This is a genomic window from Anaerosolibacter sp., from assembly GCF_029240175.1.
Classification (GTDB): domain Bacteria; phylum Bacillota; class Clostridia; order Peptostreptococcales; family Thermotaleaceae; genus Anaerosolibacter.
This window is the reverse complement of sequence record NZ_JARBTM010000022.1, coordinates 1-57,671: the sequence shown is the minus strand read 5'-3', so window position 1 is coordinate 57,671 and position 57,671 is coordinate 1. Positions and strand designations below refer to the sequence as shown.

The 57,671-nt window shown below is 38.0% G+C and carries 55 protein-coding genes and 1 other annotated feature (1 of these 56 running past the window's edge); of the genes, 4 read left to right on the top strand and 51 right to left on the bottom strand.

The genetic code is table 11. The annotated features are described in order from the left end of the window. From K0R93_RS15325 to K0R93_RS15310, 4 genes are all read right to left on the bottom strand, one after another. On the bottom strand, nucleotides 1-453 hold the 5' portion of the coding sequence (locus tag K0R93_RS15325) for a zinc ribbon domain-containing protein (protein WP_300303011.1). It extends 255 nt beyond the left edge of the window; 453 of the gene's 708 nt are visible here — the first part of the coding sequence; the start codon lies at nucleotides 451-453; the stop codon falls past the left edge of the window. A gap of 101 nt (nucleotides 454-554) precedes the next feature. Then, complete coding sequence (locus K0R93_RS15320; protein WP_300303009.1) at nucleotides 555-1,673, bottom strand: Nif3-like dinuclear metal center hexameric protein; 1,119 nt, start codon at nucleotides 1,671-1,673, stop codon at nucleotides 555-557. Further along, a complete protein-coding gene (locus tag K0R93_RS15315; protein ID WP_300303007.1) occupies nucleotides 1,646-2,353 on the bottom strand; it encodes a tRNA (adenine(22)-N(1))-methyltransferase in 708 nt (235 codons plus the stop codon). The genes K0R93_RS15320 and K0R93_RS15315 overlap by 28 nt, the downstream gene beginning before the upstream one ends. 23 nt (nucleotides 2,354-2,376) lie before the next feature. Continuing rightward, nucleotides 2,377-3,114, bottom strand: a complete 738-nt coding sequence (locus K0R93_RS15310; protein WP_300303005.1) for an HAD family hydrolase — start codon at nucleotides 3,112-3,114, stop codon at nucleotides 2,377-2,379. A 79-nt stretch (nucleotides 3,115-3,193) separates the two neighbouring features. Between K0R93_RS15310 and K0R93_RS15305 the strand changes: the two genes are divergently transcribed. After that, nucleotides 3,194-3,397: a hypothetical protein gene (locus K0R93_RS15305; protein WP_300303003.1), complete on the top strand. Its 204-nt coding sequence runs from the start codon at nucleotides 3,194-3,196 to the stop codon at nucleotides 3,395-3,397. An 81-nt stretch (nucleotides 3,398-3,478) separates the two neighbouring features. Here K0R93_RS15305 and rpoD read toward each other — a convergent pair whose 3' ends face one another. From rpoD to K0R93_RS15285, 4 genes are all read right to left on the bottom strand, one after another. Beyond that, a complete protein-coding gene (gene rpoD, locus K0R93_RS15300) occupies nucleotides 3,479-4,570 on the bottom strand; it encodes an RNA polymerase sigma factor RpoD (RefSeq protein ID WP_300303001.1) in 1,092 nt (363 codons plus the stop codon). A gap of 24 nt (nucleotides 4,571-4,594) precedes the next feature. Then, complete coding sequence (gene dnaG / locus K0R93_RS15295) at nucleotides 4,595-6,457, bottom strand: DNA primase (protein ID WP_300302999.1); 1,863 nt, start codon at nucleotides 6,455-6,457, stop codon at nucleotides 4,595-4,597. Between the two features lie 81 nt (nucleotides 6,458-6,538). After that, entirely contained in the window at nucleotides 6,539-6,994 is a 456-nt protein-coding gene (locus K0R93_RS15290) for a YaiI/YqxD family protein (protein WP_300302997.1), read from the bottom strand. Nucleotides 6,995-7,098: 104 nt separating this feature from the next. Continuing rightward, complete coding sequence (locus K0R93_RS15285) at nucleotides 7,099-8,103, bottom strand: deoxyguanosinetriphosphate triphosphohydrolase (RefSeq protein WP_300302995.1); 1,005 nt, start codon at nucleotides 8,101-8,103, stop codon at nucleotides 7,099-7,101. A gap of 158 nt (nucleotides 8,104-8,261) precedes the next feature. Between K0R93_RS15285 and K0R93_RS15280 the strand changes: the two genes are divergently transcribed. After that, nucleotides 8,262-9,311 carry a CotS family spore coat protein gene (locus tag K0R93_RS15280; protein ID WP_300302993.1) on the top strand — a complete coding sequence of 350 codons (1,050 nt, stop codon included), beginning with the start codon at nucleotides 8,262-8,264 and terminating at the stop codon, nucleotides 9,309-9,311. 45 nt (nucleotides 9,312-9,356) lie between these two features. On the opposite strand, the gene ppdK is transcribed toward K0R93_RS15280, so the two are convergent. The 39 genes from ppdK to gpr all read right to left on the bottom strand — a co-directional run bounded on the left by ppdK (nucleotide 9,357) and on the right by gpr (nucleotide 51,819). Continuing rightward, nucleotides 9,357-11,981, bottom strand: a complete 2,625-nt coding sequence (gene ppdK / locus K0R93_RS15275) for a pyruvate, phosphate dikinase (protein ID WP_330685182.1) — start codon at nucleotides 11,979-11,981, stop codon at nucleotides 9,357-9,359. A 29-nt stretch (nucleotides 11,982-12,010) separates the two neighbouring features. Then, nucleotides 12,011-12,832, bottom strand: coding sequence for a pyruvate, water dikinase regulatory protein (locus K0R93_RS15270; RefSeq protein ID WP_300302989.1), 822 nt, complete (start codon nucleotides 12,830-12,832; stop codon nucleotides 12,011-12,013). Between the two features lie 19 nt (nucleotides 12,833-12,851). Continuing rightward, nucleotides 12,852-13,493 (bottom strand): helix-turn-helix transcriptional regulator, encoded by a 642-nt coding sequence (locus K0R93_RS15265; RefSeq protein WP_300302987.1) that lies wholly within the window; start codon nucleotides 13,491-13,493, stop codon nucleotides 12,852-12,854. Nucleotides 13,494-13,751: 258 nt separating this feature from the next. Then, nucleotides 13,752-15,143: a glycine--tRNA ligase gene (locus K0R93_RS15260; protein WP_300302985.1), complete on the bottom strand. Its 1,392-nt coding sequence runs from the start codon at nucleotides 15,141-15,143 to the stop codon at nucleotides 13,752-13,754. Nucleotides 15,144-15,334: 191 nt separating this feature from the next. Further along, nucleotides 15,335-15,507, bottom strand: a binding site (T-box leader). A 49-nt stretch (nucleotides 15,508-15,556) separates the two neighbouring features. Then, nucleotides 15,557-16,054 (bottom strand): DUF4342 domain-containing protein, encoded by a 498-nt coding sequence (locus K0R93_RS15255; RefSeq protein WP_300302983.1) that lies wholly within the window; start codon nucleotides 16,052-16,054, stop codon nucleotides 15,557-15,559. 15 nt (nucleotides 16,055-16,069) lie between these two features. After that, a complete protein-coding gene (gene recO / locus K0R93_RS15250) occupies nucleotides 16,070-16,828 on the bottom strand; it encodes a DNA repair protein RecO (RefSeq protein ID WP_300302981.1) in 759 nt (252 codons plus the stop codon). A 4-nt stretch (nucleotides 16,829-16,832) separates the two neighbouring features. Then, nucleotides 16,833-16,973, bottom strand: a complete 141-nt coding sequence (locus K0R93_RS15245; protein ID WP_300302979.1) for a YqzL family protein — start codon at nucleotides 16,971-16,973, stop codon at nucleotides 16,833-16,835. A 98-nt stretch (nucleotides 16,974-17,071) separates the two neighbouring features. Continuing rightward, nucleotides 17,072-17,962 carry a GTPase Era gene (gene era / locus K0R93_RS15240; RefSeq protein WP_300302977.1) on the bottom strand — a complete coding sequence of 297 codons (891 nt, stop codon included), beginning with the start codon at nucleotides 17,960-17,962 and terminating at the stop codon, nucleotides 17,072-17,074. Nucleotides 17,963-17,979: 17 nt separating this feature from the next. Beyond that, nucleotides 17,980-18,378, bottom strand: coding sequence for a cytidine deaminase (locus tag K0R93_RS15235; protein WP_300302975.1), 399 nt, complete (start codon nucleotides 18,376-18,378; stop codon nucleotides 17,980-17,982). Nucleotides 18,379-18,397: 19 nt separating this feature from the next. Beyond that, nucleotides 18,398-19,462, bottom strand: a complete 1,065-nt coding sequence (locus K0R93_RS15230; protein WP_300302971.1) for a DUF3048 domain-containing protein — start codon at nucleotides 19,460-19,462, stop codon at nucleotides 18,398-18,400. 31 nt (nucleotides 19,463-19,493) lie between these two features. Continuing rightward, the gene (locus tag K0R93_RS15225) at nucleotides 19,494-20,765 is read right to left on the bottom strand and encodes a hemolysin family protein (protein ID WP_300302969.1); all 1,272 of its coding nucleotides are present in this window, start codon (nucleotides 20,763-20,765) and stop codon (nucleotides 19,494-19,496) included. Nucleotides 20,766-20,831: 66 nt separating this feature from the next. After that, nucleotides 20,832-21,530 carry a diacylglycerol kinase gene (locus K0R93_RS15220; protein WP_300302967.1) on the bottom strand — a complete coding sequence of 233 codons (699 nt, stop codon included), beginning with the start codon at nucleotides 21,528-21,530 and terminating at the stop codon, nucleotides 20,832-20,834. A 12-nt stretch (nucleotides 21,531-21,542) separates the two neighbouring features. After that, complete coding sequence (gene ybeY / locus K0R93_RS15215) at nucleotides 21,543-21,998, bottom strand: rRNA maturation RNase YbeY (protein ID WP_300302965.1); 456 nt, start codon at nucleotides 21,996-21,998, stop codon at nucleotides 21,543-21,545. Continuing rightward, nucleotides 21,999-24,098: an HD family phosphohydrolase gene (locus K0R93_RS15210; protein WP_300302963.1), complete on the bottom strand. Its 2,100-nt coding sequence runs from the start codon at nucleotides 24,096-24,098 to the stop codon at nucleotides 21,999-22,001. It lies immediately after the preceding gene. Nucleotides 24,099-24,134: 36 nt separating this feature from the next. Then, nucleotides 24,135-25,133 (bottom strand): PhoH family protein, encoded by a 999-nt coding sequence (locus tag K0R93_RS15205; protein WP_300303015.1) that lies wholly within the window; start codon nucleotides 25,131-25,133, stop codon nucleotides 24,135-24,137. 29 nt (nucleotides 25,134-25,162) lie between these two features. Then, complete coding sequence (gene yqfD / locus K0R93_RS15200) at nucleotides 25,163-26,350, bottom strand: sporulation protein YqfD (RefSeq protein ID WP_300302961.1); 1,188 nt, start codon at nucleotides 26,348-26,350, stop codon at nucleotides 25,163-25,165. A 15-nt stretch (nucleotides 26,351-26,365) separates the two neighbouring features. Beyond that, nucleotides 26,366-26,641 carry a sporulation protein YqfC gene (gene yqfC / locus K0R93_RS15195; RefSeq protein WP_300302959.1) on the bottom strand — a complete coding sequence of 92 codons (276 nt, stop codon included), beginning with the start codon at nucleotides 26,639-26,641 and terminating at the stop codon, nucleotides 26,366-26,368. Between the two features lie 131 nt (nucleotides 26,642-26,772). After that, on the bottom strand, nucleotides 26,773-27,255 hold the full coding sequence (locus tag K0R93_RS15190) for a hypothetical protein (protein ID WP_300302957.1): 483 nt from the start codon (nucleotides 27,253-27,255) through the stop codon (nucleotides 26,773-26,775). A 39-nt stretch (nucleotides 27,256-27,294) separates the two neighbouring features. Next, nucleotides 27,295-28,290: a flotillin-like protein FloA gene (gene floA, locus K0R93_RS15185; RefSeq protein WP_300302955.1), complete on the bottom strand. Its 996-nt coding sequence runs from the start codon at nucleotides 28,288-28,290 to the stop codon at nucleotides 27,295-27,297. A gap of 13 nt (nucleotides 28,291-28,303) precedes the next feature. Continuing rightward, nucleotides 28,304-29,623: an NfeD family protein gene (locus tag K0R93_RS15180; protein ID WP_300302953.1), complete on the bottom strand. Its 1,320-nt coding sequence runs from the start codon at nucleotides 29,621-29,623 to the stop codon at nucleotides 28,304-28,306. A gap of 136 nt (nucleotides 29,624-29,759) precedes the next feature. Then, nucleotides 29,760-30,857: an endonuclease/exonuclease/phosphatase family protein gene (locus tag K0R93_RS15175; protein ID WP_300302951.1), complete on the bottom strand. Its 1,098-nt coding sequence runs from the start codon at nucleotides 30,855-30,857 to the stop codon at nucleotides 29,760-29,762. Nucleotides 30,858-30,946: 89 nt separating this feature from the next. Beyond that, a complete protein-coding gene (fdhD, locus tag K0R93_RS15170) occupies nucleotides 30,947-31,729 on the bottom strand; it encodes a formate dehydrogenase accessory sulfurtransferase FdhD (RefSeq protein ID WP_300302949.1) in 783 nt (260 codons plus the stop codon). Between the two features lie 2 nt (nucleotides 31,730-31,731). Next, the gene (gene fdhF / locus K0R93_RS15165) at nucleotides 31,732-34,446 is read right to left on the bottom strand and encodes a formate dehydrogenase subunit alpha (RefSeq protein ID WP_300302947.1); all 2,715 of its coding nucleotides are present in this window, start codon (nucleotides 34,444-34,446) and stop codon (nucleotides 31,732-31,734) included. Nucleotides 34,447-34,681: 235 nt separating this feature from the next. After that, entirely contained in the window at nucleotides 34,682-35,125 is a 444-nt protein-coding gene (locus K0R93_RS15160) for a GatB/YqeY domain-containing protein (protein ID WP_300302945.1), read from the bottom strand. Nucleotides 35,126-35,140: 15 nt separating this feature from the next. After that, nucleotides 35,141-35,323: a 30S ribosomal protein S21 gene (gene rpsU, locus K0R93_RS15155; protein WP_300302943.1), complete on the bottom strand. Its 183-nt coding sequence runs from the start codon at nucleotides 35,321-35,323 to the stop codon at nucleotides 35,141-35,143. Nucleotides 35,324-35,450: 127 nt separating this feature from the next. Further along, nucleotides 35,451-35,795 carry a histidine triad nucleotide-binding protein gene (locus K0R93_RS15150; RefSeq protein ID WP_300302941.1) on the bottom strand — a complete coding sequence of 115 codons (345 nt, stop codon included), beginning with the start codon at nucleotides 35,793-35,795 and terminating at the stop codon, nucleotides 35,451-35,453. A gap of 111 nt (nucleotides 35,796-35,906) precedes the next feature. Then, the gene (mtaB, locus tag K0R93_RS15145) at nucleotides 35,907-37,214 is read right to left on the bottom strand and encodes a tRNA (N(6)-L-threonylcarbamoyladenosine(37)-C(2))-methylthiotransferase MtaB (RefSeq protein ID WP_300302939.1); all 1,308 of its coding nucleotides are present in this window, start codon (nucleotides 37,212-37,214) and stop codon (nucleotides 35,907-35,909) included. After that, nucleotides 37,215-37,970 (bottom strand): 16S rRNA (uracil(1498)-N(3))-methyltransferase, encoded by a 756-nt coding sequence (locus tag K0R93_RS15140; RefSeq protein WP_300302937.1) that lies wholly within the window; start codon nucleotides 37,968-37,970, stop codon nucleotides 37,215-37,217. Then, nucleotides 37,963-38,919, bottom strand: a complete 957-nt coding sequence (gene prmA, locus K0R93_RS15135; protein WP_300302935.1) for a 50S ribosomal protein L11 methyltransferase — start codon at nucleotides 38,917-38,919, stop codon at nucleotides 37,963-37,965. The genes K0R93_RS15140 and prmA overlap by 8 nt, the downstream gene beginning before the upstream one ends. Before the next feature lie 150 nt (nucleotides 38,920-39,069). Further along, nucleotides 39,070-40,203, bottom strand: coding sequence for a molecular chaperone DnaJ (gene dnaJ, locus K0R93_RS15130; RefSeq protein WP_300302933.1), 1,134 nt, complete (start codon nucleotides 40,201-40,203; stop codon nucleotides 39,070-39,072). 129 nt (nucleotides 40,204-40,332) lie between these two features. Then, a complete protein-coding gene (gene dnaK / locus K0R93_RS15125; RefSeq protein ID WP_300302931.1) occupies nucleotides 40,333-42,165 on the bottom strand; it encodes a molecular chaperone DnaK in 1,833 nt (610 codons plus the stop codon). Between the two features lie 39 nt (nucleotides 42,166-42,204). Next, on the bottom strand, nucleotides 42,205-42,786 hold the full coding sequence (grpE, locus tag K0R93_RS15120) for a nucleotide exchange factor GrpE (RefSeq protein ID WP_300302928.1): 582 nt from the start codon (nucleotides 42,784-42,786) through the stop codon (nucleotides 42,205-42,207). A 29-nt stretch (nucleotides 42,787-42,815) separates the two neighbouring features. Next, nucleotides 42,816-44,339: a TCP-1/cpn60 chaperonin family protein gene (locus tag K0R93_RS15115; RefSeq protein WP_300303013.1), complete on the bottom strand. Its 1,524-nt coding sequence runs from the start codon at nucleotides 44,337-44,339 to the stop codon at nucleotides 42,816-42,818. 125 nt (nucleotides 44,340-44,464) lie between these two features. Further along, nucleotides 44,465-45,496, bottom strand: coding sequence for a heat-inducible transcriptional repressor HrcA (gene hrcA / locus K0R93_RS15110; protein WP_300302926.1), 1,032 nt, complete (start codon nucleotides 45,494-45,496; stop codon nucleotides 44,465-44,467). Nucleotides 45,497-45,610: 114 nt separating this feature from the next. After that, the gene (gene hemW, locus K0R93_RS15105; protein WP_300302924.1) at nucleotides 45,611-46,750 is read right to left on the bottom strand and encodes a radical SAM family heme chaperone HemW; all 1,140 of its coding nucleotides are present in this window, start codon (nucleotides 46,748-46,750) and stop codon (nucleotides 45,611-45,613) included. Between the two features lie 40 nt (nucleotides 46,751-46,790). Beyond that, on the bottom strand, nucleotides 46,791-48,602 hold the full coding sequence (gene lepA, locus K0R93_RS15100) for a translation elongation factor 4 (protein WP_300302922.1): 1,812 nt from the start codon (nucleotides 48,600-48,602) through the stop codon (nucleotides 46,791-46,793). Nucleotides 48,603-48,818: 216 nt separating this feature from the next. Further along, nucleotides 48,819-49,163: a hypothetical protein gene (locus K0R93_RS15095; RefSeq protein ID WP_300302920.1), complete on the bottom strand. Its 345-nt coding sequence runs from the start codon at nucleotides 49,161-49,163 to the stop codon at nucleotides 48,819-48,821. A gap of 111 nt (nucleotides 49,164-49,274) precedes the next feature. Then, nucleotides 49,275-50,507 (bottom strand): stage II sporulation protein P, encoded by a 1,233-nt coding sequence (gene spoIIP / locus K0R93_RS15090; protein ID WP_300302918.1) that lies wholly within the window; start codon nucleotides 50,505-50,507, stop codon nucleotides 49,275-49,277. 337 nt (nucleotides 50,508-50,844) lie between these two features. Further along, complete coding sequence (gene gpr, locus K0R93_RS15085; protein WP_300302916.1) at nucleotides 50,845-51,819, bottom strand: GPR endopeptidase; 975 nt, start codon at nucleotides 51,817-51,819, stop codon at nucleotides 50,845-50,847. Between the two features lie 204 nt (nucleotides 51,820-52,023). On the opposite strand from gpr, the gene rpsT reads away from it, so the two are divergent. Continuing rightward, nucleotides 52,024-52,299 carry a 30S ribosomal protein S20 gene (gene rpsT / locus K0R93_RS15080; protein WP_300302914.1) on the top strand — a complete coding sequence of 92 codons (276 nt, stop codon included), beginning with the start codon at nucleotides 52,024-52,026 and terminating at the stop codon, nucleotides 52,297-52,299. A gap of 94 nt (nucleotides 52,300-52,393) precedes the next feature. Here rpsT and holA read toward each other — a convergent pair whose 3' ends face one another. The 4 genes from holA to K0R93_RS15060 form a co-directional block, all read right to left on the bottom strand. Further along, on the bottom strand, nucleotides 52,394-53,437 hold the full coding sequence (gene holA, locus K0R93_RS15075) for a DNA polymerase III subunit delta (RefSeq protein WP_300302912.1): 1,044 nt from the start codon (nucleotides 53,435-53,437) through the stop codon (nucleotides 52,394-52,396). Nucleotides 53,438-53,508: 71 nt separating this feature from the next. Then, the gene (locus K0R93_RS15070) at nucleotides 53,509-55,848 is read right to left on the bottom strand and encodes a DNA internalization-related competence protein ComEC/Rec2 (RefSeq protein WP_300302911.1); all 2,340 of its coding nucleotides are present in this window, start codon (nucleotides 55,846-55,848) and stop codon (nucleotides 53,509-53,511) included. A 304-nt stretch (nucleotides 55,849-56,152) separates the two neighbouring features. Further along, a complete protein-coding gene (locus tag K0R93_RS15065) occupies nucleotides 56,153-56,464 on the bottom strand; it encodes a hypothetical protein (protein WP_300302909.1) in 312 nt (103 codons plus the stop codon). Nucleotides 56,465-56,571: 107 nt separating this feature from the next. Beyond that, a complete protein-coding gene (locus K0R93_RS15060; RefSeq protein ID WP_300302907.1) occupies nucleotides 56,572-57,309 on the bottom strand; it encodes an MBL fold metallo-hydrolase in 738 nt (245 codons plus the stop codon). A 135-nt stretch (nucleotides 57,310-57,444) separates the two neighbouring features. Between K0R93_RS15060 and K0R93_RS15055 the strand changes: the two genes are divergently transcribed. After that, nucleotides 57,445-57,582, top strand: a complete 138-nt coding sequence (locus K0R93_RS15055) for a hypothetical protein (RefSeq protein WP_300302905.1) — start codon at nucleotides 57,445-57,447, stop codon at nucleotides 57,580-57,582. Nucleotides 57,583-57,671 lie beyond the last annotated feature (89 nt).

Here is a 57,671-nt window from a genome sequence, read left to right as displayed (position 1 = left end):
CTTTTGCCGATCACTTAGCATTTTCTTAATTTGACTGCCTAATTTCCGTTCTCCATCGTATGTCTCTTCGCTATTCTTTTCGTATTCTTCCAATAATTCAATGGCTCTTAATAGTTCTTTCTCTATCTCAGATACTTCCGCTTCCATTTTCTCTTGGTCCTTTAACAATATCCCTAACTGCTTTAAATCATTAATTTTTCCGCCATAAAGGTTACCCCTATTTTCTTCTTTTTTCGCATTCATAACCTCTAATAATTGTTCCAACCTCTTTATATCTATCTTCTTAGTGTCTATGGACAGTTTTGTCTCTTCATACTGCCTTTTTAGGTTTTTATGCTCTTGGATATTACCTTGAATTTCTTTTCCACCCATAAATATTTTTTTTTGATTATTCGCTTCCTTTAATTGTTCTTCCAATTCTTGCAGTCTCCATAATTGTTCCGTTATTTTCATAAAATCCCCACTTTCATCATAGATTTTCTTTTTTCATATTTGTTATACCACTTTAATACGCTGTTTATAAAAACAAAAAAGAATAGGAAAAAAACCTATTCTTAAAGAATGTTAAATGGATTGATATATGTCATTGATGGAACTATGTCAATATGATAATTCAATTGCTTAGACATTTCTCGTAACGTTTGGGCAATTATTTTACAGGCAAAATCCTCGGTTTCAAAATGACCTGCATCAATAACAGCAATACCCAATTGGGCAGCATATTGGGCATCATGGTACTTTACATCGCCAGTGATAAAGCAGTCACAACCAGCTTTATGGGCATCGTAAATAAACTCTGCACCACTTCCTGTACATAAGGCAACCTTTTGAATCCATCGGTTAACGTCACCTGCTACTTTAATGTGGCCTAAGCCTAATTTCAGCTTTAACTCATCGCAAAGCAAAGATAACTTTATGCGTTCCTTCAACATACCCATTCTCCCCATGCCGAAGGATTCAATATTATTATTCAAGGCAAATACATCATAAGCTGCTTCCTCATAAGGATGGGACTCTTTCATCTTTTGGATGACCACCTTCAGATTCTTATGGCTTACGATCGTCTCTAATCGGTACTCTGCTACCTTTTCTAGCTCATTTTCCTTACCTATATACGGATTGCTCCCCTTGAGAGGCATAAAAGTACCTGTACCCATGGTTTGATAGGTACAATATCTGTAATCTCCGATATGACCGCCTCCTGCTTCACAGATGGATGCCCGTACCAACTCAATGTGGGTTTCTGGTACATATACTACCAGCTTATAAAAGATCTCTTGATATGTTTTCTTTAGAAATATCACATCTTCTAGATTCAATGCTTGGGCAAGAACGTCGTTTGTTCCGCCTACAGCTGTATCCAAATTGGTATGGGCGCAATAAAGAATAATATCATGTCTGATCAGCTTATGAAGCAACTTCCCAACAGGATCACTGGCACAGATCGATTTTATTGCCTTGAAAATCAGAGGATGATGGGTAATAATCATATCTACTCTTTTCTCAATCGCTTCATCTATGACAGCCTCTGTTACCTCTAAGCATACCATAACCCTGTGCACTTCTCTATCTGGATTTCCTACTTGAAGACCCACGTTGTCCCATGGCTCCGCCAGATGAACAGGTGCAACACCTTCTATTAAGTTTATAATGGTTTTACATTTTTCAGGCATGACAACACCTCTTCCAGTTTTTCAACCTTACGAAGACACATGTTACGCTTTTCATTGGCAACCTCACTGCTCTGTCCAGCAAGCTGATTAAGAATTTCATGATACTTCTTCAAGTTTTTTTGGATAAACTCAATCAAAAGCGGGTCTTTGTTTTCTAAAAGCTTTTCGCCAACCTCATAGTAAATCTCATCAGAAACAGCATGTGTTCCTTTTCTGATAACCATAACTTCATAAATACGATGATCTTCTTTTACTAATCTTTCATTCGTAATCATAAAGCCATTGGCTAGAAGCCATCTTCTTAAATCATCTTGAGCCACCATAGGCTGAAGTACAAAGGTCCCTATGGAAGAAGTGATCTCGGGATGGGCATCCAAAATATCTCTTATCAGCAGTCCTCCCATACCAGCAATAATAACGGCATCTGCCTCACCAGCATGTAAAACCTCTAATCCGTTGCCTAACCGTGTCTCAATGACATTCTCCATATGATGCAAAGCGATATTTTTTTTAGCACTTTGTAAAGGACCATCATTTACATCAGCAGCAATCACTTTTTTTGCGATGTTATGTTTTATTAAATAAACAGGTATATAGCCATGGTCTGTTCCAATATCTGCAATAACAGCATTTTGAGGAACAAGATTAGCAATCGTTAAAAGTCTTGGCGTTAACTTCATAAAATCCCTCTCTATACTTTTTATTATATCACATCTTTATCATTATGCTCGTGTAGATTTGGCAAAGCTTCAACAAATTGAAATAATTCTTGGTACGTTCCTCTATAATCCGAAATAATTTCCATATTGCTTCTATTGATGATATTATCTTCAACTAAAAAAGTTTTCATTCCTAACCTCGCTGCGACTAGATCCTCTTGTACATCATTTCCTACCATCAAGCATTCTTCTGGGTCCTTATAAATCTTTGAAATTATTTCATCGTAAAACTCTATATGAGGTTTACAATAATGCATGGTCTCATAATCTGTAATAAGATCAAAATCTTCTGGATGAAGGCCTGCCCAATGAATACGATGAAGAATTGCTTGTCTAGGGAACAACGGATTTGTTGCTACAACAAGTGTATATCCTTTTTCTTTTAGAGAATGGACCATTTTCTTCACAGGCTCCAGTTTTTGTGTTGTATTTTTCAATGTTTTAAATTCTCTTTGATAAAACTCTTCTAGAACAGGTGAAATTTCATCAAAGTTTTTTTGAATTCTAGGACAAAAATCTTCCATAAAAGCATTCTCATTGGTTTTATGGGATTCCTTATTTTTGATCATATATTCAGTAGATTGCCAAAGAGCTTTTTTAAACAGCTTTTCTTCTGCTATATGGGCACATTTCTTAGAAAGTCTATCAAGATATTGACTTAAAAATTGTTCCATGTCTATAGGCAGTAATGTCCCGTCCAAATCAAAAAGAATTGTATTCATTCAATATACATCCTTTCTCCATAAATTCTCATGATAATTTCTTCTGTTCAACAGATAATAATGTCAGGAGGTGCTTCTCATGAATGAAAAGAAAACCCAGCATTCTCGCAATAGAATACCTTCTCAAAATTTCATCGGGTTTAAATGGGGTGGAACAACAACCGAATGGGAAGAAGAAGCAGACCAATTCATGAATTGCCTGCAAGATCAACTAGATGCAAAAGAAAGTGATGCTGTAAAAGAAAAGAAAATAGAGTATGGAAAACAAAAACAATATTGGTAGTTTTCCTTACCCTAGAAATGCACTATATCTAGATTGTTTATTCCCCGCCAATTATAAAGATTCGCTCGAGTAAGCGAATCTTTATTCTAAGTAATCCTTTAATTTCTTACTTCTACTTGGATGTCTAAGCTTCCGTAATGCCTTTGCCTCAATCTGTCTTATTCTTTCTCGGGTAACATCAAATTTCTTTCCTACCTCTTCTAAGGTTCTGGCACGTCCGTCATCCAATCCAAATCTTAGGCGTAAAACCTTCTGCTCTCTAGGCGTTAAAGTATCTAATACCTCGATCAATTGTTCCTTTAGCATCGAGAAGGCTGCAGCCTCTGCCGGTGCTGGTGCATCATCGTCTGGTATAAAGTCTCCTAAATGGCTATCTTCCTCTTCACCGATAGGCGTTTCTAGTGATACAGGTTCCTGGGAAATTTTTAAAATCTCTCTTACCTTCTCCACAGGAAGATCCATCTCTTTTGCAATTTCCTCAGGTCTTGGCTCTCGACCAAGTTCTTGAAGTAGTTGTCTGGAAACCCTTATTAGCTTATTTATGGTTTCTACCATATGCACTGGTATTCTAATTGTTCTTGCTTGGTCTGCGATTGCTCTAGTAATAGCCTGCCTGATCCACCAAGTTGCATAGGTACTGAATTTAAATCCTTTTCTGAAGTCAAATTTTTCTACCGCTTTGATCAGACCTAGATTTCCTTCTTGGATCAAATCTAAAAACAGCATGCCTCTACCAACATATCTCTTTGCGATACTTACCACAAGGCGAAGATTCGCTTCACACAGTCTACGCTTTGCTTCCTCGTCTCCCAATTCCATTCTCTTGGCTAATTCAATTTCTTCTTCTGCAGAAAGCAGGGGAACCTTTCCGATCTCTTTAAGATACATTCTAACCGGATCATCTATATTAATTCCCTTTGGGATAGAAAGGTCTAGGTCAACAATTTCTTCTGCTTCTGGAATATCTTCTATTTCTATTTCTGGATCTTGCTCTCCCACAATATCAATACCCATAGAAGCCAAACTATCATAAACTTCTTCTACTTGCTCTTTATCTAAATCAATTTCTTCCAATGTGTCCATGATTTCATTATAGGTAAGCATACCTCTTTTTTTACCTTTGTCAATTAAGTCTTTTACTGTCTCAATATTATTATCTATGTTCTTGCTCATCTTGCTTCCCTCCTTTCCCATACGTTACAACTTTTGTAATTCTTTTGAAATCTTCTCCAAATTTGTACATAGTTCCCTGATCCTCACTATTTCCTCTTGAGTTTTATTTTCTTTTTTTCCTAACTGGCTTAATTCCGTCTCTATGAGACGTCTTTCTTCTCTTAATCTATGGTTATGAATTGTATTAATAAAATCTATCAAAGCTTTTTCTAGATATTCTTCTGAAATTAAAATTTGATGGATGTCTCCCAATGTTTTAATCTCTTCAATATCCAAATGATTTAGCAGCATATTCATATCAACATTTTGTTCCTGAATGTTATATAAATCATAGATAACCTTTGCAATTTTTCTATTTATGGAATCCGTAAAATCTTCGTGTCCGATGGCTATTTTTATTTTAGAGAAAGTTTCTTTGTTTTGTATCATCAATTTTAGAAGACTTCTTTCAGCCTCTAGGTATCCTTGTTTTTGTGCAGGCTGGACAGGTTGAACAGACTGCACATTATACTTATTAGTATACCTATCAGACTTACTTCTATACTTATCTCTATTTTGAATAGGTTTCTGTATAGGATTCAATTGATTATAAGCATTATTACCAAATATTTCCCTTTTTATAGCCTCCTCTGAAATCTGTGATTCCATTGCAACCTTCTTTATATAGGCATCTACCTCCACAGGACTTTTTACTTGCTTTAATAATGCTGCTACAGCCTTGACAAACTTAATTTTTCCATCGGTAGTAGAAATATTATTATCCATTTTGGCCAATAGGATCTTATAGTCTATCAAAGGCAACGCTTTTTCAATTTCCTTTAGAAAAGCTTCTTTTCCTTTATGCTTAATAAAATCATCGGGATCCTTCGCTTCAGTCAATCGTACAACCCTTACTTTACAACCTAGCTCACCTAATACATCGAGCCCTCTTAATGTAGCCTTTTGACCGGCTGCATCGGAATCATATGCAATGATAATTTCATCACTATATCGTTTTAACAACTCTCCCTGATTCTTCGTCAATGCAGTTCCCAAAGAAGCCACTACATTTTTGATATCATACTGATGCAGAGAAATTACATCCATATAGCCTTCTACAACAATAATTCGCTTATCTTTCCCGACTTCCTTTTTCGCTAAATTCAGACCAAAAAGATTGTTTCCTTTATTAAATACAAGGGTCTCTGGTGAATTTAGATATTTAGGTAAACTATCATCCAATGATCTTCCACCAAATCCTAAGACATTTCCAGTGGTATTTATAATGGGAAAGATTACCCTATTTCTAAAGCGATCATAAAACCCATCCTTCGATTTTCTCTCTAGTACCAAACCCGCCTGAAAGATAAGCTCTTGATCATAACCCCTTTTTAGCAAATGGGTATTTAATGCTTCCCACTGGTCCTCTGCATATCCAAGGCCAAACTTCTTTATGGTGTTATCTTGCAAACCTCTTTTTTTGAAATAAGTAAATCCCAAGTTTTTTTCTTTTGATAAATTTCTGTAATAAAATAGTGCTGCTTCCCTATTGATTTCATATATTTTATTTTTTCGACTTATTTCTTCTTTTTCCTGCTTTGTTGATGATATTTCCTCAACATGAATTCCAACCCATTGCCCCATCAAGGTTACAGTGTCTAGAAAATCTAGATTTTCAACCTTCATCACAAAATTAATGACATTACCAGCTTCCCCGCACCCAAAGCAATGATACAGCTGTTTTTCTTCAGATACCATGAAAGATGGTGTTTTCTCATGATGGAAGGGACATAGACCTTTGTGATTTCTCCCACTTTTGTTTAGTTGGATATACCGGGAAATGACATCTACGATCTCATTTCTACTTCTAATTTCTTCGATTATATCTTCATTTAAATGTATACTCATCTTTATCACCTATATAATCCTTATAGTATTGTTTCTCCATTCATGCAAAATTTCCTTCTATTAAGAAATTTTTCATTCGATCTATTCAGTTGGATTATATTGTGCCTCACGAATTAGTTTGTCCAGACCCTGGATAAAATGCAGATCATCTTCGCTTTTATGCTTTGATGGTCCTTTTGTTCTGCCTCCGCCTTTACGAATCTGTTGTCCAATATATCTTTGCAGCATTAATCTATCAATATTCTCAAGGTTAAAAATCAAACCTCGGCTTGATATACAGAATGCTTTTTTCATCAAAGCCATGGAAGCCAGTCCATAGTCATCGGTAACGACCAGATCATTTTTATTCACCCTATTTATAATCGTCATGTCAACGGATTGATCCCCATTATCCACAATGAGATAACGAGAATATCCATCTTCTTTTGAAATATGACAAATACTAGAAACCATGATAACTTCAATATTATACTTTCGTGCCACTTGTACCGTTTCTTTTTTTACGGCACATGCGTCGGCATCCACATAAATTAACATTTCATTTAACCACCTATCAAACAGTGAATTTCATATTTCGACATTTCTCGCCGTTATTCCTTCTATTCTTTGTGCGAAAAATAAATCCATAATCTTCAGAAACCTTATTTCCACACCCCAGGAATATAGATCTCCATATACCGATTGATGACATATCGATCCGTCATTCCTGCAATATAATCTTTTACAATTTCATTGATATTATTATTCTCCATTCTTTCTCGCATCTCTAAAGACATTTTCTCTGGGTGCAGAATAAAATAATTATACAGTTGCTCGATAATGTACTGGGCTTTCTCTTCTTCCTTTTTTGCCTTCTTGCTCAAATACACATTTTCAAACATAAACTGTCTCAATTTATTGGTATAGTAAAGGATATTCTCACTCATTCTAATTTTCGATTCTCCGACACTATGATAAATCACATCCATAATCATGTTATTTATCCTCTGGCTGTGACTTTCTCCTAAATTTATGATACAGTCTTTCGGCAAATCATTGCTTGTTAGTATGCTTCCACGAATTGCGTCATCTATGTCATGGTTTATATAGGCAATTCTGTCACTTAGTTTTACAATTTGCCCTTCAAGGGTAACGGGCTCCATATCTCCAGTATGGTTCCGTATACCATCACGAACCTCAAACGTCAAGTTTAATCCCAAGCCATGCTTGCCTTTTTCGATACAATCAATCACCCTCAAGCTCTGTTCATTATGCATGAAACCACCAGGATGTATTTTATCTAATATTTTTTCCCCACTATGACCAAAAGGCGTATGTCCCAAATCGTGACCTAACGCAATTGCCTCGGTTAAATCTTCATTTAACTGCAGCGCCCGAGCGATGGTACGGGAAATCTGGGCAACTTCTAGGGTATGGGTTAATCTGGTGCGATAGTGATCACCTTCTGGTGACAAAAACACTTGGGTTTTATGCTTCAGCCTCCTAAAAGCTTTAGAATGTAATATCCTATCCCGATCTCTCTGATACTCTGTTCGTACAGTGCATTTTTCTTCTTCAATAAGTCTTCCCATGGTATCACTAGATTTAGATGCAAATTCTGAAAGTCTGTCTCCTTCGAACTTTTCCGTAATCTCTCTAAATCCCATAATACTACCTCACTTTTTGTTAATAAATATTTTATAACATAATATATATATACCACAGCGCTCATATTATTCCTTCATGACATCGAACATTTTTTCGATAATTTTTCTTAATTGATTATGAACTCTCTGTAAAATTTGCATCCTAGGAAGGTGATATCATGTCAGCAATAAAAAATCATAGCCTGTCTGATTTAGATTTTGTCACAAACAATATTCTTTCCCATTATGACATAGAAGTCAAAAACGTAGAAATCATTAAGATAAAAAGTTCAGATAAAGAAAGGGCTATTTATCGCGTATCCACTCCCCATTTAGATTATTGCTTAAAGAAAGTTTATTATTCAGTCCACGACTTAGAATTTGTGGTGTATTTGATGCAGTACTTAAAAACAAAAGGCCTTCATGTCCCAGAGATTATATTTACAAAGCAGCAAGAGGCCTTTGTATCAAATAATCATGTTCTATTTTTTTTAATGACCTGGATTGACGGCAATAGATGCAGCTATGACCGTAAAAATGATTTAAAACTCATATCCCAAAATCTTGCTGAGTTTCACTTAAGAGCTGATGGATTTGATTATCTCCCTCGTACAAAAAGTAGATATAATTATGTGAACTGGCAAATAGATTTTATCAACAAGACTAGTAAGCTGCTTAAATTTAAGAATCAGATTTACAATGATTATCAATTCAACACCGTTCACGAGCCTCTTTTAGCTGCACTTAGTCTTGAATACCCCATAGCCCATCAATCAATCAATTTATTATCACAGGTTGATTTTCAAAAGCTTTTGAAAAAAGCTGTGGTTGAAAATCGTTACTGCCATCTTGACTATGTAAATAAAAATTTATATATCCATGGGGAGAAGGTTTATATGATCGACTTTGATCGATCAAAATTAGATATCCCACTCCACGACGTGTCTAATCTACTAAGGCGGGTAATGCATAGGAGCAATACCAACTGGGACTTTTCAATTGCGAAGCATATTCTTGATACATATGATCAACATAACCCCTTAAGCAAAGAGGAAAAAAAGGCTATCCTAGCCTTTCTAATCTTTCCTGAAAAGCTTTATAAAGAAATACGAAGATTCATACGCCAGGATGGTGATGAAGCCTACTTTTTAGAAAAATTCCAAAAGATAGAGAGCCGAAGCCGCGGCAAGGATAAATTTATTCACGAGTACACCAATTTTTATTTTTAATAATGAAAGAAGCACGATGCAAACCGTGCTTCTTTATTGTTCTTATTATTTATTTAGCACAGCAGCTCTTGCAGCTGCCAAGCGTGCAATTGGCACACGATAGGGTGAGCAGGAAACGTAATGCAATCCGATACGGTGGCAGAAATCTATGGAATCTGGGTCTCCGCCATGTTCACCGCAAATTCCCAATTTTATATCAGGTCTGGTTGTTTTTCCAAGGTCTAGAGCAATCTTCATGAGCTTTCCTACGCCCACCTGATCTAATCGCTGGAATGGATCTTTCTCAAAAATTTCTTTCTTTCGATATTCCCCGATGAATTTTCCTGAGTCATCCCTTGAAAAAGCATAGGTCATCTGGGTTAAATCATTGGTACCGAAAGAGAAAAACTCAGCATGTTCTGCTATTTCATCAGCCGTTAATGCAGCCCTTGGTACTTCAATCATCGTACCAATCATATACTCTATTTTCGTATCACTGGACGCAATAATTTTATCCGCTGTACTTATAATAAGATCTTTGATGATTTTCAATTCCTTCTCATGACCAATTAAAGGAACCATGATTTCAGGCTTTACATGAATATTCTTTTCTTTCTTCACTTCAATGGCTGCCATAATGATAGCTTTTACCTGCATTTCATAAATTTCTGGATAGGTAATTGCCAATCTGCATCCTCTATGCCCCAGCATAGGGTTAAATTCTTTCAGTTCTTCTACAGTCTCTTTCAATATTTTTATATCTATATTGATCTGCCCTGCAAGCATTCGAATATCTTCGTCACTATGAGGCAAGAATTCATGAAGCGGCGGGTCTAGAAGTCTTACTGTAACAGGCCGTTCTCCCATGGCCGTAAATATCCCTACAAAATCTTCTTTTTGATAAGGAAGCAGCTTATCCAATGCTGTCATACGTTCCTCTAGGTTTTTAGCCACAATCATCTGTCGCACAGCAGGAATTCTTTCCTCTTCAAAAAACATATGTTCCGTTCTGCATAAGCCAATTCCTTCAGCACCAAATTTCACTGCGATAGCTGCATCCCTAGGTGTATCTGCATTGGTTCTGATTTTCAGCGACCTTACATCATCTGCCCACTCCATAAGTTTTCCAAAGTTACCAGACAGCTCAGGTTCCTTTGTGGGAATGCTTCCCTTATATACATTTCCAATGTTGCCATCTAAAGAGATAAAATCTCCTTCCTGGTACACTTCGCCATTTACCTTAAAGATCTTATTTGTTTCATCCACCTTTATTTCTCCACAACCAGCGACACAACATTTCCCCATCCCTCTAGCAACAACAGCGGCATGGGAAGTCATTCCACCTCGGGCAGTTAGAATTCCTGAACAGGCTACCATACCCTCAATATCTTCTGGAGAGGTTTCTTGTCTTACCAAAATCGCCTTTTCCCCTTCGCTAACAGCCTTTACTACATCATGGGCATTAAAGTATACCCGTCCCGTTGCAGCACCAGGTGATGCAGGTAGTCCTTGGGCGATTTTCTCCGCCTCATTCAAAGCCTTTTCTTCAAAAGTAGGGTGTAAAAGCTGATCCAGTTGTATAGGATCTATTCTCACTAGGGCAGTATTCCGATCAATAATTCCTTCTTCTACCATTTCTACAGCAATATTTATAGCAGCCGCTGCGGTTCGCTTTCCATTTCTTGTCTGGAGCAAATACAGTTTACTATTCTCAATGGTAAACTCGATATCCTGCATATCTTTATAGTGGTTTTCCAACAAGTTTGCTACTGTAACAAATTGATCATAGGCCTCTGGCATAACATTTTTCAGATGTGCAATAGATTGAGGTGTACGAATTCCTGCAACAACATCCTCACCCTGGGCGTTCATCAAAAATTCTCCAAATAACTTTCTTTCTCCAGTAGAAGGATTTCTTGTAAAAGCAACACCTGTACCAGATGTATTGCCCATGTTGCCAAATACCATAGATTGAATATTCACAGCCGTACCTAGATGATGAGGAATATCATGGAGGTCTCGATAAACCATGGCTCTTGGATTATCCCAAGAATCGAAAACAGCTTTGACAGCCATGAGCAGCTGCTCTTTTGGTTCCTGAGGAAAATCTTTTTTCCATTCTTTTTTCACAAGTTCTTTATAACTTTGGATAATATTCTTAAGATTTTGTACCGTCAGCTCTGTATCTAATTCAAGTTGATGGAGATCTTTTTCTCTATCCAAAATATGTTCAAATTTATACTTAGGAATATTTAACACAACATCACTGAACATTTGAATAAATCTTCTATAACTGTCATAGGCAAATCTTTCATTTCCTGTAGCAATGGATAGAGCAACGACTGTTTCATCATTTAGACCAAGATTAAGAATTGTATCCATCATTCCTGGCATTGAAAATACAGAACCCGACCTTACTGATACCAGCAAAGGGTGCTCATTAGACCCAAACTTCTTTCCTATCTTCTCTTCTAGCAATTCTAAATGCTGAAACAATTCATCAACCATTTCATCATCAATACTTTTATTATTTTTATAATACTGGTTGCATGCTTCCGTGCTTACGGTAAATCCAGGAGGAACAGGTAGTCCTATCTTCGTCATTTCGGCAAGATTTGCTCCTTTTCCTCCTAAGAGTGATTTCATTTCCTTATTCCCATCTTCAAAAGCATAAACATACTTTGTTTTCATCTCCACATCTCCTTCTACATCATGTTGAATTATTTAAAACACTGGTTTTGTTTCATAATATCCATGATAATATTTGCACTTTCTTCAACTGCCTTTGTTGATACGTCAATGACTGGACATCCTAACCTTTTCATAAGTCCTTCAGCATAATCTAGTTCTTCAAGAATTCTTTCCATGCTTGCATAGTTTGCTTCATTGCTCAATCCCAACGCTTTTAACCTTTCCTGGCGAATTTCGTTGAGTTTAATAGGATTTGTCGTTAATCCAATAATCTTTTTTGGGGACACTTCAAATATCTCATCTGGTACCGGAACCTCTGGCACCAATGGAACATTTGCTACTTTGATGTTTTTATGTGCTAAGTACATACTCAGCGGTGTCTTAGATGTTCTAGAAATACCAATCAATACAATATCTGCTTTTTTGAGACCCCTAGGATCCTTACCATCGTCATATTTTACTGCAAATTCTATGGCTTCAACCTTTTTAAAATATTTTTCATCCAGCTTTCGAATTAATCCTGGCTCATTCTTTGGCTCGGCCATTAAAATTTTTTGAAGAGAACTTATAATTGGCGACATGATATCTACAGCCTGAATGCCATAGCGCTCAGCACTTTCCGTCAAGATCTTCCTTAGTCCCGGAATTACCATGGTAAATATAATCATACAATTTTTTTCATGGGTCGCCTCATAGATAATTTCTCTTATCTGGTCTTCTTCTGATATGTAAGGGAATCTTCTGATCTCACAGTCTCCGCAATCAAATTGGCTGATAGCTGCCTTGATTACCTGTTCAGCCGTTTCACCAATAGAATCTGAAATAACATAAACGATAAGTCTGTTATTCATAAATGTACATGCCTCCTATCTATTTTTGTCTGCCTAGCTCAACAAACAGTCTGGTAATACTAGTCTTAGATACTTTCCCAATAACCTTAAAATGTTCCTTGCCTTTGTCTTCGATTTTTTCAACTACAGGCAGACTGTCTACCTCATGCTCAATAATCTTGATCGCTGCTTCTAGGGCCGTTTCATGAGGATACGTCGTCACAATGTTCGGCATTCTCGTCATGATCAATCCCACAGGCATCTTATGAATATCCGTACCACCCATAATATTCTTAAGAAAATCTTTTCTTGATACAACCCCAGCTAAATATCCATGAGAAAGAACGTAGATTGATCCTACATCTTCTAAAAATAAAGACACGAGAGCATCATAAAGGGTTGTTTGTTCATCCACTACGATGGGCAGCGATTTTATATCACTGACCTTTGTTCTTTTCACATGCTCTGAAATAATACTAACCGTGTTGTTTCCCGAATAGAGATAGCCTACCTTAGGTCTCGCATCTAAAATACCCGACATAGTTAGGATTGCTAAATCGGGTCTTAACGTAGCCCTTGTAACCTTTAGATACTGCGCGATATGTTCACTGGTAATTGGTTCATTTTCCTTCACAATCTCAATAATCTTTAGCTGTCTTTCTGAAAGCTCTATGATAATCACCCCTAAAATCACAAATTCAATAAATGTGATATACTATTTCTCTTTCGATGCCTTCGCTAGGGGAACCTAGTTCCCCTTCGACGGCTGCTAGGCAGCCTGAGCACCCCTCTGACTACGGCATGGGAATACTTCCCCTGCACCCCTGTATTTTCTGTTTAATAGGAAAGTAGAACTTTCCTATTAAACAGAAAATAGATATAGTGTAGATTACACTATATCTATTTTCTGCAATGACTTGCAATCTATTACGGTTTTTGATTAGAACATCATTCTTTCTTCTATATACTTCTCGAGATCACTAATTTTAATTCTTTCCTGGGTCATTTTGTCTCGGTCTCTCACTGTGACAGAGTGATCCTCTACAGAATCAAAATCATATGTGATACAGAATGGTGTACCGATTTCATCATGTCTTCTATATCGCTTACCAATACTACCTGCCTCGTCATAGTCAACCATAAACTTCTTAGATAGCTGCTGAAATAATTCTGTAGCACCTTCGCTTAGTTTTTTTGTCAATGGGAAGATTGCTGCTTTAAAGGGTGCTAGGGCTGGATGGAACTTCAGCACAACACGGTCACTGCCATCCTCCAATGTTTCTTCTTCGTAGGCATCGATTAAGAATGCCAATGTAACTCTATCGGCCCCTAGGGATGGTTCAATACAATATGGCGTATACTTTTCATTGGTTACAGGATCTTGGTAGGTCATATCTACCCCTGAATGTTGACTATGCTGTTTTAAGTCAAAATCCGTACGATCGGCAATACCCCATAATTCGCCCCAACCGAATGGGAATTTATATTCAAAGTCAGTAGTTGCATTGCTATAGTGGGATAGTTCTTCCTTTTCATGATCTCTTAATCGGATATTTTCTTCATTCATATTAAGATCGAGCAGCCAATTTTTACAGAAATTCTTCCAATAATCAAACCATTCCAAATCCTCGCCGGGCTTACAGAAGAATTCTAACTCCATTTGCTCAAACTCACGGGTTCTAAATGTGAAATTTCCAGGTGTGATTTCATTTCTAAAGGACTTTCCTATTTGTCCAATACCAAACGGAACCTTCTTTCTTGAGGTTCTTAAAACATTTTTAAAATTTACAAATATTCCTTGGGCTGTCTCTGGTCTTAAAAATATTTCAGCTTTTGAATCCTCTGTTACCCCTTGGAATGTCTTAAACATAAGGTTAAACTGTCTGATTCCCGTATAATCCAATGCACCACATTCAGGACATTTGATATCTTTATCTTTGATAAATTCCTGCATCTTCTCATTGCCCCATCCATCAATTCCAGCAGCATCTTCCCCTAGATTTGTCAAATAATCTTCAATCAGCTTATCTGCTCTAAATCTGGATTTGCACTTTTTGCAATCTAACAAAGGGTCATTAAAGCCTCCAACGTGTCCTGATGCCACCCAAGTTTGAGGATTCATTAGTATGGCAGAATCCAATCCCACATTATAGGGTGATTCTTGGATAAATTTCTTCCACCATGCCTTCTTTACATTGTTCTTTAACTCCACACCTAGGGGACCATAATCCCATGTATTTGCAAGTCCTCCGTAAATCTCTGAACCTGGAAATACAAATCCTCTCGATTTGGCCAATGCCACAATTTTTTCCATCGTTTTTTCCGCAGCCATCTCCATACCTCCTTAAAAAATTTCGCATGTTGCTATCGCAACTGCTCATGGCGCCAACGAAATTTCTGCGAGTATGACTCTAGAAATTTGCGTTGCTTAAAACGCCCCATGAATACGGGTTTACTCTATCCACAAGCCCCAATAGCATATAGACACTCATGCGTAAAAAATAAAAAGTCTTTCATCCCAAATCAAGGGACGAAAGACTTTTGCTTCCGCGGTTCCACCCTAGTTGATACATATGTATCCACTTTTGATTATTCGCTCAAGAGCTCCCTTCACCAAGGAATCATATCGGATTTTCAGCAACACCGACTCTCTGTAATCATTTGCATTGGCTACTCTTCTCTATCATAGCGATTCGTATTTTTTTATGATTTTATCATAATCATAAAAATCTGTAAAGGTAGTTTTTATAATTCTTCATCAGAATTTATATCACAGCTTTCCCCAGTACCAGTTTTTGGCTTCATGCCTTCCATTTTGTTCTTTACATTGTTGAGTGTATCTTCTGCCATTTCGTTAATATCCACAATTTCTCCGTTGGTTTTTACGATTTCAATTTTGCATTTGGTTACTAAAGCAGTTAACACACCCGCCATAGCAATTGGTGGCGAAAGAATCGCACCAATTGCGCCTGCCGTCACAGGGATATTCATGATGATTTCGCCATCTCTTTTCAACAGGATTTTTGTTACATTTCCCTTTTTCACAATCTCTTTGAGTTTATCTAATACTTCATTTCCCGCCCCTGAAAGACTATCTGTCCACTTCATGCTTTGCTTCTCTTCAATATGGATGATTGCATCTACCACATTACCTCCCGAAGCTTCCAATGCATCCTTTGCCTCTTTATAGGATACTCCTGTACGCTCACGGATCATGTCAATTTTCTCCAAATTAATTTCCATAAAAAAACCACCTTTCTATGTATTATGAATTTCTTTCATTGTATCCAAAAACTGTAGGCTCTTAAATTGGCTCTTATCCAAATGAGTAGAAATATAATGCTTCATAATCTTATTCAGTTCTTCCATGATATCTGGTTTCACTCTCAAACGGGCAATTTGCTCTAAGTCCATATTGATCAAATATTTCATGACATTGATGGTTGTAGGAGAAATCTTCATGGCATACATGTCTTGACCAAAACAGCCTCTGCAAATTGTTCCGCCCTCTTTTGAACTGAATTTAAAAATATTCTCTCCAGGATTCCCGCAATAAGCACATCGATCTAATTCAGGTCTATACCCAGAATAGGAAAGCAGCTTTAGTTCATAGGCCTTTACAACAGTTTCAAAGTCTTTCTCCAGCTTCGTCAAGACTGATAAGCAGCCTAATAATGTATGAAAAAGTCTATTATTTGTCTGGCCTTCCGTAACAATACTTTCTGTTAATTCTAGGATATATGCACCATAGGTTAGTTTTGTGATATCTTCTCTAAGCTGATAAAAGGATTCTTTAAGGTCTACCTGTGAAACTTGATATAAATCTCTTCCCTTGAATAGTACAAATTCACCATAAGCAAACAGTTGTGTACTTCCTGTAAACTTTCCCCTTGATTTTCTTACCCCTTTGGCAACAGCTTGAACCTTGCCCATTTTTTTTGTAAAAACAGTTAATATCAAATCTCCTTCACCAAATTTTGTCTGTTTTAAGACCACACCATCGGTCTTGCAAAGCATTTCATCACCTCAAAATAGCTTCTTTCACTTCATAGTGACTCTGCTCTAGATATTCTTTCTCCACTGAATCTTGAATTCCTTTGTATTGCAAATAATAACGAATGTCTCCCGTGTTCATGAATAGTTTCCATAGTATATTTTCCATCACCCTATAATCCCCTTCCTAAAAAATAATGTGCTATACACTATTTTTTTCACTAATAGGATAACAATATACGATGAAAATTTTGTAATAAGGCTAGGCTATAATCTATATCCAAGATTTGACAGGGTGCTCTCCTGTTCTCTCCAGTCTTCTTTGATCTTTACCCAAAGCTCTAAAAACACTTTAGATCCCAGGAGTCTTTCTATATCTTCCCTAGCACTTTTGCCTACACCTTTTAGCTTACGGCCACCCTTTCCAATAATAATCCCCTTATGAGATTTTTTCTCACAATAGATGGTCGCATTAATATCCACGATATCCTGATTTTCTCTTTTTTTCATAAAGGCAACTTCCACTGCCACACCATGGGGTATTTCATCCTGAAGATAGTGAAGCAGCTTTTCTCTAATGATTTCACTGACGATTACTCGCTCAGGCTGATCTGTAATCATATCTCCTGGAAAGTATTGTGGTCCTTCAGGAAGATAGCTCACAACTTTGTCGATTAGTTTTTGGATGTTCTTATCCTGTAAAGCTGAAATACCAATAATATCTTTAAAAATACCCTTCTCATCAAAAAGATGGTACATCTTCTCAAAGGCTTCTGGTCCAATCTTATCAATTTTATTGATTACCAGGATAACTGGCGTTTTTACCGTTTTTAACATTTCAAGGATATAAGTATCCCCAGGACCCATGTCGGCTGTTTCATCCATTACAAACAAGATCACATCTACCTCGTTTAATGTCTGCTGGGCAGATTTGACCATAAACTCACCCAATTTGTTCTTTGGCTTATGGAGCCCTGGCGTATCTAAGAAGATGATTTGGCAATTCTGCCTCGTATAGATGGATTGAATTTTATTTCGCGTCGTTTGAGGTTTATCAGACATGATTGCGATCTTTTCCCCAATAATTTGATTCATCAATGTGGATTTTCCTACATTTGGTCTTCCAATAATTGTAACATACCCTGATTTAAATTTCATATATAAGCCTTCTTTCTTTATTTCTTCTCTAAATCTATACCTGAAAAGGATTTTGGTAATAGGTCCTCTATGGTAAATATCTGGATAGCTCCTTCTTTATTGCCCAATATTATCTTTATATCTCTTCCAAATTCTAAAATTACCTGTCTGCAGATTCCGCATGGAAAGGTATAATCCTCATTATCACTGACCACCGCAATGGCTTCTATTTCTTTTTCGCCTTCCGAAATTGCCTTAAAAAGTGCTGTTCTCTCGGCACAGTTCGTTCCTCCAAAAGAAGCACATTCAATGTTGCAGCCAGTAAAAACTTTACCATTTTTGGTTAAAAGTGCTGCACCCACTGGAAATTTTGAATATGGTACATAAGCTTTTTCCTTTGCTTCCACAGCTTTTTGCAGCAATTCTTTTTCATTCAAAGTCCATACCCCCTATTTTCTATTGAAAAACATTTTCTAATTTCATCGGTATTAATTCTACCCAAGTAACCCCTGGATTTAAACGGATTTCTTTTCCATTTTCATCGTAATATTTCGTCCTACCTTTTCTAGCTTTCTTCTCCCACGTAATCTCTATCATTTTTCCGTTGGTTATAAAATAACCCGTTCCTGTCCCTGTAACCGTCATTTCCAGTCTGCCTACGCTATCAATAACCTCTGTATCACATTTTTGAATAATGATGTTTTTTGCCTGGAGATGGGTTTGAGATATCTCATCGAGATGAGGTTTTCCATTGATATATCTATCGTATTTTTTATCCTCTACATTGTATTGAAAGCTAGGGTGATAGTCCTTGAAATAGGGAATTTCTATAGATGATACTTGCCTGCCGTTAATATCTGTATCTTCTATATTAAACGCAAATGATGAAAAATCACCTTCAGCCTTATATCCGCTATTTTGGGCCGCTTTTCGAAGTGCATTGGTACTGGTATACATATTGTGGGGTGCTTTCTTATGGTTCTTTCTCCAAAAAATACTACCATCCCGAGACATGGCATCTATATCTGCTACTTTAAGCTCCTTAAGATCAATAAATGCCTGGGGACTCCCGCCAACGTGAACATATAAAGCGTCATATTCCAATGCCTTTTCAATAAAGTACGGTCTAGCACTCCTCACTGGTCCGATAGATTCGGGTTCATTCATCAAAAAAATTGCCATATACCGAGTGATTCCACCTTCTGCTAAAGCTTCATACACAATTTCTGCCTGATCCAATCCAGCTTGAGGTCTAGCCTTGCTTTGATTATCAAGCATTACGGCAATCGGTCTTCTTGAAATATTCTCAGGCTCCGTATAAATTCCGCTGATAGGGGAAGGCACACCCGATGTCTCTGCTTGTTTTCCATATTCTCCCATATCTTTTGAATTGCTCTCATCGGCAGGTGATTCTACAATTTCCACTTCGGTAGCAGCGGGAGCTGGCTTTCCACAGCCCGCTAAAAGTATAAATACTAAAACGATAGTCAAAATACCCACAAGCACCTTATTCCTATTCATGTCCCCCTCGCCCTTTCTTCAGCACTGATCATTATGATTGTTTTTTTATAATTTCTAACTGTTTAATTCTTCGATTATGAACGCTTAAAACTTTAATGGTAATGTCCTCAAGTTCGATTGTATCGTCCTTTACAGGAATCCTTCCAAGGGCATTAAATACGAATCCACCAATAGAGTCGTACTCGTCTTCTGGCAATTCTACTCTTAGTACCTCATTAATTTCTTCTACAGAAGCCTTTGCATTGACGATAAGAGAATTTTCACTCAAGTGCTCAATCAGGTCAATCTCTGCATCATACTCATCAAGGATATCCCCCACAATTTCCTCTAAGATATCCTCTATGGTAACCAGACCTAAAGTTCCTCCGTATTCATCCAACACAATGGAAATATGAACCTTTTCCTTTTGCATTTCCTTTAATAACTCATTGACCTTTTTACTCTCAGGAACATAGTATGCAGGCCTAATAAAAGTTCTTATGTCGATGATTTGGCTTTGTTCATCCATTTTTCTGAGAGAGGCAAGTAAATCCTTGGCGTACAAAATACCCGTTACATTATCAACGGTGTCCTTGATGACTGGAATACGAGAATATCCATAATCAATGGCAATATTTAGGGCTTCTTCAATAGTAGCCTCCTCATCTAAGTATATCATATCTATTCTGGGAATCATGACCTCTGATGCTTCTATATCCCCAATCTCGAAAATACTATTGATCATCTTTCTTTCCTGGCTCTCAATGATTCCAGCTTCTTCTCCTACATCTACCAAAGTCATGATCTCTTCCTCGGATACAAGGCTCTTCACTTCTGCAACATTGCCCCCCATAAGTCTAATAATAATATTTGTGAGCACATTCAAAATTTTTAATACAGGATAAAGAAGAAATGATAAAATCTCCACAGGCCTGCCCAACCGCAATGCAACCTTTTCTGGATTGCTGGCTGAAAAGGTTTTGGGCGTAATTTCACCAAAAATCAAGATTGCTAAGGTCATAACTGTAGTAACCAAAGCAGTTACATTCTTGCCCTGAAAAAACTTATAGGTTAATTCTGTTGCGATGGCGGTGGCTCCAATATTGACAATATTGTTGCCTATGAGGATCGTAGCAATAATTTTAGGAGAATTGCGGAACAATCGTTCCAACACAGCAGCATTTCCAGCTCCCTTTCCTTCTGCTTGCCTAATCTTGATGATATTTAAAGATGTTATAGCTGTTTCTGCACTGGAAAATAAGGCTGAGAGCGCCAATAATAAAAACAATATAGCCAATTTTATCATGTCATTATAATTAAGCAAAATACTTCCTCCTATTGCTAGTTTAGCACAGTTTATAAAAGGGCAGTAAAATTATTTACTCCCCCTTTAATATATTGTTTGAAAAATTAGCAATGTAATACATGCTCCTAGTATTGCGCCCATTATCACCTGAAAAAAATCATGGAAGCCCGCTTCTATTCGGCTTTGAGCCACTAAAATTGCCAAGAGCAGGCTTAAAGTAATGATGAGTGTATTCTCAGATATAAATGCAACCGCTGTGACTAAAGAAAAAGCAATGGCTGTATGTCCACTAGGCATACCACCTCTTAATGGTGTTCCTTTTCCGAAATATGCTTTGAGACTGATGACGATGAGCACCACAATAATTAAGCTAATAAATGTTACATGAATAGGCATTTGTCTTACCTGGTTCAGTACAATTTCTGTCACAAGGTTTAGCTTATCAAAAAAAATAATATAAGCGACTAAAATGGCATTCAACGATGCCACCAAAACAGCACCAGCAGCCACATTTTTTGCAATTTTAGCCAGCACATGATATTGATCTGTAATCAAATCAATGGTCGCCTCAATAGACGTATTCAACATTTCTGTAATAATTACAAGTGAGATGGTAAAGAACAATACCAATATTTCCAGTTTGGATAATCGAAAAAATAGGCTCAGCAACAATACACCGATTGCTGCAGCAATGTGAATACGCATGTTCCTTTGGGTTTTTAAGGTATATATAATCCCATCAATGGCATAATTAAAGCTATCGATCAATTTTCTAACTCTCATATCAAACCTCGCCTATACTCTTAGTATGCCCAAAGCTTGGAGAACTTCTTCCTCTTTTTGTCTCATCTGCTTGGTATTTTCTTCTGTATCATGATCGTATCCCATCAAATGAAACATACTGTGAACCGTTAAAAATGCCACTTCCCGATTATAAGAGTGATTATACTCTTCCGATTGCTCCACGGCCTTTTCTAGGGAAATCACAATATCACCCAAACAGATGGGTGGTGTTATATTCTCGAAATTCTCATGTAAAGGAAAAGAAAGAACATCCGTAGGCTTGTCGATATTTCTATATTCTTTATTTAGCTGCTGGATCTCATGATTATCCACAAAAGAGACACTGACCTCCACATGATCATCTATTCCTTCTTTTTTTAAAGACATCTCTATGGCATCCAATATTAATTTTTCTAATTCTTCTCCACAAACTACCTTGTTCTGTCTATTGTCGATTGATACTTCCATCTATTGTGTCGCCTCCGCTGGTTTTGGATTCAAATCGGGATACTCTATTCTTTCATGAAATATACCCATCAATACAGTACGAAAAGCATGGGCTATTTTATCAATATCCTTCAAGGTTAAATCACACTCATCTAGCTGTTTATCCTTCAATTTATCCTCAATAATCTTATATATGAGATTCTTAATTTTTTCACTACTGTGCTCGGACATGCTCCTCACAGCTGCCTCCACGGAATCAGCTAACATCACAATTGCTGCCTCCTTGGTTTGTGGTTTAACACCTTCATAGCGATAACTGGATTCCTCAATTTCAATCTCATTATCATCATCGTTAAGGGCTTTATGATAAAAGTACTTCACTAAGGTTGTGCCATGATGCTGTTCAATGATATCGATAATCTCACGGGGTATTTTATGACTTCGCGCGATGTCTATTCCATCCTTTACATGACTGGTAATAATCAGCGTACTTAAACTGGCAGAAAGCTTTTCATGAGGATTTTCATTGGTGAGTTGGTTTTCTTTAAAGAAGTACGGCCTCTTTAGTTTTCCAATGTCATGATAATATGCGCTAACTCTGGCAAATAATCCGTTAGCACCAACAGCGTCAGCAGCCGCTTCACTCAGATTTCCCACTATAATACTGTGATGATATGTTCCTGGAGCTTCAAAAAGTAACTTCTTCAGTACAGGATGGTTGGGGTTTGACAATTCTAAAAGCTTAAAGGGTGTTAATATATCAAAAGCAGTCTCCCATAGGGGCAGTGACCCAATGGTAAGGATCGCACAGAATATCCCATTTAGTGCGCCAATCATACTCCCCATGGCCAAGGTGGATAATTCCGCCTTATCAATGAGTCCCATACCTAAAATAATAATTCCATTACATAAACTTACAGCCAATCCAGAAAGAAAAATATTTGTTCGCTGATGGGTATGGGTCATGCAGAAGGCACCCACAGTCCCTCCTACCAAAGAGCTGATCATGAAGTCTATGTTGTTGCCCGTCATCACAGTGATGAATATAGACATCACAAGATTCACAACGATAGCCAGTCTTGCGTCAATCAATATACTCAATAACATTGCTGTCGTCGCTACTGGCACCATATAGGAAGAAATACCATATAACGTCTTAGATATTAAATAGATAGATAGAAAAATCAGCAATAAAAGATACATTTTTGACGTTGATTGCAGCAGGCTGCGGTTAAATACATAGATATAAGCCACCAACAAGATTTCAACGATGGCAACAAATAATCCTACCCCAAAATAAAGAGATAGATCTTTCTTTCCATCTTCCTTTACCAATCCGGCATCCTTTAGAAGCTGAAGCTTATCCTGGGTAATTACATCACCCGAACCGATAATTGTGCTTCCTCTTCTTATGATTACTTTTTCAACATTTTTAACAGCTTCATCACGTTTTTCCTGAGTTGTCTCCACATCTAAGAATCGATTTGGTTGAATGGAGGAATTAACAATATTGATGCCCAGCAGTCTCATGTCTTGAGAGAACTCTTTTAATCCCATAAAATAATTTGTAATGTTTCCTCTTTCTTTTTCCAGTTCTTCAGCTTTGATACCAGTAGACATTACCTGAAGCACAATTTCATAAATATAACTTTCAGCGCTCTTCAGTTCCTTATCTGATGCATTCAATACCAACAGAATTTCTTCATCGTTCAAATTCAATTCATTGATTTCACTAAGCTGAACTATTTTTTCTTCGTAGGTTAAATCCTCATTTTCTCTTACTTCATACACATTTCCAAAGAATCTTTCAATTCTTTTTTTTATGTCTATCTGTATAGTAGGATCGATTCTCTCCCTAGGTTCTACAGATTCAATGGCCTTTTTCGTTAAACGTTCTGTAGCAATTCGATCTTCAAGGTCTCTTGGCGCTTTAAAATCAACAGGGGATTTCTGACCTACATCAAGTTCATACTTTTCTGGCGAAATGGTTGTAATTGTACTAAAAAAAACCACAAAAAAGAATATGGCAAATAATACAACTTTACTTGAAAGACATTTGACCAAAAATCGTAATATTGGATTCCTAGCAAACTTGTCTCTAATGCCTGTTAGAATAGCCACTTTTTTATCCCCCCCAAGAAGCTTCTTTGCTTTTGTTTATTTCTTTTCTTTATTCATTACGCTTACAGCACCAGTCTCCTTCAATTTCTCATATTTATCGTACGCCCTGATGATTCTTTGCACAAGGGCATGTCTCACTACATCCTGCTCATTTAAAAAAATAAACTCTATTCCTTCCACACCTTCTAAAATTTCAATTGCCTGCTTCAATCCAGATTCTTTCCCCTTAGGAAGGTCCACCTGGGTAATGTCCCCTGTCACAATGGCCTTGGAGCCAAATCCAAGTCTTGTTAGAAACATTTTCATTTGTTCCTTCGTAGTATTCTGGGCTTCATCCAAGATTATAAAGGAATCATCCAAGGTTCTACCTCTCATGTACGCCAAAGGTGCCACCTCAATCATTCCCCTCTCTTTGTATTTTAAGAAGGTCTCTCCTCCTAGTATATCATATAAAGCATCATAAAGGGGCCTTAGATATGGATCTACCTTTTCTTGTAAATCTCCAGGCAAGAACCCTAAGCTCTCTCCAGCTTCTACTGCCGGACGCGTCAAAATAATCTTGCTTACCTCTTTATTTTTAAATGCATTTACAGCCATTGCCATGGCCAGATATGTTTTTCCTGTGCCTGCTGGGCCAATGCCAAAGACGATATCATTATGACTGATGGATTTGGCATAACGTTTTTGTCCTAGGGTCTTGGGCTTGATTTGTTTTCCTTTTGCCGAGATACAAATCACATTGTCGAGCAGTTCCTTAATTTGTTCTTCTTGACCGTCCTCAATCAATTGAATAGAATAATTTATTTTCTGTATATCAAGTTTTTCTCCGCTATTCAAAATCCCCATGAGTTTGACTACTAAATGATATGCCTTGTCAACATTGACCTGATTGCCAATGATAATAATTTCACCTTGTCTTGATACAATGTTGACTTTTAGCTTATTCTCAATAACTTTAATATTCTCATCAAAATTACCAAACAAATCATTTAAATAATCAAATTCATTCATTCCTATTCTTCTTTCTGCAGTCATTTGTTCCAAATATTGCTCCTCCTCAGTAATTAAAATATATTGATTCTTTTTTGAACACCAATCTGCTCTTGAACTTCAATCGTAAGCTTTGCTTTTATTATATTATCTTCTTCCAAATATTTAATATCCTGATGTAAGATTTCAGCATCTTCTGGAATTTGTTTCACTAACTCTACAGTCATCTTTTCTACTAATGCACTTTTAACCAATTCCACATTTAGCTCTTCTGACTGGTCATAGGTTTCAAAATACTCATCTAATATAATTTCGACGGGTATTATAATATTCCTCCATCGCGGCAGTCTTTTATGGGTTGTTTCCAATACGTAGTTCTGAAAAGGCACCTCTCCTATACTTAAAGTCAATTGACTTTCACCCATTTTCAAAGTTCGCTTCACAAACTTTTTACCTGTCTTTATTTTGTTTACTTTTATTATGGACATTTCGTCATTTATTTCATAATAGGTTTTCGCGTAAATCTCACCCAGAGAGTGTACATATCTTGCGTCCTGCCCCTCTCTTAGAATTGTACCCGTAACCAGCAGCTGTCCTGCTTTTACAATATCCCCTTTTTGAATCATTGCATCTCCACTCTTTGCAATTACTTTATTTATGAGACCATTCTTTGATGCAATAATATCACATGGGATGTCTAATGGTATCTTTTCAGGAGGCTGTACTTTTTCTACAATCTCCACGATAGCTTTCGTGCCCCTCAATTCAATACCCACCCATGCCAATTCTTCCATCTCAATCATTATGTTCGTTTCGATCCCTGAAATATCCAGTTTATATTTAAATATCCCCGTACTTAATCCTAATGTTTCCAGCTTTTTAACAATCTCCTCTTTTTCGATGCTTTCTGCGCCTATTACTTCAATATCCCATACAAAGGATGTAGTTAACATAACCATAAAAATTGCAATCATAAACCCAAACATTAGCATTTTCCTTGCTTTAATTCTATGCATAAAAAAAGGATACCCGATTTTTGTATTGATTTTCACCTTACAACCTGCTTTCTTAACGATGTGTCTCAGTTCTTTGTATCCTGTTAGTCCTATTTTTGCTTCCAAGGTTGTATAATCAATTCTCACAATATCCCATAGATAAATGCCTCTAGCGATAGCAAAGTTAATAAATTTCTCTAACGTGAGTCCTTCAATGCGAATCACAACATATCCCCGTATATAATTCCATATCTTTACAACAAGCAATATTCTCACCCCTTTTTACACAAATTCTATCTGTTCAATCATCCCAGTGATAATCATTTCTTCAGTAATAATGGTCTTGATTTGAAGATTCTTTCCAATTATTCTCAATGTCCCATTTTTCGTGTGGATTCTTATTCTCTGATTTGAATACTCAAGAATACCTTTATGATTTTCAATATATATTTGCAGATTCCCGATCATAGTAATTCTCGGAAGATCTAAAATTATATCCTTGGGAAGCTCTAGTAGTTCAGATATACTTTCCTTTATTTCTTTCGTTCTATCTCCCATAATAACTTCCCCCCTTTTTATATATAATGTTTATGCGCCCTTATAACCCCATAGTACAATATTTTCAGGCCATTCATCTCTTTCTATACATGATAAAAGGCCGTAAAGTTGTCACTTTACAGCCTTCTAAACTAACGTTTCAATGCTTTTGGCTTTCCTAAAACCTCTGCCATGATCACACCTTCTCTGATGCTTTGACGATGGAAAGTAATACTTCTTCCACCTATTTCGTTCTTCTTTATTACATCTCTAATCTCATTATTGGGTTGTACTCCTGGCGCGTCTAGCCTTTCAGTAAATTCCTTCTGGGTTTTTTCATTGTATTGATCGATGGCCTTCTCTTCATCCAAAACCGGTATCGTCTCCTTGTTTTTAGGCGTCGTCAAAATATCATCCAAGGAATCTTGTAACTCCTTGCGAAGTGTATTACCAAACTGTTCACCTATCTTCCTAAGTTCATCCATCCTAGAGCCCGGTGAGACTGTTTTTTTCGCTGGACTATGACCTACGGGTGTATCTCTTTTTCTATCTCTTTGAGCTTCTCTCCCTTTGGCTTTAGAGACAGCAATGATAACAAAAACGATAAATGGTAGTAAATTACCGAAGAACTCCATATCCTCACATCCTTTTCACAGATACTACCACTTCATCCATTATTTCTTGACCTCTTGCTTTGGATCATCATCTTTTCCCATTTTAGAAATGGACTTTCTCATATCTGTGTCCGCTGAAATATTTTGCATATTATAGTAATCCATAACACCTAGTTTTCCTTCTCTTAAAGCTGTTGCCATAGCCCTAGGTATTTCAGCTTCCGCCTCCACTACCTTAGCACGCATTTCTTGAACTGCTGCTATCATTTCCTGCTCTTTCGCCACAGCCATGGCCCTTCTTTCCTCAGCCTTTGCTTGGGCAATGCGCTTATCTGCTTCAGCCTGATCCGTCTGTAATTGTGCACCAATATTCCTTCCGATATCTACATCTGCAATATCGATGGAAAGAATCTCGAAAGCTGTACCTGCATCTAAGCCTTTGTCTAAAACTGTTCTAGAAATTTTATCTGGATTTTCCAATACCTCTTTATGGGTTTGTGAAGAACCTACCGTCGTGACGATACCTTCTCCAACTCTAGCAATAATGGTTTCCTCACCGGCACCGCCCACAAGTCTTTCAATATTGGCTCTTACAGTAACCCTTGCTTTAACAATAACTTCAATACCATCTTTCGCAACAGCTGCAACTCTAGGCGTCTCAATCATTTTAGGATTTACACTTACCTGTACTGCACTTAGTACCTCTCTACCTGCTAGATCGATGGCCGCTGCTCTTTCAAACTCTAAAGCTATCTCTGCTCTTTGTGCTGCAATCAACGCATCAATTACACTATTCACATTACCACCAGCTAGATAATGGGCTTCCAGCTTATCAATATTCAATTCAAGCCCAGCCTTGGTGGCTTTAATCAATGGATTTACGATACGAGATGGTGCAACCCTTCTAAATCTCATACCAATTAATGTGAAAATACCTATCTTTACCCCTGAAAAGTAAGCTGTGATCCATAGCCCAACGGGAATGAAGCTAAACAATAAACCTAATAGCAGCAGAACAACAATCGATAAAATTCCAAACACAATGATTGATTCCATACATCAATACCTCCTAATTAATTTTTTTTACTACAATTCTTCTACCTTCAATTTTTACAATTTTTACCCGTTCATTTTTTTCAATAAACCCGCCTTCAGAAACCACATCTATTCTTTCTCCATCAACTTCAATTATTCCTGCAGGCCTTAAGGCGTTAACCACGACACCTTCTAACCCCAGCAGCATATTATTTGATACTGTTGAAGTAAATCCAAAATCTTTTCTAAGCTCCATCCCAAGAATAATCTTATCAAAGTATTTATTCTTCGGAGCATATTTTAACAGCACTATCGCTGCAATGATTGATATTACAAAAGCGATGGCTAGGGAAGAGATTCCAAGAACTACTGAATCTGAAGCTAGTACGATGCTTATGATAATACAAAGAATACCACCAATACCTGGTGCACCAAATCCTGGAATCACAGCTTCAATAATGAGCAGCAAAATTCCTGTAAGGAAAATCAACACTACGGCAAAGCCCGCATTTCCTGCCAGTATACTTCCTCCAAAGAAAATGGAAAAAGCAACCAAGCCAATAGTCCCTCCGAGGCCAAACCCAGGCGTCAGAACTTCAATCAATAAACCTATAAAACCTAGACTCAAAATTACAGGCAATACCACCGAGCTCGTAACCCATTGAGCAACAGTCATTTTAAAACTTTGTTTCACTGGGATTATATTCCCGTAGGTAATGTTGAAGTGTTTTAAAATATCTTCATAGTCATTGGATACATAATCTATGAAGCCTAATTTATCCGCTTCCTTTGTTGTCAAGTTCAATAACTCGCCCTCTTGAACAATATACTTATCTGGATTTTGTGGATCTATAATCTCAATTCTTCGATCAGCCATGGACTCCACCAACCTTGCATCGCGCCCTCTCTGCTCAGCTGTGGTACGTAGTTCACCTTTCCAATAAGATATGTTCTTCTCTGTATAAGGAATGGTCTCTGCCGAACCTATGGTTGCCCCTTTTGCCATGACCATATTCTCTGCTGCTATACTAATTAACACCCCTGCTGACTCCGCCTTATTGTTTACAAGGGATATGGTTCTCAAGGGCGTTTTCATGATGGCATCCCTGATCTGGGTAGCTTGATCTACTCTCCCGCCTAGGGTGTCCACCTCAAATATAATGGCCATGGATTCTGGATCCTCTTGTGCGCTCTCAATACTTTTTATGACAAATTGGGTCAAGGCTGGATTGATCTCCCCTTTTATAGGAATTACATATACACTTCCTTCTGATGCACTATAGACAGGCATAGCCCCCAACATCATCATTAGTATCAGCAGGGAAACAAATAAATATTTCAAACGTTGATTCATCCATGATCACCTCCTTTGATTATAGTATACTATACCCCAAACTATAGTTATAAACACTTTGATTGAAAAAGCAGTTAAGGTGTATCAAAATGCAAAACAGCCCCAAAAGGAGCTGCTTTAATCCATAATTCAATTGTCATATTTCTATGGAAGCCATTAAAGGCAAGTGATCTGATATGTCGGATTCTATTACCTTATAGTCTGTGGCTTTCATATCAGGACTTAAAAAGATATAATCAATACGACTCTTTATTACAATCCCATCATAGGTATGCTGGTGATAATCCTCCGAATCCGCTGCCGCATCTACTAGAAAATTCTTTAACCCCAGAATCCCTTCATGGTCAGGCCTACTATTAAAATCGCCTACCAAAACCGTTCTTTCTCCCAGATATTCCACATACTGCTTGAGTACATTAAACTGATTTTGTTTTTCTTCCTTGGTTAGGCCCAAATGGGTCACTAGAAAGTTGACAGATTTGTCTCCAACATGGATCTTGCTCATGAGAAGACCTCTTCTCTCACGAAAGCCTGGTAATCTGACATTTTGGTAGCTTTCAATAGGGTATTTGCTTAATATTGCATTGCCATACTCAGCACCTGCCAGTCTCATATTCGGTGCGAATGCATAATACATGGCAGTTTCATTGGCGATTTTTTTCACTTGATCCTCAAATTTAGAGCGAACTACATATTTGTCCACTTCTTGTAACCCTACGATATCAATTTGATGATCAGTAATCAGCTTTCCTATCTGATCAAGGGTATAAAACCCTAAGCGATTCTTTCCATGATGGATATTAAAACTCATAATGTTTAATCCATTAATCTGCTCCATAATATTGGGCTGCCCATCCTCTACAAATATTTCTTCTAAATCACTCAGTTGAAAAACCTCTTCCCTTGCACTTCCAGGAAATATTTTAAAAGTAATATTTTTACGATTTCTAAAGTACTTGGTATTGATAAGAAATACATTCCTTTCGCTGCCATTTAACTTCTCCAATATATAATAGTCTGCATGAATCCCAGCCAGCAGATCATTTTCCTTGTGAAAAATCTCAACATAAATTTTTTCAAGGTTTGAAGGTCCGTACACTTTAATCATATTATGCCCGCTGCCGCCCTTAATAACCTTCATCTCAATTGATTCTTCTGAAAATACCTTTGTCGAAAAAGAGAACCCTAAAAGAAAGAATGATACTATAATTAGCACATAACCAAATTTTTTCATGCAGAGTCCCCCTTTTATGTCAAAATTTTCAGACTATATTACCATTATATCATAGCGCTAGGGGGTTGGTTAAGTGGAAATGTATAACATTATTCTTTTATTCTATGATGCTCTGAATATACATTCATTCGATTTCCCCTAGCAAAACCTATCAAAGTAATTCCAAGTTTTTTTGCCAGTTCTACAGACAAACCGGTTGGCGCTGATCTAGATAACACGATAGGAATCCCTACCCTGCCAGCTTTTATCAAGATTTCCGATGAAATCCGCCCACTGGTAACCAATATCTTGTCATTCAAATCATATTTCTTTAAAAACGCTTCCCCAATCACCTTATCCACTGCATTATGTCGTCCAATGTCCTCGTGAAAAAACATCATATCCTTTCCATCGCTAAGGCAAGCCCCATGTACGCCTCCAGTGGTTCGATAAATGACAGAACTTTGATGAAATTTCTCCATAAGCATTTTAAGGCTTCCAGCAGAGATACAGACATTACTGTCAATTTTTCTACATTGAAAAGAATCCATTGCATGATAAAAACTTGTGCCTTTGCCACATCCTGTGGTGATTATTCTTTTCCCGAAAAGAATTTTGGCAATTTCATTTTGATTTTTAGTCTCTAAATAGATCAAGCCAGTATCACTGATCACTTGTATAGAGCTCAAATCTTCCCTTTTCTTAATCAGGCCCTCCCCTACTAAAAATCCAACACCTAAGTATTCAAACCCCATGGGTGAACATAAGAGTGTCACCAATTCCTCTCGATTTATAAATATGGTCGCTGGTTGTTCCATCACCACGAGATCCTCTATATATTCCAAATGTCCGTTCTGAAATCTTGCGATCTGTGTCTTCATTACGCTGTTCATATTTATAAGTCCCCAAAGGATAGTTTCTCATCTTTAAAAGGATCATCGATTTTCTCTATTCTTACAGCACAAACCTTTAATTCTGGAATTTTTGCAATATTATCTATAGCCCTATTGGTTAGATGATTTGCTGCACCTTCTGCAAAGTGAAATGGCATAAATAACACATTTTCCTCTACAGTCTTGGTCGTGTATACCTTCACCGTTACCTTTCCACGCCGCGAGATCACATAAATCGATTCTTGGTTCCTCATACCAAATTTTTCTGCCGTAATAGGGTTGATTTCTACATAAGCTTCATTGGATATTTGATTCAATCCTTCTACCCTGCCTGTCATTGTTCTCGTATGATAATGATATAGGATTCTCCCAGTGGTAAGGACGAGAGGATAGTCCCCATCTGGCAGTTCAGCACTTGCTTCGTACTCCACTGGTACAAACAATCCTAATCCCCTTGCAATGCCATCTTTATGAAGATAGGGCGTTCCTGGATGCTCTTTGGTTGGACACGGCCATTGAATTCCTTCTAGCGATAATCTATCATGGCTAATGCCACCATATTGGGGAGTCAGTGAAGAAATCTCATTCATGATTTCTTCAGGATGATGATAGGTGTTTGGGTAGCCCATAAGATTCATTAGCTCCATCAAGATTTTCCAGTCCGCCTTAGCTTGACCAATAGGTTGTATGGCTCTTCGCACCAGCTGCACCCTTCTCTCGGTATTCGTAAATGTCCCATCCTTCTCAGCAAAAGAAACTGCTGGTAACACCACATCTGCCAAAGCTGCCGTTTCCGAGAGGAATATATCTTGTACAATCAAAAAATCCAGCTTTTCCAAAGCTTTCTGCACATGTTGAATATCTGGATCAGAAACCATAGGGTTTTCTCCCATGATATACATAAACTTAATCAATCCGGCTTCTGCTTTATCCAGCATTTCAGGTATGGTTAGTCCTGGTTTTGCTGATAAACGAACATTCCAAGCCCTCTCGAATTTTTCAATGACCTCGGCGCTATGTAATTTCTGATAACCTGGCAGATCTCCTGGCAATCCTCCCATATCACAGGCGCCCTGGACATTATTCTGGCCCCTTAGAGGATTTACCCCAGCTGACGTCTTGCCCACATTTCCGCAAAGAAGGGCTAAGTTTGATATAGCCATTACACCTTTGGTACCTGTGGTATGCTGGGTAATTCCCATGGCATAAAATATACCTGCCCGCTCGCCTTTAGCGTAGATTCTAGCGGCTTGCCGAATGTCTTCAGGCTCAACACCACAAATCTCAGCCACCTTCTCAGGCGTATATTCCTTCAGCTGCTCTCTTAAGGCTTTGAAATTTTCCGTCTTCGTCCTTATGTATTCATGATCCTGGAGTCCTTCATCAATAATGCAATGCATCAATCCATTTAGCAATGCAATATTTGTTCCAGGCTTAATTTGTAGGAAATAATCTGCATCTTTAGCCAAATCTATTCTCCTGGGGTCTGCCACAATAAGCTTTGCCCCTTTTAACTTTGCTTGCCTAATTTTTGCTCCAATCACAGGATGATTTTCTGTCGTATTAGAGCCGATAACAAAAATCACATCCGCAGCTTCAATCTCTCTGATACTATTGGTCATAGCACCGCTGCCCAATGTGGTTGCAAGACCTGCAACCGTTGAGGCATGTCAGAGGCGGGCACAGTGATCCACATTATTGGTTCCGATGACTGCCCTAAATAATTTTTGAAAAAGATAGTTTTCTTCATTGGTACATCTGGCTGAAGTAAGTCCAGCGAAAGCATCAGCACCATATGTAGCCTTCGTTTGCTGCATCTTTTCAACAATCAATTCATATGCTTCTTTCCATGAGGCCTCTCTTAATTCACCATTTTTTCTCACAAGAGGTGTTTTTAACCGATCATTATGATGTATAAAAGAATACCCGAACTTCCCCTTTACGCATAACAGTCCGTCATTGGGACTGCCTTCTCCAGGCTGTATGGCAACTACCCGATCTTCTTTCACATGTAATTCAAGCTGACAGCCTACGCCGCAATAGGCACATGTTGTTTTAACTGTCGCTACTTGCCATAGTCTGTACTTTTCCTTGTTTTTAGGCAGCAGTGCTCCTACAGGGCAGGCAGATACACAATTTCCACAGGAAACACAATTTGTATGTTTCATGCCCATTTCAAAGGGGGTACCCATATGGGTAAGAAACCCTCTCTCATTTAATCCTATCGCCCCTGTGCATTGTAATTCATTGCAAACTCTCACGCATTTTTCACATACGATACATTTGTTTGGATCATATTGATAAAATGGATTTGATGCATCTATGGGAAAGTTATATTTTTCTCCTCCATAAATATCTTCTTTCACGTCATACTCATAGCAATAGTCTTGCAGCTTGCATTTTCCTGATTTTTCACAGGTTAAACAGTCTAAGGGGTGGTTAGAAAGCAGTAAAGATAGAATCTCCCGACGAGCCTGTACTACCCTTTCACTATGAGTGCGAATCACCATGCCCTCCGCCACTGGCGTAGTGCAGGAAGCAGGCAGATTTTTTACCCCTTCTACCTCTACAAGACAAATTCTACAAGCTCCATGGGGTATTAGCCGCTTATCATTACAGAAAGTAGGCACACTGATTCCAGCGGCCTCAGCAGCTTCCAGAATTGTTTTATTATGTTCAGTTAGTATCTTCTGTCCATTTATCGTTAAGCTGATCATATGGTGGTCTCCCCTTTATGATGTTTTGACGTTACTGATAAAAATTATATCATATTCCTTCTACCAAAACGATATATGTGCAAAATATTCTGATAATTGTTATTTTAACAACAATCTTTGCCGATCTTCGGGCGATTCGTGAATCGCCCCTTGTAAATAACCTCGTTCTTGATCTTAACCCATCTAAGCTTTCACATTTTCGCGCAATAAAAAAAGACCTATGTAATAGGTCTTTTTATTGTAAGAATTGCCTTACGACTTGATTTAGCAGTTTGCCATCTGCTCTGCCTTTAACTTTTGGCATTAAAGCAGACATAACCTTGCCCATATCTTTCGCCGTAGTAGCTCCAACTTCTTTCACCACTTCACTGACAATCTGCTTCATTTCCTCTTCTGTCAATTGTTGTGGTAGATACTCCATTAAAATATCTATTTCAGCTTTTGCTTCATCTACCAGGTCTTGTCTATTGCCCTTGGCAAACTCTTCAATCGCATCTCTCTTCTGTTTTACTTGTTTTGACATTATATCAAGAATACTTTCATCATCAAGCTCTACTCGTTTATCCACTTCATATTGCTTGATGGCAGCTCGTATCATCGTAATAACAGACTTACGAAGTTGGTCTTTCTCCTTCATTGCTATTTTGAGATCGTCCATTAATTTTTCTTTGAGGGACATACAATTCACCTCTTATTAGTATTTCTTAGCGTTTTTTCTTCTTGCAGCCTCTGATTTTTTCTTACGTCTTACACTAGGCTTTTCATAATGCTCTCTTTTCTTCACTTCGGATAAAACACCAGCTCTAGCACATGAACGCTTAAATCTACGAAGAGCACTCTCAAGAGTTTCGTTTTCTCCAATTTTGATTTCTGACATATATTTCCCTCCCTCCGCTCGCAACGTTGTGCTGTGTCTATAGCAAAGCATCTGCTATATACCTTTTAGGAAATGTGTACAATACTATGTTATTATACATGAATTTTACATATTGTGCAAGTTTTTTTTAGCCTGGCGGCCACTGCATATGCCTTCCTCCGAGCAGATGGAAATGAAGATGATGAACCGTTTGTCCACCTTGTTCTCCACAATTATTAACAATCCTATACCCAGTTTCATGAATACCTAACTTCACAGCAATATCTTGTATAGCAAGGTGAATGTGTCCTATCAGCACTTTATGGTGTTCTTCTAACTGTGCCATGGATGGAATATGCTCTTTTGGTATAACCAAAACATGGCTTGGTGCTGCAGGTTGAATGTCATGAAAAGCTAGGATATGCTCATCTTCATAGACAACCTTGGCAGGAATTTCTTTCATAGCAATCTTACAGAAGATACAGTCTGACACGTATATCACCTCCTTTACCTATGCAGGGAGAATTCCATATAACTATTCAACGAAAACAACCAATCTCCTTCTTTTGATTAATAAATAAGAAGCCATAGCTTTTAACTTCCTTTATTCATCTACCAAATGACCAATTATACCTTCGCCATGGAGTTCGTCTAATCTGACAGGAATCAGTTTTCCTTCGACATGACCTTGGGCCTTGGAGAATACACGAATATAATTATCCGTCAATCCTTCGAAATAACCCTCTAAAGTATCACTGGCAGTTTCAATCAAAACAGATTTCGTTCTTCCTACAAATCTTTCATTATATTTTATTGCACTTTTTTGTGCTAGTTCCAATAATTTTTCACTTCTTTTATTTTTTATTTCACTGGAAACCTGGTTTTTATACTTAGCTGCTGGGGTACCTTTTCTAGGAGAATACTTAAAGACATGGATTTGGCTGAATCCAATCTCCGTCACAAAATTGTAGGTATGATCGAATTCTTCATCGGTCTCCCCTGGGAACCCAACCATTACATCTGTTGTTATAGATAGATCCGGCATATGCCTTCTAAGTCGTTCAACAATTTCTTTGTATTCCTCTGTAGTATATTTTCTATTCATCCTCTTTAATGTTTCGTTACACCCGCTCTGTAATGAAAGATGAAAGTGAGGACATACCTTGTCTAACTTGGATATTTCTTGGATAAATTCTTCTGAAGCTACGGTAGGCTCGATGGAGCTCAAACGAATCCGCTCTATTCCTTCTACACTATGTACACCTTTAATTACCTCTAATAACGATGTATTTTCTAAATCCTTACCATAGGAAGCCACATGTATACCTGTAAGTACCACTTCCTTAAACTGATTTTCTGCCAGCCGCTCCACTTCTTTTATAATGTCCTCAAGCTTTCTGCTTCGAATAGGCCCCCGGGCATATGGAATAATGCAATAGGTACAGTATTGATTGCAGCCTTCTTGAATTTTTAGAAATGCCCTAGTTTTTCCTTTGACTTCACCAATGGTCATTTCTTCAAATTCTTTAATCAGCATGATGTCTTCAACCGCATTGATTTTTTCATGATCTGCTTGAATATTTTCCACATATTCCACGATTTTATTCCGGTCATTGGTACCCAAAATAATATTGACACCTTCGATGGAAAGAACTTCATCGGGAGATGTTTGGGCATAACAGCCCACCACGGCGATGATTGCCTCAGGATTAATCTTTTTTGACCTTCTTATAAATTGTCGCGACTTTCGATCTCCCAGGTTTGTAACTGTACACGTATTGATTACATAAACATCAGCTCTAGACTCACTATCTACAATTTCATAGCCTGCCTTTTGAAAAAGCTCCCCCATTGCTTCTGTTTCATATTGATTTACCTTGCATCCAAGGGTATAAAATGCCACAGTTTTCACCTATTTACCTCCTAAATCTCCTAACTCATACATGAGTATACTTAATGCAACAAAGCCTGCCGTTTCAGTTCTGAGAATTCTTGGCCCTAATGTAACAGGAATAACCCCAGCATCCTTTGCTCGTTCAATTTCCTTTTCTCCAAATCCACCTTCAGGACCGATATAAATGCCAATTTTTACTGCATTGGTTTGTCTCAAAATACCTTTTAACCCCACGCCCTCTTCCCGTTCGTAGGGGATCACAGTTAAATCAAAATCTGTTGCTGCTTTTATGGCCTCTGACAAAGCTAGAGGAGGTTCAATTTTAGGAATGACTCCCCTTTTGCATTGTTTTGCGGCTTCATCGGCAATCTTCTGCCAGCGTTCAATTTTCTTTTCTTCGGATTTTTGATCCTTCAACTGAACAATGGTTCGTTCTGTAATCATAGGTACGATGCGAGTTATCCCCAACTCCGTGCATTTTTGAATAATTATATCCATTTTTGTAGACTTGGGTATCCCTTGAAAAAGTGTAATTTCAATAGGGGCTTCCGTTCTCCCAATCCATTTTTCAAGAATATCCAGGTTTATATCTTTATTGTCCATAGAAGCAATAACAGCCAAATATTCCATATTCTCTCCATCGCAAATTTCTACTTTATCCCCTTGCTTCAGTCGAAGAACTTTGGTAATATGCTTCACATCATCCTGATCATCGATAATAATTTTCTGTACATCTTCTACAATATTCTGCTTATCTACAAAAAATCTATTCATGGACTTCATCACCCTTTGGCAGTGCTACAATAGCTGCCCATTCGCCCATTTTCATGATATTCTCCACATGAAATTCATTTTCTTTCAAGGCGGATACAACATCATCTACTTTATCTAGAATAATACCTGATGAGATAAATACGCTGTCTTTCTTCATAAACCTCTTAATTTGAGCAGCTAGAATAATGATTATATCAGCGATAATATTAGCGATTACCACGTCTGCCTTTTCATCAATCACTTCTACTAAATTGCCCTTTCGAATGTCCACAATGGAAGATACATTGTTATCCAACACATTTTTTCTAGATACCTGAACTGCCACTTCATCTAAGTCTACACCAATTACTTTCTTAGCGCCTAATTTAGCTGCTGCCACGGATAAAATTCCGCTTCCACACCCGATATCAAAAACTGTGCATTCAGGATTCACATACTTTTCTAAGTTTTGAATACACATCATGGTCGTTTCGTGGGTTCCAGTTCCAAAGGCCATTCCTGGATCTAATTCTAAAATTATTTCTCCTTCTGATGCTTCATAATCCTCCCAAGTAGGCTTTACAACAACCTTTTCGCCAATTTTTTTAGGCTTATAATATTGTTTCCAGGCATTGGCCCAATCTTCCTCATATACTTCAGTTGTTGTCACTTCCCCTAACCCCTTATCCAAATTGTACAGAGGTATTTTTTCAACATTTTGTTTGATTAACTCAATAATATCAATTAAGTCTTCGCTTTCAGGGAGGTAACCCTTTACAATAGCGCCTTCATAGCTATTGTCTATAATTGACTCATCCATATAGTCCCAATCTCCCAACTCTTTTTCTCTAAATATGGGATCACTTGGGTCTTCGATTACAACACCACCGACACCTACTTCATAAAGTATGTTGGCCACTGCCTCCACTGCCTCTGTAGTCGTTTTGATTTTTACCTCAGTCCATTTCATTCCGCAAACCTCCATCGTTTCGACCTTTTTACATGCATTTTATTATACCCTATCCATCCGCAAATTAGCAATATTTTCATATATTACAGACGTTATTCTTAATAAAAACACCCAGCTTAAACTGGGTGTGCATTTACTACAATATTTCATCTATATACCAAAAACATCCTTTACCTTGTCAAAAAAGGTTTTTCTTTGTTCATGAACATCTTCGCCCATCTGGTCAGCAAATTGTTTAAGCAATTCCTTCTGTCTATCATTCAGCTTCTTAGGAACCTCTACAATCACCTTTACATAGTGATCTCCTCTTCCGTAACCCCTTAGGTTAGGAATACCTTTCCCTTTTAGTCTAAAGATTGTACCGCTTTGGGTACCTTCAGGAATCTTATATTTCACTTTCCCATCAAGGGTTGGAACAACAAATTCATCCCCTAAAGCCGCTTGAACAAAGGTTATAGGAATCTCACAAATGACGTCATTACCATCCCTTTGGAAAATCTCATGGGGCCGCACCCGAAGCACAATATATAGATCTCCAGTGGGACCGCCTTTTGTTCCAGGTTCACCTTCACCCCTTAAAGGAATAACAGAACCTGTGTCAACACCAGCTGGAATCTTAATATTAATTTTTCGATCCTTTCTTATCTTGCCTGCACCTTTACAAGTATCACAAGGTTGCTCAATAATTGTACCATCACCATGACATGCCTCACAGGTCTTCACATTTACGAATTGTCCTAAAGGTGTTCTTTGGGCATATCTTACTTCACCGCTACCCTTGCACTGGGGACAAGTTTTCTTATCTGTTCCCGGCTTGGCACCTGTTCCATGACAGGTATCACAGTTTTCATGGCGACTGATGCTGATCTCCTTATCGGCACCAAATGCTGCCTCTTCAAAGCTAATCGTATATTCATACTTTAAATCTGCACCTTTTTGTGGTCCATTCCGTCTTCTTCCAGAACCACCGCCAAACATGTCGAAGATATCTCCAAATATATCATCAAAACCTCCGAAGCCTGCGCCTGAGAAGCCTTCAAAACCACCTTGGCCATTTCCGCCTACCCCCGCATGACCAAATTGATCATAACGAGCCTTCTTATTTGCATCACTTAGCACCTCATAAGCTTCATTTGCTTCCTTGAATTTTTCTTCTGCCTCTTTATTACCTGGATTTCTATCGGGATGATATTGCATAGCCATCTTTCGATAAGCTTTTTTTATGGCAGCCTCATCGGCCCCTCTCTCTACCCCAAGAACCTCATAGTAGTCCCTTTTGCTCATCCTCTCACCGCCTTTCCTTCACAGGTTTTGTGAGAACCCTGCAAACACTATTCATTATATGAAATCTATAAAAAATATGCAAGCTTTCTTCACAATTACAAGGCACCCTGAGGGGTGCCTTATTTCCTATTACTTGTCATCATCCATTACTTCATAATCTGCATCCACGACATTATCGTCCTTTGGACCGTTTTCCCCTGCTTCTTGCGCCTCACCCTGCTGCGCTGCAGTCTGCTCATACATTTTTTGAGCAATCACATGGAAAGCATTGGTTAACTGCTCAGTTTGGGTTTTAATTTCTTCTATATTATCTCCCTCAAGGGCCTTCTTTAGCTTTGCTACTTCTTCCTCTACTTTATCCTTATCTGAAGCAGGAATTTTATCTCCTACTTCTTTCAATCCTTTTTCCGCTTCATAGACCATGGAGTCAGCCCTATTTCTGACTTCAATGGCTTCTTTCTTTTGCTTATCCTGCTCCGCAAACTGCTCTGCTTCCTTAACTTTTCTCTCAATTTCTTCATCTGACAAGTTTGTAGATGCTGTAATAGTAATTTTTTGTTCTTTTCCAGTACCTTTATCCTTTGCACTTACATGAACAATACCATTGGCATCAATGTCAAAGGTAACTTCAATTTGAGGAATTCCCCTTGGTGCTGGTAAGATACCACCTAATTGGAATCTTCCTAAAGTAATGTTATCAGGAGCCATTTGGCGTTCACCTTGTAGTACATGGATGTCTACAGCGGTTTGATTGTCAGCTGCCGTTGAGAATACTTGGCTTTTTCTTGTAGGAATTGTTGTGTTTCGTTCAATCAGCTTTGTAAACACACCGCCTAGGGTTTCAATTCCTAGAGAAAGAGGTGTTACATCCAACAACAATACATCTTTTACTTCACCCGTTAACACACCAGCCTGGATTGCTGCACCAATGGCAACACATTCATCAGGATTTACACCTTTATGAGGATCTTTGCCTGTTAATTTTTTTACTGCTTCCTGTACAGCAGGAATTCTTGTTGATCCACCTACAAGGATTACTTTATGAATATCCCCCGCAGTAAGGTTTGCATCAGATAATGCTTTTCTTGCTGGCCCCATGGTAGCTTCTACTAAATGGGCAGTCAATTGCTCGAACTTGGCTCTTGTTAGATCCATATTTAAGTGTAGTGGGCCAGCTGCTGTAGCTGTAATAAATGGTAAGTTAATATTTGTTGTTTGCGTGCTGGATAATTCCTTTTTCGCTTTTTCTGCAGCTTCCTTTAATCTCTGTAAGGACATTTTGTCCTGTCTTAAATCTATGGCATTCTCCTTCTTAAAGGATTCTGCTAAGTAATCAATCACTACCTGATCAAAATCATCGCCGCCAAGATGGTTATTACCATTTGTGGCTAATACTTCAAATACGCCATCTCCCAACTCAAGGATCGATACGTCAAAAGTTCCGCCACCAAGGTCAAACACCATGATCTTATGATGACTTGTATCTTTATCCAATCCATAGGCTAAGGATGCAGCTGTAGGTTCATTGATGATTCTTTTCACTTCAAGTCCAGCGATTTTACCAGCATCTTTTGTTGCCTGTCTTTGACTGTCTGTAAAGTATGCTGGTACAGTAATAACCGCTTCTGTAACCTTTTCACCTAGGTATGCTTCTGCATCCGCTTTCAGCTTCATCAAAATCATTGCAGAAATTTCTTGAGGCGAATATCCTTTGCCATCGATTTCTTCTTTATGATCTGTACCCATATGTCTCTTTATAGAAATGATTGTTCTATCAGGATTTGTAACAGCTTGTCTTTTTGCTGTTTCACCAGCAAGTCTTTCTCCATTTTTTGTGAATGCAACGATGGAAGGTGTTGTTCTATTTCCCTCTGCATTTGGAATAACAACTGGCTCGCCGCCCTCTAATACTGCGATGCATGAGTTCGTTGTACCTAAGTCAATACCAATTACCTTACTCATATTACAAGTTCCTCCTTTAATATATTAAAAATTTTATTATTAATTAGACACTTTTACCATACTCGGTCGTATAACTTTCCCATTTAAGGTGTAGCCTTTTTGAAACACATCAATCACTCGATTGGCTTCATAATCAGCATGGTCCTCTTGCATCACTGCATGATGAAGATTCGGATCAAATGCTTCACCTACTGCCTGAATCTCCTCTACCCCATGCTTTTTTAGTATATCTTTGAATTGCTGTATTACCATTTCAACACCCTTAGCTATACTATCGCTAGCGGCGGATTCTTCATTCGCGGAGCTATTGGCTCGCTCGAGATTATCTAAAATCGGTAGTAAATCAGCAATCATTTTTTCATTGCCAAACTGATATACATCCGCCTTTTCCTTTTCAGCTCTTTTCTTGTAATTCTGAAAATCAGCATTTAATCGCAAAAACCGGCTATTTAGATCATTTATTTCTTCTTCCTTCTTCGCAATGATCTCAGATATTTGGTCCTGCTGCTGTTCTCTAGCCTGCTCTTCGAACTCTTGCTTCTGAGCCTCCAAATCACTTTCAGCGGTCTCATTCACATCATTTACAGCCTTATTCTCCATATCATCTCTAGTATTTTTCAATATTACCACCTACCCTAATATATTATCATTTACATATTCTTACCTTTAATGATGAGATTTATCTTTAAAATTGCCTCAGCAATTTCATAAGCAGTGTTTATAGCAGTTGTTTTCACCCATGCAGGATCGATGATTCCCTGCATAAACAAATCCTTAACCTCTCCACTTTCACAATCTATTCCAATGGACTGATTTTTGCTATCCCTACTTGCCTGCATTACTGCTTCTAGCTTTTCTAATGGATTGTAGCCCGCATTCTCTACCATATGATGTATAGGTTTCTTCAGCCCTTCAATCACACAATCGATACCATACTTGCTTGTTCCAAGGACTCGATTTTTCAGCTCTTCCAAATGCATTGTACAAGCCAGTTCAATAGCACCTCCGCCTGTTACAACCCCATATTTACTAGCAGCCTGTAAGGCAGATGCGGCATCCTTTGCTACTCTTTCCTTTTCCCTAAGTATTGGTCCTGTGGAAGCGCTTATGATAATCTTCACCATAGGCTCTCCTAAACCTTCAGTAATTTTTATATGCTCTAACACTGGGTCATAATCGATTTTGCCTGCATATCCACAATAGCTTTCCAGTTCCCCTATGTTCTTGTTCAGAGCATTTTTCTTAATTGGTCGAGCCCTTGTGAAATCTGCTAATTCAAGGAGTTGGTCATTTAACACCCCATGTATCACCATAATTCCTGCATCCACCAAGGCTTGCTCCCCATATTCATCAACCCTACGGTCAATAAAAATGGCATTCACCTTCATCTCAATAATTTTCTCTATCCACTTTTCAAAGTGCTTACGGTTTTCTATGTATTGATTAAACCCACTTTCAGTATTCAAGAGTTCTTCACTGAGCGTTTCTGGTTGAAGGCAGTCATCTATAATTAATATTTTTGCTTGCTCCTGATGATAGCTTGCTTGATAGCTTAAAGGTTTTCTATCAATAACCAGGCCCTGTAGAATCTGATTTTCCGTGCCTTCAATGGCTATAATATGATCGGAAAAACGATAATCATTTGATTTCATCTTATCGAACGGAATCATTTGGGCTCCTTGATAGATCAAGTCAACTATTTCCCGGTTTCCTCTACCTGCAATAGCTGCCACAGACTGAAGCAGCTTCTGATTTTCCTTATCAATAGGCACAGCAGTACCTTTAATATATTGAATTGCTTCTGAAGTACCTATCTTAATTCCCTCTATGAGCTTGTGAACGGATACCCCTCTCTGCATGTGATATACTGCAGATTCAATCATGGCCCCTGCCATGATGGTCATGGTTGTCGTGCCATCACCAGCTTGACATTGCTGGGCATATGCGGCATTCACCATCATTAGCGCTGCAGGATGGGTCACGTCCATTTCCATGAGAATGGTCACACCATCATTGGTTACAATGAAATGTCCTTGATCATCTACAATCATGCAATCCAATCCCTTAGGTCCGATGGTACCTTCTACAGCGGATACCACAGCTCTTATGGCTTGAACATTGTTATCTAAAGCTGTACTTCTATCTTTTATATTCTCCCCATCGGCATTTTTCATATACAAGGCGCTTACCCCTCTCAACGAATTGCATCACACTTATGTGTAGTCTTTATCTCAATTTCGCAAAAGAGCACATATAATAGTGCAAAACCCATATTTATGTGCTTTGCACTATTGTCCCTTTATTTAGAAATGTTATCCTTTAGTATATTGGTTAAGTTTTTGGTTACAAAGTCAACCACAGAAATGATGTTTTCATAGTCCATGCGCGTTGGTCCAATTACGCCAATCTTCCCTACAACTCTGCCATTAAGTTTATAGGTTGCCGTGATCAAACTTGATTCCCTCATCTCCTCATACTTGTTCTCTCTACCAATTGTAATATTTACTTCATCATTGGAATTTAGCAGCATATCCGCTAAAACTTCCTTATGCTCCAGCATTGACATAAACTCTCTAGCCTTTTCAATATTATGATACTCTGGCAGCTGAAGTATGTTGGTCAAACCGTCTAAATGAATTTTCACTTCTTCCGCATCCTCTAATGTTGAAATAAGGACAGGCATTATATAATCCACCATGGAGTGAAACATCTGGGCTTCACTTTTGATACCACCGATGACCATATTATCAATCTCTCCAATGGTAAGTCCCTGAAGCTTATGGTTTAGCAACTTAGATATTTGCACCAGTTCATCCATAGTGAAATTCTGTGTGCTACGAAGCACTGCGTTCTTCACAGTACCAGACTCTGTTACCATAACCAATAGTATCTTATAGGCATCAATTGGTACCAACTGTACGTGCTTTAACCGACTATTCTTAAACTGTGGCGATAGAACCACTGATGTAAGCCTTGTTACTTGGGACAAAATCTTTGAAGCATAAGAAACCAAATGCTCTATTTCTCCCATTTTTTGCACAAAAGCATTTTTTATGGCTTCCTTCTGAAGCTGTTCTAGTTTATTGATGATCATCAACTGATCCACATATAAACGATAGCCTTTATCAGAAGGAACTCTGCCCGCTGAGGTATGAGGCTGTTCTAAATAACCCATTTCCTCAAGATCAGCCATTTCATTTCTTATGGTGGCAGAACTAATTCCTAAATCATATTTTTTTGCAATGGTTCTAGAGCCTACAGGTTCTGCTGTGGATATAAAGTCTCTGATAATTGCCTGTAGCACTTTTAACTTTCTATCGCCCAGCTCCATCATATCACTCCTATTTGTTAGCACTCTCTCTCGTTGAGTGCTAAGCTATTCTGATTTTAAATTATCACTAATGAAATATTTTGTCAAGACTCATTTTCTCTTTTTATTCAGGTATTAATCAGGAAGAAATTCCATAAAAACTTGATTGGATAAATCTATGCCTTTTCTAGAAAGTCGAATACATTTTTCATCTACTTCGATCAACCCTAAAGCCATCATTTTCTTAATCTTCTTTTCATACTTCATCACAGGATTGATACCAAATCTCTGCTGAAAACCTTGAATACTAATCCCCCTCATCATTCTTAACCCTAAAAACATGGTTTCAGCCATTTCATCCTCTTGGGACACAGGGATATTTTCTATCATCGCTTCTCCATGGCTCTTCATTTGAGCAATGTACGCATCTAGGTTTCCTGTATTTGAAAATCTATGCTTATTCAGGTACGAATGGGCATTCAATCCTATGCCAACATATTCTTCATTATTCCAATATACTTTGTTATGAATGCACGCCTTGCCTTCTTGCGCAAAATTCGATATTTCATAATGGTTATATTTATTGGCCTTTAGAAAGCCAATGGCGTACTCATACATCGCCCGATCCAATTCCTCAGTTGGTAAATCCAACAACCCTTGATCATACAGGTTTCCAAATCTCGTCCCTTCCTCTATCTTTAAACTGTAGGCAGAAATATGATCAGGACACAATTCTACTATTCTCTGAAGTGTTTCCTTCCATTGATCCATGGTTTGATTCGGCAGACCAAACATGAGATCAACATTGATATTCTCAAAACCTGCTTCCCTGGCCAACCGATAGTTCTCAATGAATTGTTTTTGACTATGAACCCTTCCTAAGCTAGATAGAAGCTTATCTTGCCATGCTTGAAATCCAATGCTCATTCGATTTATGCCACTGGCTTTATAGAAATCCAGCTTTTCTTTGTCGAAAGTCCCAGGATTTCCTTCAATGGAAAATTCGGTATTATCATTGAAAGTAAAATTTCGATAGAGGTGTTCCAATAAACGATCCATTTCTTGGATAGGGACAATGGTAGGGGTTCCACCTCCTATAAAGACCGACTTGATCTTATAATCCTCCAATTTCAGCTTCCAAGCATCCAACTCTACGATTAATCCATCCATATAGTCCTTGATTTTTCCTTCTGCACCTGCAAAAGAAGCAAAGTCACAGTAATGGCACTTCTGTGAACAAAACGGCATATGGATATACAATCCTAGCTCCTTCATGATTTCTCACTCCTAATTTAAAATAGTCACCCTACGGTGACTATTTTTCATCATATTTCAATACTGCCATAAAGGCTTCTTGAGGAACCTCTACACTACCAAGCTGCCTCATTCGTTTCTTTCCTTCTTTTTGTTTCTCAAGCAACTTTTTCTTACGGGTGATATCTCCCCCATAGCATTTAGCCAATACATCTTTTCTCAAAGCACTGATGGTCTCTCTTGCAATAACCTTTGTTCCAACAGCTGCTTGGATGGGAATGGCAAACATATGCTTAGGAATTACTTCCTTTAGCTTCTCACAGATCACTCTTCCCCTTGAATCCGCCTTGCTTTCATGAACGATCATGGAAAATGCATCCACAGTTTCCCTGTTTAATAAGATATCCAGCTTCACCAGCTTTGAACGCTGATATTCTTTGAATTCATAGTCTAAGGATCCATAACCTCTTGTTCTGGATTTCAATGCATCGAAGAAGTCGTAAATTACCTCATTTAGGGGAAGCTCATAGTGTAAAACTACCCTTTTTGCATCAAGGTATTCCATATGTTTCATGGTTCCTCGACGATCTTGACATAATTCCATTACGCTTCCTACATAATCATTGGGCAGCATAATTTTTGCTTCAACAATAGGTTCCTCCATATAAGCAATTTCTTGGGGAGACGGTAAGTTCGTTGGATTTTGAATCATCAAAACCTCATTATCTGTTTTTGTCACCCGATAAATAACACTTGGGGAGGTTGTGACCATACTTAAATCAAATTCACGTTCTAATCTTTCTTGAATAATTTCCATGTGAAGCAGTCCTAAGAAACCACATCTAAAGCCAAATCCTAATGCAACGGATGTTTCTGGTTCAAATTCTAGCGCTGCATCATTGACCTGAAGCTTCTCTAACGCATCCCTTACATTCTCGTACTTTTCTCCCTCACCAGGGTAAATTCCGCAATATACCATTGGTACAACCTTTTTATATCCTGGCAATGGCTCTTTCGCTGGATTTACCGCACTGGTAATCGTATCTCCCACCCTTGTATCCTGAACATTTTTAATGCTGGCTGTCACATAGCCAACGTCCCCAGCTTTTAACTCGTTCACAGGCAGGGGTCCTGGTATGAAAACCCCGACTTCATTGATTTCAAATTTTTTCCCTGTAGCCATCATCAATATTTTGTCACCTGGTTTAAGGGTCCCTTCCTTTACTCTTACATACGCTACCACACCTCTGTAGCTGTCATAATAGGAGTCAAAGATCAAAGCCCGAGGTGTACCCTCCTCGTCTCCTGTTGGAGGCGGCACATGTTTTACAACGGCTTCTAACACATCTTCTATGTTCTTACCCTCTTTTGCGGAAATCAGAGGTGCATAGCTGGCATCAATGCCAATGATTTCTTCAACCTCTTCCTTAATTTCATCAGGTCTAGCACTGGGCAGGTCAATTTTATTGATTACTGGCACAATCTCGAGATTTTGATCGATGGCCAAATATACATTGGCTAGAGTCTGGGCTTCTACCCCTTGGGCTGCATCCACCACCAAGATAGCACCTTCACATGCCGCTAAGCTTCTTGATACCTCATAGGTAAAGTCTACGTGCCCTGGCGTATCAATAAGGTTTAGGATGTATTCTTCTCCGTCCTGGGCTTTATATACAAGTCTTGTGCTCTGGAGTTTAATCGTAATTCCCCGTTCTCTCTCCAGCTCCATATTATCCAATATTTGATCCTTCATTTCCCGTTGGGTAAGCAAACCTGTTTTCTCAATTAATCTATCTGCAAGGGTTGATTTACCATGGTCAATATGGGCAATGATACAAAAATTCCGTATCTTTTTTTGTCTGCTACTGCTCATACAACTCCTCCTCTTTACACGTTCCCATAATCTTTACCATTATAACACAATTCGATTTTTTCGTATACATACTTCCTGTTATAGACGGGACTCCCCTTTTCTCATGAAATTACCCATAGGATTATATCACCTATGCCTTCCATTGTCTATATATGTAAATCCACCATTTCCTTGATATGCATAAAATAGCAATAAGCCGAGTGCATTCCCCGGCTCCTAGTCTTCAAACTTCACAAGCTGATCTTTTTTGTCTATCAACACCTTCAAAAAAACTTCTACTCCATTCTTTGCTTGTGAAACTGTGCTCTTAATCTCTTCCTCATCTACAAATACCTTTTCGCCACATATATAAAGCTCATGCAGGCTGTTACTAATTCTATTGTATCCAAAAGCCTTAGGCTCTTCTAGCATCATCATCCACCGAATAGATTCATCTACAGCGGTTACACCGCCAAAAAGAAGAAAAAAGAGCACAACAATCCATAGGAGTTTCCCACGAACTCGCTTTTCTCTTACCCTAATTTGTGCCTGTTCTTCTTTTTTTCTTTCAATTCTACTCATATGCATCACCATTACTAGTGTGAGCATCCTATTTAGGTTTTATTCAACCTTGAAAAACAAATTGCCTATTTATAAACCAAAAGAAAAAGAGGATATGAATATCTCCTCTTGCTATTGCTTGATATCTTGGATCACTGAATCCATAATCTCCGCCACATATTTGGCTGTACGGATAGCTTCATCCGTATGATTGGATATATTTCCAATCTCGATAAGCAGGTAGTAATCTGAATTATACTGATTAAACTTCGCATAATCCTTCATTAGTGTCTTTTTTGCTAATCCGGGGTACATACTCTCACTTTTGGCATAAAAATAATCAGCAAAGGTTTTTAACTGCTCGTAGTTATCATTTTTCCCACCGAGGATTAGTTGGAATTTTGCAACCTTTTCTCCTTTTATTGAAATTGTATTATTCGCTTGGGCTTGATTCATAACCGCATCACGGTGAACATCAAGAACAATTTTCAAAGAAGGCTGTTCTTTCAAATTTCTGGTTAAGGTTTCAAGTGATCTTATATAGGACTGTTCATAAGACGGATGGTCATGGACTGTATCGTCATGAATGAGTTTATATCCCTTTTTTAATAAGTGTTCCTCTAATTGATCTCCTACTTGGCGTACTGTGTATTTTCTATTTTCAAGGGAGTGAAAATTCCCTCCGCTTTCTGGTAAATAAGATTCTGTTGCATGGGTGTGAAAAATAAATATGGTTGGCTTCTTATCGTCTAATTTTATTTTTTGGGGCATTTTTGCTGGAATTGCGGAGCTCACAATTTCAAGACCCGGCATTGGATCTTCGGTTGTCTGCTGTGGATTAGAGGATACCTCTGATGTTTCTCCTGTATTATGTTGATCTTCGTCCCCCTTTATGTTCGGCTGAACATCTGGAATCTCTATGGGCACCTCTGCCGCGTCATCGGGTGTAATCACGTTGTTACTATTCACAGATTCCATAGCCATGGTTGGATCGACCTCTCTTACAATAGGTATCTGCGCTTGTAAAAGGGTTTTAGGGTCTTGATAGTCAAAGTGAATCAGACGACTTAGGGCCAATTTCATAATTCCCTTATAATCTTTCGTCCCGTATGTATCTTCATACATAACATCCATGAGAGGTATGGCCTTATTCATCAACATTACAAAAATATTATCATGGATATCTTGATTCTGAGTAATGCTGTCCATTTTCAAGGAATTTTCTATGCTGTTGGCTTTCACCACTGAAGCGTCTCTGATCTCTACCATCAGGACAGAAAAAAATAAAATAAACATGAGTATCGTTGTAATTATCGTTATTAATTTGAAACATTTTCTTACTTCAATGACCTTGATGCGAATCAAGATATGCACCTCTCTTCTGTTTTTTCCTGTTGTTAAATCATGCTATATAAGTATATGAAAGGTGCATTTTATATATGATAATACTTTTTTCAATCAGATGAAATTCAATGTCATTGCGTATATTAAAAGCCAAGCTATGTCCATATCTTGGACCAGAGCTTGGCTTAGACATTTATCCGATGGCTAACAACTCTAGGACTCCCGCTTGCACGCTGTGTAAGCGGGAGACAAGAGTTGTACAGCCCCTGGATAACACGACTTAGCGTTCAGGTGGAATTACCTGTGCCCGCGGCAGGTGCAAACTCCATCTGAACTGAGTCTTAGTTGATTACTATTCTTAATGTAGATACCTATTTACATCTTTGAGATCAATACCTGGATGTAAAGAAATATTTAATGCATTGGCAATGATTTGAGATAAATTTGTAATAATCATATCGATATCCTTTGTCGTTACAAAAACATTGGCCCCATAGGGATCTAATACTTCTCTGATCAAGGAGTATTTGTCTTCCTCTGACATTTCTCGAAGCATTTGAAAGAATTGTGATCCTTTGGCAGCCTGACTTTTCAAGGCTTCTACCACCAGTTTTATGGTATCATTGGTCAACGTAGCCGCATCTACCACTGTAGGAACCCCAATGGCAATTACAGGTACCCCGAGGGTCTTTTCACTAAGCTCTTTTCTCGTATTGCCTACACCAGAGCCAGGATTTATGCCTGTGGTAGAAATCTGTATGGTAGAATGGACCCTTTCCATCTTTCGTGAAGCCAAAGCATCGATAGCAATCACCACATCGGGTTTTATCTTCTCAACGATTCCTTGTATGGTTTCCACAGTTTCAATTCCCGTGGTCCCCATGACTCCTGGAGAAATTGCACTTACCGACGTCATCGTTGGATCTTCTTCCTTTCCATAGGCTTCAAAAAAATGCCTTGTAACCAAAACCTTTGATACCACCTGGGGACCTAATGCATCTGGTGTGACATTCCAGTTGCCTAGGCCAACAATAAGGGTTTTCAATGTCTTCTTATTAGGTATCAGATGTACCAATTCTTTTGCTAGCAATTGACTTACACGATCCTTTAAGTCGGCATCGGCCTTCTTTAATCTAGGCGATTCAACTGTAATATAATTTCCTTCAGGCTTTCCCATAATTTCACTGCCCTGTTTATTAAAAACCTTTACTCTCGTCACCGTGGCAAAATCTTCTTCTTTTTGTTCCACCTCAACACCAGGAATTTCCTGTTTCGTATTCTCTTGATACATCTCCCTTGCTTCCAGAGCTAGGTCTGTCCTTATTTGAAACATGACAACACCTCCAATTTTATAAATATATTTTGCACCCAACTTGTATTTTTATATACAAAACAAGGGAAATATATTTATTGAAGATAACCATGTATATTTTTAAAATTTTCTGGGTATAAAAGAACTAGTACTTTTTTCCTTGCATTTCGAAAGTAATCATGATAAAATATCTTTTGTTGAACTGGTTATAAGGGGGTGAATAGGTTGGCTAACATTAAATCCGCTAAGAAAAGAATTCATGTAATCGCTGTAAAAACAACTAGAAACAGAAGAATCAAGTCTATTGTTAAAACTGCTATTAAAAGATTCGAAGAAGCTCTAGTTGCTGGTAACATGGAAGAGGCGAAGGATAAGTTCCGTTTTGCAGAAAAGAAGATCACTCAAGCTGCTGCAAAAGGTACATTCCACAAGAATGCTGCTTCTAGAAAAGTTGCTAGATTGGCGAAGAGATTAAACAATGCTGTAAAGCAAGCAATGTAATTTTTATCAAACAACCGTCATTAATTCCCCATAGATATAAAAGCGTACATTGTACGCTTTTCTGCTTTTTTGACTTTCCTATTTTTCACGAATGCTATTTTATATAGGTGGCAAACTCGCTGATCAATAATTCCATGCCCAGCCGCGGAGGAATTTTTCCTTTCTTAATATCATGGTCTGTTTCAAGACATTTATAGAGAGCTTTCTGCAGCGTATTTTTATCGAAATTCAAGGTTTGTTTAAGATATTTTTTTATAACAAACTGCTGTAATCCTAATTTAGGCCCAATAGCCATTGGTGTATAGCCTTGAGACTCCATTAATTTTATTTGATACAGTAGTCGAAACTGTCTGGTAATCATAAAAAGTATTCTGATTTCAGGTTCTCCTTCCAGCAGCATATCACTCAACATCAACAATGCCTTTTCGCTGTTTTTTTCACCTATAGACTCTACCAGACTAAATATATTGTTTTCAATTGTTTTCGGTGCCAAAAGCTCAATCTCTTTTCGTGATACAACTGTTTGATCTCCCATATAATCGGATATTTTTTTTATCTCATTTTCAAGATCCTTTAGATTTTTATTTGAGCTTTTTTCTAGATATCCTGATACTTCTATAAATCCTTGAATATCTTTTTCATTGATTTTTTTCCCATACTTACCAAAAGACTTAGCAATCCATTTACTCAAATCTGTCCCATCCATCTTGTCAAAAGCTATAAGCTTACCATATTTTCCTATATCCTTAACAATTTTCTTTCGTTTGTCTAAACCTTCTGTAACAGTGAAGAGTACATAGGTTGTTGATGCAATATTGGATAGATACTCAATCAATCGTTTTTCTTCATCTTCACTGATATTCTTTCTTTTTCCAGCAAAACATTCCAAATCTTTTATAATGACAAGCCTTGCCTCACCCATAAACGGCAGCGTCTCACAGGCGTTGATGATTTGATCTACTGTGGTATCTTTTCCATCTATGACTTGATAATTCAAATCTGAAAATCCATCATCTATCAATTTATTTTTGATCCCGCCAACTGCATGGTCCACAAGATAAAACTCTGTACCATGAAAAAGATAAATATGGGATAGTTGATTATTTTTTAAATCTGTCATAACATCCTTGTAGCTCATCGTATAACCTCCATTTTTCAACTCCCATACATTTTAGCATAGGCTGGGATAATTGTAAAATTCCACTTTCTTTATTTCATTTCCTGTGACAATGATGTATACACTTCAATTTTTTCTCTATCCAAACGTAAACGTATACCACCATTTTCGTCATTCCTAAAAATTAAGCTGTTATTTTTTTCATACCTTTCAATTACCTTAGGATGAGGGTGCCCAAAGCTGTTTCTACCAACCTGAAAAACGGAAATTTCCGGTGTTATGCGCTCAATCCATTGTTCTGTGCTGGAATAAACACTTCCATGGTGAGGAACTTTCACCACATGCACATCCAAACTAGGATATTGATCCATCATCATATTTTCTGCCTCAGCTTCAATATCACCGGTCCATAACAGTCTTTTATTCTTATACTCCATGAGCAGCACAAGGGAGTTATTGTTCACATCATCCCTACTTGACTGAATAAGGGTTTCAGCAGGATGAAGGACCTTCATCACAGTATCCTTATCTATGACGATTTCAGATCCCCTTTTCACGGTATAAATCCCAACATTTTTTTCTTTACACTTTTTCTCAAAGGCAATCCAATCCGCTGTCTTAAATGCCTCTGTTCCCACAACAACATAGCGAACTTTTATTTTATCCAATACCTGTATCAGTCCACCTATATGATCATTATGACCATGGGATGCAAACATAATATCTATTTTTGAAATACCATTTTTAAATAAATAAGGGACAATGATATCCTTCTCCTTTTGCACTACACCCTGCTGGAAATTCCCTCCCCCATCAATCAATATATTTTTTCTCTGGGAGGTACGGATTAGGGTGCAATCACCCTGTCCCACATCTACAAATATAACCTCCATTGGGTGTGGCAATAGCGCCTTGATCATCAACAGCGTCATACAGAGTATAATGAGACCATACAAGCACTTCTTTCTATGAAGCTGATACTTCTTGATCATGCTCTCTCCCATGATCAAGATTCCTATGAAAACAACATAAGCTACCATAAACCATAGACTCGGTGAGGGAACCCATAGAAATGCAAAGGGGATGGAAACAGATATATCTACGATGACCAGCATCAACTGAATTATTATCGTTACAATGAAACCTATCAGAGATGTAAAGGATAAGTTTAGGACTCCTATGGCGGTCAGAACAATCCCTATGGGTACTAGATACCCTACGATCAACACGATTGGAATATTGACAAATACAGATGCCAGGGACAGCACATTAAAATGATATGCAATAATGGGCCATGTGCCTGCTTGTGCAGCTAATGAAACGCCAAGGAGCTCTGCCCAATATTTCGGTACAAAGTTTATCTTTCTTAAAATTGGTGGATAGAGCAAAATGATAGAAATAACTGCTGCAAAGGATAGTTGAAATCCGATATCAATGATTAGCAGGGGATTTATGATTAAGAATAGAAAGGCGGCGGCTAGCAAAGAAGATAGGGCATCGTATTTTCTGTTGATTGATGGCCCCATCAACAAAAACATTGCCATAGTGACAGCTCGTAAAACAGATGATGAAAATCCTGTGACTGATGCGTAGCTCCAGAGAATCATCAAGATTACAGCTGTCTTAATCTTTATATTCATCTTCTTTAGCAAGTAATTTAATGCCATATAAAGAATTCCCACATGAAGACCAGACACAGCCAATACATGGGCAGTGCCCAGCAATTGAAAACTTTCATATATCGCATCGTCCAACTGGTCTCTATCTCCCAAAAGAATACCTAAAAGTAATCCAGCCTCCCGCTTCTCAAGTGTGCGGAAAATAACCTGGGCTATTTTATATTTAATTTGGCTGGATGCTTTTATAATGGGGTTTATTTCCCCTTTTCCAATAACATCTATTCCGTCAAAGGTTCCATAGACCAAACTATGTATATTTTTTATTTTTAGATACATCCGATAATCAAAAGTTTTAAAATTTCTTGGACCTTGGGGTTCCCGGATCATGCCGTGGATAGCAACCCTTTTTCCGACTATATTTTCATCATTTTCAACTTCCCCTGTAAGCATTACAAGAGTCGTTTCACTTAACCGAATACTCTGATTGTGCAGATTTATCTCTTTTAGCTGAAGCTTTAACTGAGCTGTATCTCCATAAGCTACATTTATAACATCTCCTATAATATAGGCTTCTTGGTTCCAATAAGGTGCCAACTGACTTACATAGCTAAATTTAACTGTTAAGTTTCCAACGCCAGCAAGCAAAAATATACATAATAGGACCGTGGTATGTCGGCTTTTTTTCAAAACAATACCCATGGAGAAAACAACAAGGAACACCACGCTGCCTAATATATACAAATTATTTATCCAATACCTCAACACAATTCCAGCTGCATATGCAGCTACTATAGGAATCAGCGGCCTTCTCATAAAATGCCACCTCCTTTGTGATTGAAGTACTATTTTCTACAAATTTCTTCCAATTCCTCTAAAAATGCATCAAAGATGCTTTCGCTAGGGGAACCTAGTTCCCCTTCGACGGCTGCTAAGCAGCCTGAGCACCCCTCTGACTACGGCATGGGAATACTTCCCCTGCACCCCTTATTTTTTATTGTTAAATATTTCATATACCTTATACTCCTTGTTCTTACTAAGATTGATTCGAATCAAAATCTATATTTGCTTAGACAATAAAAAGGACTCCTTTAAGGAATCCTTTTTTCAAGCGTCTCGATTAATGTTCCAACTCATTTTCTGTTCTTAAATGATTTGGGATATACATTCTTGCTTTTGTATGATCATTTCCAAGGTAGATCAGATCTGCCTGGATATTCACACTATGATTGTTTCTATCATGTTTTACCTCTACGTTGTCTACCCTTGCATCATCTTGATGATAAGACAGATATTGAGACAAAACGTCCCTTGCATTATTTTCACTGATATCTCCATCATAAATCATCAAATACTCTTGATCAGGCACCTCAATATATAACTTATACTTGTCACGAAGCTTCACGCGTCTCTCACTAATGCTGTTTAGCATCTACTCACTTCCTTTCATTACCTTTGTGATAAAAAGGAGTCTACATTTATTATTACCATTTTACCAAAAAGCTTACTGAAAGAACGCTTCCATTATCATACACTTTATCAAATTTCATAGGTTTTCATTTCTTCCGATAGAATCAGCTCGCCATCAAAATTTCCCTTGGCTTCCTGTAGAATCTCATCCAAAGTATAGCCAGGCCAAAAATGGGTAAGCATCAACTTTTTTACTCTGCTGACCATGCCAATTTCACCAGCTTCCTTGGCTGATAAATGGGCAGTATCTTCTGTTTTATCCCTTTCAAGCACACCACTTTCACACAACAATAAATCTGCATCTTTCGCCAATTGAAAAATTTGATCGCAGTATTTTGTATCTGCTGAATACACAAATTTTTTTCCATTTTTCTCAATTGTCATGCCGTAGCAAGGTACAGGATGGACCATTTTCTTAAACCCAATGGACAATTCATTTTGATGAATAACCAAATCCTCAGAAATTTCCTTCATAATAAATGCATCTTGAAATTGGAGCTTATCAAAATCTGCTTTTGGTTCACCTGGTGCAAATAAAGGAATTGATTTGGAGATCATTCCTTTTGCCTTGTTGATCCCAATAGCATACCTCAGCACCATGGCATCCGCAATATGATCACTATGAAGATGACTAATAATAATCATGTCTAAATCGTCAAGGCGATGTATGATTTGTTGAAGGCGGCTCAACGTCCCATTTCCACAATCAATTAGAATTTTTGTACTTCCATCCTCAAAGAGATAGCCTGAGCACGCACCGCCTGGTCGTGGATAGGGTCCCGAATTTCCTAATACAGTAATCCTCATAATTTGCTCCTTTCAAAAAATAATTTCTATATATAATGTACCCATATTCAAAAGAAAGTCGCAGCAAAATTTTTTTCAATTTAAATGCAACAGATCAAGATCGAGATTGAGTAAAGACAATAGGAGGCGCATAGCATGCAACCCGAGATCCGAAGCGACAGCCCAGGCCCTGGGCGGGTTGCATGCTATGCAACCCCTACGGTGTTCATTCTTAACCTCAACCTTAACCTTACCCTATGCGACGCAGTCGCATCCTTTATCTATGTAGAGTAAAATGGTGGATTTGAGGAAACTCTCTTCCACCACCTCCTCATCAAACCGTACGTGAGGTTCTCCCTCATACGGCTTTCCTCTAGCTCTTC

Bases quoted from the DNA above. Each gene is read 5' to 3' on its own strand.
- K0R93_RS15320 (WP_300303009.1), bottom strand. From the start codon at position 1,673: ATGCCTGAAAAATGTAAAACCATTATAAACTTAATAGAAGGTGTTGCA.
- K0R93_RS15315 (WP_300303007.1), bottom strand. From the start codon at position 2,353: ATGAAGTTAACGCCAAGACTTTTAACGATTGCTAATCTTGTTCCTCAA.
- K0R93_RS15310 (WP_300303005.1), bottom strand. From the start codon at position 3,114: ATGAATACAATTCTTTTTGATTTGGACGGGACATTACTGCCTATAGAC.
- K0R93_RS15305 (WP_300303003.1), top strand. From the start codon at position 3,194: ATGAATGAAAAGAAAACCCAGCATTCTCGCAATAGAATACCTTCTCAA.
- rpoD (WP_300303001.1), bottom strand. From the start codon at position 4,570: ATGAGCAAGAACATAGATAATAATATTGAGACAGTAAAAGACTTAATT.
- dnaG (WP_300302999.1), bottom strand. From the start codon at position 6,457: ATGAGTATACATTTAAATGAAGATATAATCGAAGAAATTAGAAGTAGA.
- K0R93_RS15290 (WP_300302997.1), bottom strand. From the start codon at position 6,994: ATGTTAATTTATGTGGATGCCGACGCATGTGCCGTAAAAAAAGAAACG.
- K0R93_RS15285 (WP_300302995.1), bottom strand. From the start codon at position 8,103: ATGGGATTTAGAGAGATTACGGAAAAGTTCGAAGGAGACAGACTTTCA.
- K0R93_RS15280 (WP_300302993.1), top strand. From the start codon at position 8,262: ATGTCAGCAATAAAAAATCATAGCCTGTCTGATTTAGATTTTGTCACA.
- ppdK (WP_330685182.1), bottom strand. From the start codon at position 11,981: ATGAAAACAAAGTATGTTTATGCTTTTGAAGATGGGAATAAGGAAATG.
- K0R93_RS15270 (WP_300302989.1), bottom strand. From the start codon at position 12,832: ATGAATAACAGACTTATCGTTTATGTTATTTCAGATTCTATTGGTGAA.
- K0R93_RS15260 (WP_300302985.1), bottom strand. From the start codon at position 15,143: ATGGCTGCGGAAAAAACGATGGAAAAAATTGTGGCATTGGCCAAATCG.
- K0R93_RS15255 (WP_300302983.1), bottom strand. From the start codon at position 16,054: ATGGAAATTAATTTGGAGAAAATTGACATGATCCGTGAGCGTACAGGA.
- recO (WP_300302981.1), bottom strand. From the start codon at position 16,828: ATGCTTTGCAAGACCGATGGTGTGGTCTTAAAACAGACAAAATTTGGT.
- K0R93_RS15245 (WP_300302979.1), bottom strand. From the start codon at position 16,973: ATGGAAAATATACTATGGAAACTATTCATGAACACGGGAGACATTCGT.
- era (WP_300302977.1), bottom strand. From the start codon at position 17,962: ATGAAATTTAAATCAGGGTATGTTACAATTATTGGAAGACCAAATGTA.
- K0R93_RS15230 (WP_300302971.1), bottom strand. From the start codon at position 19,462: ATGAATAGGAATAAGGTGCTTGTGGGTATTTTGACTATCGTTTTAGTA.
- K0R93_RS15220 (WP_300302967.1), bottom strand. From the start codon at position 21,530: ATGAGAGTTAGAAAATTGATCGATAGCTTTAATTATGCCATTGATGGG.
- ybeY (WP_300302965.1), bottom strand. From the start codon at position 21,998: ATGGAAGTATCAATCGACAATAGACAGAACAAGGTAGTTTGTGGAGAA.
- K0R93_RS15205 (WP_300303015.1), bottom strand. From the start codon at position 25,133: ATGACTGCAGAAAGAAGAATAGGAATGAATGAATTTGATTATTTAAAT.
- yqfC (WP_300302959.1), bottom strand. From the start codon at position 26,641: ATGGGAGATAGAACGAAAGAAATAAAGGAAAGTATATCTGAACTACTA.
- K0R93_RS15190 (WP_300302957.1), bottom strand. From the start codon at position 27,255: ATGGAGTTCTTCGGTAATTTACTACCATTTATCGTTTTTGTTATCATT.
- floA (WP_300302955.1), bottom strand. From the start codon at position 28,290: ATGGAATCAATCATTGTGTTTGGAATTTTATCGATTGTTGTTCTGCTG.
- K0R93_RS15180 (WP_300302953.1), bottom strand. From the start codon at position 29,623: ATGAATCAACGTTTGAAATATTTATTTGTTTCCCTGCTGATACTAATG.
- K0R93_RS15175 (WP_300302951.1), bottom strand. From the start codon at position 30,857: ATGAAAAAATTTGGTTATGTGCTAATTATAGTATCATTCTTTCTTTTA.
- fdhD (WP_300302949.1), bottom strand. From the start codon at position 31,729: ATGAACAGCGTAATGAAGACACAGATCGCAAGATTTCAGAACGGACAT.
- K0R93_RS15160 (WP_300302945.1), bottom strand. From the start codon at position 35,125: ATGTCCCTCAAAGAAAAATTAATGGACGATCTCAAAATAGCAATGAAG.
- rpsU (WP_300302943.1), bottom strand. From the start codon at position 35,323: ATGTCAGAAATCAAAATTGGAGAAAACGAAACTCTTGAGAGTGCTCTT.
- K0R93_RS15140 (WP_300302937.1), bottom strand. From the start codon at position 37,970: ATGAATAGATTTTTTGTAGATAAGCAGAATATTGTAGAAGATGTACAG.
- prmA (WP_300302935.1), bottom strand. From the start codon at position 38,919: ATGAAATGGACTGAGGTAAAAATCAAAACGACTACAGAGGCAGTGGAG.
- dnaJ (WP_300302933.1), bottom strand. From the start codon at position 40,203: ATGAGCAAAAGGGACTACTATGAGGTTCTTGGGGTAGAGAGAGGGGCC.
- dnaK (WP_300302931.1), bottom strand. From the start codon at position 42,165: ATGAGTAAGGTAATTGGTATTGACTTAGGTACAACGAACTCATGCATC.
- K0R93_RS15115 (WP_300303013.1), bottom strand. From the start codon at position 44,339: ATGAAAAATGCCGATGGGGAGAATATAAAAGATAGAAGTACAGCTTTA.
- hrcA (WP_300302926.1), bottom strand. From the start codon at position 45,496: ATGGAGCTGGGCGATAGAAAGTTAAAAGTGCTACAGGCAATTATCAGA.
- hemW (WP_300302924.1), bottom strand. From the start codon at position 46,750: ATGAAGGAGCTAGGATTGTATATCCATATGCCGTTTTGTTCACAGAAG.
- lepA (WP_300302922.1), bottom strand. From the start codon at position 48,602: ATGAGCAGTAGCAGACAAAAAAAGATACGGAATTTTTGTATCATTGCC.
- K0R93_RS15095 (WP_300302920.1), bottom strand. From the start codon at position 49,163: ATGAGTAGAATTGAAAGAAAAAAAGAAGAACAGGCACAAATTAGGGTA.
- gpr (WP_300302916.1), bottom strand. From the start codon at position 51,819: ATGTTTCAAATAAGGACAGACCTAGCTCTGGAAGCAAGGGAGATGTAT.
- holA (WP_300302912.1), bottom strand. From the start codon at position 53,437: ATGAGCTACAAGGATGTTATGACAGATTTAAAAAATAATCAACTATCC.
- K0R93_RS15070 (WP_300302911.1), bottom strand. From the start codon at position 55,848: ATGAGAAGGCCGCTGATTCCTATAGTAGCTGCATATGCAGCTGGAATT.
- K0R93_RS15065 (WP_300302909.1), bottom strand. From the start codon at position 56,464: ATGCTAAACAGCATTAGTGAGAGACGCGTGAAGCTTCGTGACAAGTAT.
- K0R93_RS15060 (WP_300302907.1), bottom strand. From the start codon at position 57,309: ATGAGGATTACTGTATTAGGAAATTCGGGACCCTATCCACGACCAGGC.
- K0R93_RS15055 (WP_300302905.1), top strand. From the start codon at position 57,445: ATGCAACCCGAGATCCGAAGCGACAGCCCAGGCCCTGGGCGGGTTGCA.